Origin of the sequence: Pantoea sp. NPDC088449, from assembly GCF_044753225.1 — a bacterium.
Classification (GTDB): domain Bacteria; phylum Pseudomonadota; class Gammaproteobacteria; order Enterobacterales; family Enterobacteriaceae; genus Pantoea; species Pantoea floridensis.
Map to the genome: position 1 here is coordinate 115,344 of NZ_JBIVMT010000001.1, position 57,671 is coordinate 173,014.

The 57,671-nt window shown below is 55.1% G+C and carries 53 protein-coding genes (2 of these 53 cut by a window edge); 27 read left to right on the forward strand and 26 right to left on the reverse strand.

Features of this window, described 5'->3' with window-relative positions; genetic code table 11:
* Both ACIP6T_RS00555 and rdgC read right to left on the reverse strand, forming a co-directional pair.
* Positions 1-473, reverse strand: the 5' end (the start) of a protein-coding gene (locus ACIP6T_RS00555) for a hypothetical protein (RefSeq protein ID WP_400454782.1). The gene continues 922 nt to the left of window position 1, outside the view; only the first 473 of its 1,395 coding nucleotides appear in the window; the start codon lies at positions 471-473; the stop codon falls past the left edge of the window.
* Between the two features lie 88 nt (positions 474-561).
* On the reverse strand, positions 562-1,473 hold the full coding sequence (gene rdgC, locus ACIP6T_RS00560; protein WP_097094758.1) for a recombination-associated protein RdgC: 912 nt from the start codon (positions 1,471-1,473) through the stop codon (positions 562-564).
* A gap of 145 nt (positions 1,474-1,618) precedes the next feature.
* On the opposite strand from rdgC, the gene mak reads away from it, so the two are divergent.
* Positions 1,619-2,530, forward strand: a complete 912-nt coding sequence (mak, locus tag ACIP6T_RS00565) for a fructokinase (RefSeq protein WP_345827177.1) — start codon at positions 1,619-1,621, stop codon at positions 2,528-2,530.
* A 32-nt stretch (positions 2,531-2,562) separates the two neighbouring features.
* On the opposite strand, the gene eat is transcribed toward mak, so the two are convergent.
* A complete protein-coding gene (gene eat, locus ACIP6T_RS00570; RefSeq protein ID WP_400456996.1) occupies positions 2,563-3,927 on the reverse strand; it encodes an ethanolamine permease in 1,365 nt (454 codons plus the stop codon).
* Between the two features lie 260 nt (positions 3,928-4,187).
* Here eat and ACIP6T_RS00575 point away from each other — a divergent pair, with 260 nt between their 5' ends.
* Positions 4,188-5,192, forward strand: a complete 1,005-nt coding sequence (locus ACIP6T_RS00575) for a phosphotransferase enzyme family protein (protein WP_400454786.1) — start codon at positions 4,188-4,190, stop codon at positions 5,190-5,192.
* A gap of 151 nt (positions 5,193-5,343) precedes the next feature.
* On the forward strand, positions 5,344-6,405 hold the full coding sequence (locus ACIP6T_RS00580; RefSeq protein WP_345827176.1) for an AraC family transcriptional regulator: 1,062 nt from the start codon (positions 5,344-5,346) through the stop codon (positions 6,403-6,405).
* On the opposite strand, the gene ACIP6T_RS00585 is transcribed toward ACIP6T_RS00580, so the two are convergent.
* Complete coding sequence (locus tag ACIP6T_RS00585; RefSeq protein ID WP_345827175.1) at positions 6,365-6,784, reverse strand: cell envelope integrity TolA C-terminal domain-containing protein; 420 nt, start codon at positions 6,782-6,784, stop codon at positions 6,365-6,367. The genes ACIP6T_RS00580 and ACIP6T_RS00585 overlap by 41 nt on opposite strands.
* 153 nt (positions 6,785-6,937) lie before the next feature.
* Here ACIP6T_RS00585 and ACIP6T_RS00590 point away from each other — a divergent pair, with 153 nt between their 5' ends.
* Genes ACIP6T_RS00590 through ACIP6T_RS00600 form a run of 3 tightly spaced genes read left to right on the forward strand, consistent with a single transcriptional unit; the run spans position 6,938 to position 8,639 of the window.
* The gene (locus ACIP6T_RS00590; protein ID WP_400454789.1) at positions 6,938-7,615 is read left to right on the forward strand and encodes a CsgG/HfaB family protein; all 678 of its coding nucleotides are present in this window, start codon (positions 6,938-6,940) and stop codon (positions 7,613-7,615) included.
* Positions 7,616-7,626: 11 nt separating this feature from the next.
* Entirely contained in the window at positions 7,627-7,986 is a 360-nt protein-coding gene (locus ACIP6T_RS00595; protein WP_097094752.1) for a DUF4810 domain-containing protein, read from the forward strand.
* Positions 7,983-8,639 carry a DUF799 domain-containing protein gene (locus ACIP6T_RS00600; protein WP_097094751.1) on the forward strand — a complete coding sequence of 219 codons (657 nt, stop codon included), beginning with the start codon at positions 7,983-7,985 and terminating at the stop codon, positions 8,637-8,639. The genes ACIP6T_RS00595 and ACIP6T_RS00600 overlap by 4 nt, the downstream gene beginning before the upstream one ends.
* Positions 8,640-8,697: 58 nt before the next feature.
* Here the strand turns inward: ACIP6T_RS00600 and ACIP6T_RS00605 are convergent, their stop codons facing one another.
* Both ACIP6T_RS00605 and sbcD read right to left on the reverse strand, forming a co-directional pair.
* Complete coding sequence (locus tag ACIP6T_RS00605; protein ID WP_400454792.1) at positions 8,698-12,375, reverse strand: AAA family ATPase; 3,678 nt, start codon at positions 12,373-12,375, stop codon at positions 8,698-8,700.
* A complete protein-coding gene (sbcD, locus tag ACIP6T_RS00610) occupies positions 12,372-13,589 on the reverse strand; it encodes an exonuclease subunit SbcD (protein WP_400454795.1) in 1,218 nt (405 codons plus the stop codon). Before sbcD ends, ACIP6T_RS00605 begins: the two co-directional genes overlap by 4 nt.
* A 197-nt stretch (positions 13,590-13,786) precedes the next feature.
* On the opposite strand from sbcD, the gene phoB reads away from it, so the two are divergent.
* From phoB to proY, 6 genes are all read left to right on the forward strand, one after another.
* Complete coding sequence (phoB, locus tag ACIP6T_RS00615; protein WP_007887040.1) at positions 13,787-14,476, forward strand: phosphate response regulator transcription factor PhoB; 690 nt, start codon at positions 13,787-13,789, stop codon at positions 14,474-14,476.
* Between the two features lie 14 nt (positions 14,477-14,490).
* On the forward strand, positions 14,491-15,804 hold the full coding sequence (gene phoR, locus ACIP6T_RS00620) for a phosphate regulon sensor histidine kinase PhoR (RefSeq protein ID WP_097094748.1): 1,314 nt from the start codon (positions 14,491-14,493) through the stop codon (positions 15,802-15,804).
* A gap of 326 nt (positions 15,805-16,130) precedes the next feature.
* Complete coding sequence (locus ACIP6T_RS00625) at positions 16,131-17,057, forward strand: PstS family phosphate ABC transporter substrate-binding protein (protein WP_400454798.1); 927 nt, start codon at positions 16,131-16,133, stop codon at positions 17,055-17,057.
* A gap of 168 nt (positions 17,058-17,225) precedes the next feature.
* Positions 17,226-18,329: a cobalamin-independent methionine synthase II family protein gene (locus tag ACIP6T_RS00630; protein WP_097094746.1), complete on the forward strand. Its 1,104-nt coding sequence runs from the start codon at positions 17,226-17,228 to the stop codon at positions 18,327-18,329.
* A gap of 402 nt (positions 18,330-18,731) precedes the next feature.
* Complete coding sequence (brnQ, locus tag ACIP6T_RS00635; protein ID WP_097094745.1) at positions 18,732-20,051, forward strand: branched-chain amino acid transporter carrier protein BrnQ; 1,320 nt, start codon at positions 18,732-18,734, stop codon at positions 20,049-20,051.
* A 67-nt stretch (positions 20,052-20,118) separates the two neighbouring features.
* On the forward strand, positions 20,119-21,474 hold the full coding sequence (gene proY / locus ACIP6T_RS00640; RefSeq protein WP_097094744.1) for a proline-specific permease ProY: 1,356 nt from the start codon (positions 20,119-20,121) through the stop codon (positions 21,472-21,474).
* 75 nt (positions 21,475-21,549) lie between these two features.
* Here the strand turns inward: proY and ACIP6T_RS00645 are convergent, their stop codons facing one another.
* The 4 genes from ACIP6T_RS00645 to ACIP6T_RS00660 all read right to left on the reverse strand — a co-directional run bounded on the left by ACIP6T_RS00645 (position 21,550) and on the right by ACIP6T_RS00660 (position 26,622).
* The gene (locus ACIP6T_RS00645; protein ID WP_400454802.1) at positions 21,550-23,502 is read right to left on the reverse strand and encodes an acyltransferase family protein; all 1,953 of its coding nucleotides are present in this window, start codon (positions 23,500-23,502) and stop codon (positions 21,550-21,552) included.
* A 292-nt stretch (positions 23,503-23,794) separates the two neighbouring features.
* Complete coding sequence (locus tag ACIP6T_RS00650; RefSeq protein ID WP_400454804.1) at positions 23,795-25,036, reverse strand: histidine-type phosphatase; 1,242 nt, start codon at positions 25,034-25,036, stop codon at positions 23,795-23,797.
* Positions 25,036-25,845, reverse strand: coding sequence for an inositol monophosphatase family protein (locus ACIP6T_RS00655; protein WP_400454806.1), 810 nt, complete (start codon positions 25,843-25,845; stop codon positions 25,036-25,038). The genes ACIP6T_RS00650 and ACIP6T_RS00655 overlap by 1 nt, the downstream gene beginning before the upstream one ends.
* Positions 25,846-26,040: 195 nt before the next feature.
* Complete coding sequence (locus tag ACIP6T_RS00660) at positions 26,041-26,622, reverse strand: ACP phosphodiesterase (RefSeq protein WP_097094741.1); 582 nt, start codon at positions 26,620-26,622, stop codon at positions 26,041-26,043.
* A gap of 182 nt (positions 26,623-26,804) precedes the next feature.
* Here ACIP6T_RS00660 and queA point away from each other — a divergent pair, with 182 nt between their 5' ends.
* The 5 genes from queA to secF are packed head-to-tail and all read left to right on the forward strand — an operon-like array spanning position 26,805 to position 32,240.
* Positions 26,805-27,875 (forward strand): tRNA preQ1(34) S-adenosylmethionine ribosyltransferase-isomerase QueA, encoded by a 1,071-nt coding sequence (gene queA / locus ACIP6T_RS00665; protein WP_176971251.1) that lies wholly within the window; start codon positions 26,805-26,807, stop codon positions 27,873-27,875.
* A gap of 31 nt (positions 27,876-27,906) precedes the next feature.
* Positions 27,907-29,031, forward strand: a complete 1,125-nt coding sequence (gene tgt / locus ACIP6T_RS00670) for a tRNA guanosine(34) transglycosylase Tgt (RefSeq protein ID WP_064740428.1) — start codon at positions 27,907-27,909, stop codon at positions 29,029-29,031.
* A 24-nt stretch (positions 29,032-29,055) separates the two neighbouring features.
* Complete coding sequence (yajC, locus tag ACIP6T_RS00675; RefSeq protein ID WP_064740429.1) at positions 29,056-29,388, forward strand: preprotein translocase subunit YajC; 333 nt, start codon at positions 29,056-29,058, stop codon at positions 29,386-29,388.
* A 25-nt stretch (positions 29,389-29,413) separates the two neighbouring features.
* On the forward strand, positions 29,414-31,261 hold the full coding sequence (secD, locus tag ACIP6T_RS00680) for a protein translocase subunit SecD (protein WP_400454809.1): 1,848 nt from the start codon (positions 29,414-29,416) through the stop codon (positions 31,259-31,261).
* 10 nt (positions 31,262-31,271) lie between these two features.
* A complete protein-coding gene (gene secF, locus ACIP6T_RS00685) occupies positions 31,272-32,240 on the forward strand; it encodes a protein translocase subunit SecF (RefSeq protein WP_097094737.1) in 969 nt (322 codons plus the stop codon).
* 57 nt (positions 32,241-32,297) lie between these two features.
* On the opposite strand, the gene ACIP6T_RS00690 is transcribed toward secF, so the two are convergent.
* Positions 32,298-32,861 (reverse strand): DUF3251 domain-containing protein, encoded by a 564-nt coding sequence (locus tag ACIP6T_RS00690; RefSeq protein ID WP_097094736.1) that lies wholly within the window; start codon positions 32,859-32,861, stop codon positions 32,298-32,300.
* A gap of 14 nt (positions 32,862-32,875) precedes the next feature.
* A complete protein-coding gene (lysM, locus tag ACIP6T_RS00695; RefSeq protein WP_097094735.1) occupies positions 32,876-33,313 on the reverse strand; it encodes a peptidoglycan-binding protein LysM in 438 nt (145 codons plus the stop codon).
* Between the two features lie 174 nt (positions 33,314-33,487).
* Between lysM and nrdR the strand changes: the two genes are divergently transcribed.
* From nrdR to pgpA, 6 genes are all read left to right on the forward strand, one after another.
* A complete protein-coding gene (gene nrdR, locus ACIP6T_RS00700) occupies positions 33,488-33,937 on the forward strand; it encodes a transcriptional regulator NrdR (protein WP_008103978.1) in 450 nt (149 codons plus the stop codon).
* A 3-nt stretch (positions 33,938-33,940) separates the two neighbouring features.
* Positions 33,941-35,044, forward strand: coding sequence for a bifunctional diaminohydroxyphosphoribosylaminopyrimidine deaminase/5-amino-6-(5-phosphoribosylamino)uracil reductase RibD (ribD, locus tag ACIP6T_RS00705; protein ID WP_400454813.1), 1,104 nt, complete (start codon positions 33,941-33,943; stop codon positions 35,042-35,044).
* A gap of 90 nt (positions 35,045-35,134) precedes the next feature.
* Positions 35,135-35,605: a 6,7-dimethyl-8-ribityllumazine synthase gene (ribE, locus tag ACIP6T_RS00710; RefSeq protein ID WP_097094733.1), complete on the forward strand. Its 471-nt coding sequence runs from the start codon at positions 35,135-35,137 to the stop codon at positions 35,603-35,605.
* 19 nt (positions 35,606-35,624) lie between these two features.
* Positions 35,625-36,044 carry a transcription antitermination factor NusB gene (gene nusB / locus ACIP6T_RS00715; protein WP_007887007.1) on the forward strand — a complete coding sequence of 140 codons (420 nt, stop codon included), beginning with the start codon at positions 35,625-35,627 and terminating at the stop codon, positions 36,042-36,044.
* 46 nt (positions 36,045-36,090) lie between these two features.
* Positions 36,091-37,068, forward strand: coding sequence for a thiamine-phosphate kinase (gene thiL / locus ACIP6T_RS00720; protein WP_097094732.1), 978 nt, complete (start codon positions 36,091-36,093; stop codon positions 37,066-37,068).
* Positions 37,055-37,546: a phosphatidylglycerophosphatase A gene (gene pgpA, locus ACIP6T_RS00725; protein WP_400454817.1), complete on the forward strand. Its 492-nt coding sequence runs from the start codon at positions 37,055-37,057 to the stop codon at positions 37,544-37,546. Before thiL ends, pgpA begins: the two co-directional genes overlap by 14 nt.
* A 45-nt stretch (positions 37,547-37,591) precedes the next feature.
* Here pgpA and ACIP6T_RS00730 read toward each other — a convergent pair whose 3' ends face one another.
* The 4 genes from ACIP6T_RS00730 to xseB all read right to left on the reverse strand — a co-directional run bounded on the left by ACIP6T_RS00730 (position 37,592) and on the right by xseB (position 41,683).
* Positions 37,592-38,566, reverse strand: a complete 975-nt coding sequence (locus ACIP6T_RS00730; RefSeq protein WP_400454820.1) for an aldo/keto reductase — start codon at positions 38,564-38,566, stop codon at positions 37,592-37,594.
* A gap of 90 nt (positions 38,567-38,656) precedes the next feature.
* On the reverse strand, positions 38,657-40,522 hold the full coding sequence (gene dxs, locus ACIP6T_RS00735) for a 1-deoxy-D-xylulose-5-phosphate synthase (RefSeq protein WP_400454823.1): 1,866 nt from the start codon (positions 40,520-40,522) through the stop codon (positions 38,657-38,659).
* Between the two features lie 19 nt (positions 40,523-40,541).
* A complete protein-coding gene (gene ispA / locus ACIP6T_RS00740) occupies positions 40,542-41,441 on the reverse strand; it encodes a (2E,6E)-farnesyl diphosphate synthase (RefSeq protein WP_097094728.1) in 900 nt (299 codons plus the stop codon).
* Positions 41,441-41,683, reverse strand: a complete 243-nt coding sequence (gene xseB, locus ACIP6T_RS00745) for an exodeoxyribonuclease VII small subunit (protein WP_097094727.1) — start codon at positions 41,681-41,683, stop codon at positions 41,441-41,443. Before xseB ends, ispA begins: the two co-directional genes overlap by 1 nt.
* 236 nt (positions 41,684-41,919) lie before the next feature.
* On the opposite strand from xseB, the gene thiI reads away from it, so the two are divergent.
* A complete protein-coding gene (thiI, locus tag ACIP6T_RS00750) occupies positions 41,920-43,368 on the forward strand; it encodes a tRNA uracil 4-sulfurtransferase ThiI (RefSeq protein WP_097094726.1) in 1,449 nt (482 codons plus the stop codon).
* A 198-nt stretch (positions 43,369-43,566) separates the two neighbouring features.
* Here thiI and yajL read toward each other — a convergent pair whose 3' ends face one another.
* Complete coding sequence (yajL, locus tag ACIP6T_RS00755; protein ID WP_097094725.1) at positions 43,567-44,175, reverse strand: protein deglycase YajL; 609 nt, start codon at positions 44,173-44,175, stop codon at positions 43,567-43,569.
* Positions 44,129-45,049, reverse strand: coding sequence for a 2-dehydropantoate 2-reductase (gene panE, locus ACIP6T_RS00760; RefSeq protein ID WP_400454827.1), 921 nt, complete (start codon positions 45,047-45,049; stop codon positions 44,129-44,131). The genes yajL and panE overlap by 47 nt, the downstream gene beginning before the upstream one ends.
* A 125-nt stretch (positions 45,050-45,174) precedes the next feature.
* Here panE and ACIP6T_RS00765 point away from each other — a divergent pair, with 125 nt between their 5' ends.
* Positions 45,175-45,666: a YajQ family cyclic di-GMP-binding protein gene (locus ACIP6T_RS00765; protein ID WP_097094723.1), complete on the forward strand. Its 492-nt coding sequence runs from the start codon at positions 45,175-45,177 to the stop codon at positions 45,664-45,666.
* On the opposite strand, the gene ACIP6T_RS00770 is transcribed toward ACIP6T_RS00765, so the two are convergent.
* Entirely contained in the window at positions 45,663-47,435 is a 1,773-nt protein-coding gene (locus ACIP6T_RS00770) for a sigma-54-dependent Fis family transcriptional regulator (RefSeq protein ID WP_400454830.1), read from the reverse strand. The two genes, ACIP6T_RS00765 and ACIP6T_RS00770, sit on opposite strands and share 4 nt — an antisense overlap.
* 290 nt (positions 47,436-47,725) lie before the next feature.
* On the opposite strand from ACIP6T_RS00770, the gene ACIP6T_RS00775 reads away from it, so the two are divergent.
* Positions 47,726-49,246, forward strand: a complete 1,521-nt coding sequence (locus ACIP6T_RS00775) for an aldehyde dehydrogenase family protein (RefSeq protein ID WP_097094721.1) — start codon at positions 47,726-47,728, stop codon at positions 49,244-49,246.
* Between the two features lie 30 nt (positions 49,247-49,276).
* The gene (gene adhP / locus ACIP6T_RS00780; protein WP_061717460.1) at positions 49,277-50,317 is read left to right on the forward strand and encodes an alcohol dehydrogenase AdhP; all 1,041 of its coding nucleotides are present in this window, start codon (positions 49,277-49,279) and stop codon (positions 50,315-50,317) included.
* A gap of 33 nt (positions 50,318-50,350) precedes the next feature.
* On the opposite strand, the gene ACIP6T_RS00785 is transcribed toward adhP, so the two are convergent.
* From ACIP6T_RS00785 to ampG, 7 genes are all read right to left on the reverse strand, one after another.
* Positions 50,351-51,715 carry an MFS transporter gene (locus ACIP6T_RS00785; RefSeq protein ID WP_097094719.1) on the reverse strand — a complete coding sequence of 455 codons (1,365 nt, stop codon included), beginning with the start codon at positions 51,713-51,715 and terminating at the stop codon, positions 50,351-50,353.
* 131 nt (positions 51,716-51,846) lie between these two features.
* Positions 51,847-52,734 carry a heme o synthase gene (gene cyoE, locus ACIP6T_RS00790; RefSeq protein WP_008103945.1) on the reverse strand — a complete coding sequence of 296 codons (888 nt, stop codon included), beginning with the start codon at positions 52,732-52,734 and terminating at the stop codon, positions 51,847-51,849.
* Positions 52,735-52,745: 11 nt separating this feature from the next.
* Entirely contained in the window at positions 52,746-53,075 is a 330-nt protein-coding gene (locus ACIP6T_RS00795; protein WP_007886986.1) for a cytochrome o ubiquinol oxidase subunit IV, read from the reverse strand.
* On the reverse strand, positions 53,075-53,689 hold the full coding sequence (locus ACIP6T_RS00800; protein ID WP_007886985.1) for a cytochrome o ubiquinol oxidase subunit III: 615 nt from the start codon (positions 53,687-53,689) through the stop codon (positions 53,075-53,077). The genes ACIP6T_RS00795 and ACIP6T_RS00800 overlap by 1 nt, the downstream gene beginning before the upstream one ends.
* On the reverse strand, positions 53,689-55,671 hold the full coding sequence (gene cyoB, locus ACIP6T_RS00805) for a cytochrome o ubiquinol oxidase subunit I (protein WP_097094718.1): 1,983 nt from the start codon (positions 55,669-55,671) through the stop codon (positions 53,689-53,691). The genes ACIP6T_RS00800 and cyoB overlap by 1 nt, the downstream gene beginning before the upstream one ends.
* Before the next feature lie 4 nt (positions 55,672-55,675).
* Positions 55,676-56,602 carry a cytochrome o ubiquinol oxidase subunit II gene (gene cyoA / locus ACIP6T_RS00810; RefSeq protein ID WP_097094717.1) on the reverse strand — a complete coding sequence of 309 codons (927 nt, stop codon included), beginning with the start codon at positions 56,600-56,602 and terminating at the stop codon, positions 55,676-55,678.
* 449 nt (positions 56,603-57,051) lie between these two features.
* Positions 57,052-57,671, reverse strand: the 3' portion of a protein-coding gene (gene ampG, locus ACIP6T_RS00815) for a muropeptide MFS transporter AmpG (protein WP_400454837.1). 856 nt of this gene lie beyond the right edge of the window; the window shows 620 of its 1,476 coding nt (coding positions 857-1,476); its start codon lies off the right edge, out of view; its stop codon occupies positions 57,052-57,054.

Here is a 57,671-nt window from a genome sequence, read left to right on the forward strand (position 1 = left end):
TCCTTAGCTGCATAATCGTAACCAACACGTACCTGCAATTCATCGCCGTCGCGCTTTAGATTAGCGATGTCAATCAACGCTGTGCTGCCATACTTATCTTCGGTTTGAATTTTTTCCCACACGACAGCTCGCTCGGGTAGCGAGCAAATCCGTTTAATGATTTCAGGATCCTGGTTTGGGCCGGGCTGTGGGGCCAGATAGTGGCTGAATTCAGAACCATAAAAGCGGCCTTTTGTCGCCCCATCATTATCCAGGAAGTTACGATAGAGTGCTTCAGCGCGTAGCGTTTTACAGTCGTAGGCTTGCCACACTTGCATGGCGCCGCCTTGTTTTCCGGCCAACGCAACCATGACATTAAGACGATCACCAATACGCACTGCATTGAGTCGGGTAATGACTGGTTCGCTGAAACTACTGACGGTGAATAGTGAGAGTGCGCCGAATAATACCGCGCGTTGAATTGAAGAAGACATATGCAGACTCCCTTTGCCGAAAGAAGAGGCTATCGGCAGCGCAGGGCAAAACTTAAGGAAGACGTTTTGCCCTGCATTGTCATCGTCGTTAACGCTTCGCTTCGCCGCCTAACGCTTCCACCAGATTAGCGATCAGCGCGGCCAGTTCGCTGGTCATCAAAATGAAATCGGCATCGAAACGCTGAGCGAAATCATCGCGGTCAATGTCATCATTCTGCTCACGCAGCGTGTCGCTAAACTTCAGGCGTTTCACCGAAGCATCATCGGCGATGACAAACTGAATGCGTTCCTGCCAGTCGAGCGCCAGCTTAGTGACCACTTTACCGGCTTCAATATGCGTGGCGATTTCATCGGAGATCAGATCCTGCTTCTTGCAGCGGATCACGCCGCCATCTTCCAGCATCGCCTTCAGCTCGGCTTCATCCATCAGGGCAAAACCGGCCGGCAATTCACCGGAACGCACCCATTCAGTCAGCGTCAGCTCGATCGGATTCTCCAGCGTCAGCGGCACCACCGGCAATGAACCGAGGCTTTTACGCAGCAGTGCCAGCGTATCTTCGGCTTTTTTGGCGCTGGCGCAGTCAACGATGATCAGGTTATTGACGGTATCGATCCACATAAACGTCTGGCTAAAGCGGCTAAACGCGCGCGGCAGCAGGCTATGCAGCACTTCATCTTTTAGCGAGTCTTTCTCGGTCTTCTTCAGCTTGCGGCTCTGTTCCGCCTCCAGCTTGTCGATTTTGGCTTCCAGCGCCTGTTTCACCACCGGCGATGGCAGGATCTTTTGCTCGGTGCGCGCGCAAATTACCATCTGACCGTTGATTTCATGCGTCAGCGCTTCGCTGCGGTTGCCCATCGGTGAAACCCAACCGGTTTTCGCCATATCCTGGCTGCCGCACGGGGAAAAGGTGAAGGCGTCGAGCTGCTTTTCCAGATCGTCTGCGGACAGCGGAATGTCACGATTCAGACGATAAACCATCATATTTTTAAACCACAACATCGGGATTCCTTACCGTGGGTGCGATCGGGCGCACAAGTCTCAAAGTCAGCGCGCATGATAGCGAAACATCGGATTCGTTTCATTGCCTTTCCCGATTCAGCCTTCTACTGTATTGGTCACCAGAACGAATAATGAGGAATAAATCGTGCGGATTGGGATTGATTTAGGCGGCACTAAAATTGAAGTGATTGCACTCTCCGATCGGGGACAAGAGTTGTTCCGCCATCGCGTCAATACGCCGCGTGATGACTACGCTGCCACGGTTCAGGCGATTGTCGATTTAGTGCTGTTAGCGGAAGAGAAAACCGGGCAGCAGGGTACCGTCGGCATCGGCATTCCGGGCACGATTTCGCCTTACACCCAGCGGGTGAAAAATGCCAACTCCACCTGGCTAAACGGGCAACCGCTGGATAAGGATTTGGCGCAGGCGCTGAATCGTGACGTGCGCATCGCCAATGACGCGAATTGTCTGGCGGTTTCCGAAGCGGTGGATGGAGCAGGCGCCGGAAAGTCGCTGGTGTTTGCGGTGATTATCGGTACCGGTTCAGGCGCGGGCGTGGCGATTGGCGGCGAGTCGCGCATCGGCGGTAACGGTAACGCCGGCGAATGGGGCCACAATCCGCTGCCGTGGATGGATGAAGATGAGCTGCGTTACCGCGCGGAAGTGCCGTGTTATTGCGGGTTGCAGGGATGTATTGAGACTTTCGTGTCTGGCACCGGTTTTGCCATCGATTACCAGCGTTTGAGCGGTAAGGCTTTGAAAGGGGCTGAGATCATTAAGCTGATTGAGCAGCAGGATCCCGTGGCAGAGCTGGCGATGAATCGCTACGAAATGCGCCTGGCGAAATCGCTGGCGCAGGTGGTGAATTTACTTGATCCGGATGTGATTGTGCTGGGCGGCGGAATGAGCAATAACGATCGTCTGTATCAAACCGTGCCGGCGCTGATGAAGCAGTGGGTATTTGGCCGTGAGTGTGAAACCCCGGTGCTGAAAGCGGTGCACGGTGATTCAAGCGGCGTACGCGGTGCGGCGTGGCTGTGGCCGGTGAAGGGTTAACAGAGGTCGCCATGAATGGCGACCTGCAAACATCACTCACCTATTAACATCGAATCCTGCGGCGCGTTATCGCGTTGTGATTTGGTGGCCAGGAAGTAGACGTAACCCACCGCCATAATCGCCACGAACAAGCCACCGATCACCGGGTTAAACCACAGCATTGCCACCAGACACACCAGCGACAGCACCAGCGCAATGCCCGGCACAATCGGATAGCCCGGCGCGCGGAAGCTGCGTTCCATTTCGGATGCCGTGCGGCGCAGCTTAAACAGGCTCAGCATGCTCATCAGGTACATCACAATCGCGCCGAACACCGCCATGGTGATCATCGCGGCGGTTAACGTCATGCCCTGCAAATTGACGAAACCATCGCTGTAAATCGCGGCGATCCCTATTAAGCCACCGGCGATAATCGCGCGGTGCGGCGTCTGGAAGCGTGACAGTTTCGCCAGGCTTTGCGGCAGATAACCGGCGCGGGCGAGGGCGAAAAACTGGCGGGAATAGCCCAGAATAATGCCGTGGAAGCTGGCGATCAGGCCAAACAGACCGATCCATACCAGCATATGCATCCAGTTAGAGTGCTCACCAACAATCATCTTCATCGCCTGCGGTAGCGGATCGTTGATGTCGGACAGCTTGCGCCAGTCGCCCGCGCCGCCGGCCAGCAGCATCACGCCAATCGCCAGCACCACCAGCGTCATGATGCCGGTGATGTAGGCTTTAGGAATGGTTCGTTTGGGATCTTTGGCCTCTTCGGCTGCCATTGCGGCACCTTCAATGGCCAGGAAGAACCAGATGGCGAACGGAATGGCAGCGAAGATACCTGAGAGCGCAGGCATGCCAAAGTGATCGCTACCGGCCCAGCCGTTGGCGGCGAAATTGGCGATGCTGAAGCCCGGCGATACCACGCCCATAAACACCAGCAGTTCAAGTACCGCCAGCACGGTGACCACCAGTTCGAACATCGCTGCCAGTTTCACGCCCAGAATATTCAACGTCATAAACACCACGTAAGCACCCACCGCAGCGGTTTTCGGATTGAGATCGGGATATTGCACGTTGAGGTAGGCGCCAATCGCCATCGCGATAGCGGGCGGTGCGAACACGAACTCAATCAGTGTGGCCAGGCCGGCAATCAGGCCGCCGGTTTCACCGAAGGCGCGGCGGCTATAGGCAAACGGGCCGCCGGCATGCGGAATCGCGGTGGTCAGTTCGGTAAAGCTGAAAATGAAGCAGGTATACATAGTGGCGATCATCGCGGTGGTGATCAAAAATCCCAGCGTGCCCGCCACGCCCCAACCGTAACTCCAGCCAAAATATTCACCGGAAATCACCAGTCCAACCGCGATGCCCCACAAATGCAGGGTGCCCAGCGTGGGTTTGAGCTTAGTCGTCATCATCTTCTCCCCGTCGTCATTGTTGGTGCGGCAGCTTCACCGCGCTTTTTTATTGTTTGCGCTACAGTGAAGTGATAATGCCGCCGCCTTATGCGGGAAAACTTGACGCGGGCGCAGTGAGTTTTGTCCTCCACGGTCAACTCTGCGGCAAGAAAAGTGCCAGATGCACGCTGCGGTCAACTTTGGGTTGTCTGCGGTCAAGCGGTCAGGACGACGTCATTCCATGCTGATAACACGTGCTTGATGCTGGAGACTGATGAATGAGTGCCGAACAATCCGATACCTTAACCGATGCGGAAATCACCTTATTGGCGCACCAGGCGCTGGCCCGTTTTCCTGCCGCGCTGTGCGGGGAGCTGAAGCTCCTGTGTCGTTCTGAAAATGCCACTTTCTTATTGATGGCGGCGGGCAAGCGTTATGCGCTGCGGCTGCATCGTCCTAATTATCACAGCAAAGCAGATATTCTGAGCGAACTGCTGTGGCTGGATGCGCTTCGCGATACCGGGATTATGGTGCCGCAGGCGATCCCCACCAGCGAGGGTGAAACCGTGCTAACGCTGCCGATGGCGGATGGCGGCGAGCGCTACGCGGTGCTGTTCCATTGGATCGAGGGGGAGATGCCAACTACCGATGTCGATCCCAAAGCCTTTCAGCAGCTGGGAGAGATTACCGCCCGCCTGCATCAGCACAGCCGTAGCTGGCAGAAACCGGCCGCTTTCCAGCGCATCATTTGGGATCATCACACCATGGTCAGCGATCGCAGCCATTGGGGACGCTGGCAGGATGCGCCGAATCTTAATCCGGCCGATCACGGCATCGTTGCGGAGGCGGTGGCGCGAGTGGGGCAAGAGCTGCAGGGCTTTGGCAAAGGCGCGGATCGTTATGGTTTGATCCACGCCGATCTGCGTTTAACCAATCTGCTGCTGCACAAGGGCGAAACGCGGGTGATCGATTTTGATGACTGCGGGCTCGGCTGGTATCTGCACGATCTGGCGGCGGCGGTCAGTTTTGTCGAGCACCATCCACGCGCTGCCGAATGGGTAGATAACTGGATCCTCGGCTATGAAAAAGTGGCCCACATCAGCGATGAAGAGATGGCGCTGGTGCCGACGCTGCTGATCCAGCGGCGTATTCAGATGACAGCGTGGATGGGATCGCACGCGGAAACCGACATGGCGCGAAGTCTGGGGCCGCAGTGGGCCGATCATTCGGTACGGCTTTGCCGCCGTTATCTGGAAACCAATCAGCTGCCGCTCGGCGTTTGATGCACCAGCAGTGAGCAGCTTTGCGCTGTCACTGCGCAATTGAGGTCGCCATCAATGGCGACCCTACGACAAAACCCGCAGATCATCCGCCTGGTATGAAAATTGCTGGAATCCTCCACCTGTTTCATTCACGCCACCCTGTGAGGTTCTAATGCAATCAATGATGACACCGACGGCAGCGTTTAGCGCGTTATCCGTCAGCGCCAGCAACCGTGGCGTGCTGGCGGCGGCGGCCACTGGACTTAGCGCGTTTATTACGGACAAGGGCGGCGATGTCGATCGCATCTTCGGTATCAGCGGGATTAACTCAGAGCTGTTGGCAAGCCCAACGTTAAGTCTGGGGTTGGTGAACTATTGTCGCGTGATGGAGGAGGCGGCGCGTCACTCCGGTTTTGATAACTTCGGTTTGCATTACGGCAAGCAGTTCAAACCGCAGTCATTAGGCCTGATTGGTTATATCGGCCTGTGCTCGCCGACGCTGGAGCAGGCGCTGCATAACGTAGTGAATGCCTTTCCGTGGCACCAGCACGATACGCTGACGCGGCTGGTGGATAAGGGCGACTGCTGGCGGCTCGATTACCAGGTGCGCCACGGCGCCATTCTGTCGCGGCGTCAGGATGCAGAACTTACGCTCGGCATGTTCCTCAATTTGATCCGCCACGTGGCGGGGAGAAACTGGGCGCCGCGCGAGGTACATTTCGAACATCCGCGTCCTGAACAGTGGCACGAGCACTGCAAAGTCTTTGATGCGCCCGTGTGGTTTGATCAGCCGTTTAACTCCTTATTGATCCCGAAGCGCGATCTGTTGCGCACCATGCCAGAGCAGGATCCGATGCTGCTGATGGTGATGCAGGATGCCATTCGTCGCCTTAACAGTTCTGCCAGCCTGCAAAGCGTGGTGGAACAGGCGCGCTCGCAGGTCAATCTATCATTGATGCAGGGCGAACCGGTGCTGGAAGAGATTGCTGAAAAAATGGGGCTGTCGAGCTGGTCGCTGCAACGGCGACTGCGCGAAGAGGGGATCAGCTTCACGGCGCTGGTGGATAAGGTGCGCTGTGAGATGGCCACGCATTATCTGCAACAAAAGCAGCTGCCGATCTCGGAAATGGCGCTGCTGCTCGGTTACTCCGAAGTCAGCGCCTTTTCACGCGCCTTCCGCCGCTGGTTTGGCATCAGCCCGCGCCAGTGGCGCCAGGATGGGCTGGCGAGCTAGGGGCAAAACCGAACCACGCCGGTTGTTTGCGATCGGGCGGGGGCGGTAGATCTTTGGTTTGGCCAATAAGTTGCCAGGCGCGCAGGCACAGCGTTTCATCGCCTTGCGTCTGGGTCACCGCATAGCGCCCGCTGGTTTGCCACTCCAGACGCACCAGACATTGCTGACCAGCATAACGCGGGGCATCGCGGAAATGCTGGTTAAGCTGATGCTGCATCTCATCAGCCCATTTACAGGATGCGCTGCCCGGCTCGCTCTGCGGCTGGCACAGATTGACGATGCTATCCTGTTGCTTTGGCTGAGAATGCTGGCAGGCACTCAGTAAAGCAATAATCATTAACCCGCCCAATAATCCCATCATTCTATTAATTAAATTCATTAATATGCCTATTTTTCACTAAAGGTTTTCTCTCGCTCTGCCGACAGTCTACAGACCGACTCAATCAATGCTATGGCATTACTCTGACAGTCGGCAGAACCAGAATTTGCCGCAGTCTTGCGGTGTTATCCCTTCTTGATTCATGGACTAGAAATGCAGAAAAAATATGCCCTTGCGGCACTCTCCTTGTTAAGCGCGACGCTGATTAGCGGCTGTGCCACCGAATCGTCACGCGCCATTGAAGCGCCACAGGTACGTGCGGCCAGCCAGCCTGCGTATCAAGGCGTACGCAGCCCGATTGCCGTTGGACAGTTCGATAACCGTTCCTCGTATATGAATGGCATCTTCTCAGATGGTGTTGATCGTCTCGGCAATCAGTCAAAAACCATTCTGGTTACGCATTTGCAGCAGACCAATCGCTTCAACGTGCTGGATCGTAGCAACCTGAAAGAGTTGCAGCAGGAAGCGGGCTTTAAAAAGAGCGAGCAGAATATCAGGGGTGCCAGCTACATCATCACCGGTGATATTACTGAGTTTGGTCGCAAAGAAGTGGGCGATCAGCAGCTGTGGGGCATCCTCGGTCGTGGTAAGAGCCAGGTCGCGTACGCCAAAGTGAACCTGAACGTGGTGGATGTGACCACGTCCGAAGTGGTGTATAGCGCGCAAGGTGCCGGTGAATACCAGCTGTCGGCACGTGAGATCATTGGCTTTGGTGGCACCGCCAGCTACGACTCTACGCTGAATGGCAAAGTGATGGATTTGGCGATCCGTGAAGCGGTGGATCACTTAGTGGATGGCATTAACAGCGGCGCATGGCGTCCAGCGAAATAAGGATATTGAGCATGAAAATGTTGCAACTGAGTGCGGCACTGATCGCCGCAGGCGTGCTGGCGGGTTGTGCGCCTAAAGCACCGGAGCCGATCTATTACTGGGGGGATTACCAGCAGCAGATCTACAGCTACTACAAAAAAGATAGCGATCCGCAGAAGCAGATCGACGCGCTGAATCTGGATATCGAAAAAGCCAGGGCCGTTAATAAGCCGGTCGCACCGGGTCTGCACGCGCAGCTGGGGCTGCTGTATGCCAAAACCGGTGCTACCGATAAAGCCTTCGGACAGTTTGCTACCGAAAAACAGCTGTTCCCGGAATCTGCCCCCTATATGGACTTTCTGATGAAGAAAAAACAAGGAGTTGCACAATGAAGAAACTCATTGCTGCTTGTGGCGTGCTGGCGGCACTGCTGCTGACCGGCTGTGCACCGCATAAAAAACCCTACGACTACAGCGCATTCCGCGCCAGCAAACCCGCCTCTATTTTGGTATTGCCGGCAGATAACAAAGCTCCTGATGTGAACGCGGCGAGCAGTTTCACGTCGCTGGTAACCGAACCGCTGGCAGAAGCGGGCTATTACGTGTTCCCGGTCGCGGTGGTGGATGAAACTTTCCAGCAGAATGGATTGACTAACGGTCATGAAATTCAAGCGGTTAGCCCACAGCGCCTGCACGATATTTTCCATGCGGACAGTGCACTTTATATTTCCGTTAACGATTACGGCAGCAGCTATCAGGTGATCCAGAGCGTCACTACCGTATCGGCGACGGCGCGTCTGGTGGATTTACGCACGGGTAAAGAGATTTGGCAGGGCGTTGCCACCGCCAGCGATGCGGAAGACAACAACAATAACAACGGCGGCCTTATCGGCATGCTGGTGTCGGCAGCCATCAAGCAGATATCCAGCAATGTCTCGGATAAAGCCCATACCATTGCCGGCGTTACCAGCGCTCGCCTGTTAGCGCAAAACGAGCAGGGCGGTTTACTGGTCGGCCCGCGCTATAAGTTGGCGACCGTAAGGTAAAAACCAGGTGCGCAGCAATGCGCACCCTTCGTAAGGTCGCCATTTATGACGACCTGGTTTACTCGCCCGGCAGCTCCAGCTTGCTGTAACCCAATCCGTTCATCTTGCGCACTCTAATCTGCACGGGAATGCGCTCTTTCATCGCTTCAACATGGCTAATCACGCCGATGGTTTTGCCGCTGGCGTTTAACGCGTCGAGCGCATCCAGCGCGGTATCCAGCGTCTCGGCATCCAGCGTGCCGAAGCCCTCATCGAGGAACAGCGATTCGATACGCGTTTTATGGCTGACCAAATCGGATAACGCCAGCGCCAGCGCCAGACTTACCAGGAAACTCTCACCACCCGACAGCGTGCGCGTATCGCGCGTGGCATCCGCCTGCCAGGTATCCACCACTTGCAACTCCAACTCCTCGCTGATGCGGCGCTGCAGCAGGTAGCGACCATGCAAACGATCCAGCTGCCGGTTCGCCAGCCATACCAGGTGATCAAGCGTCAACCCCTGCGCGAAACGGCGGAATTTATCGCCTTTGGCCGAGCCGACCAGATCGTTCAGTCGACCAAGCTGTGCAAGCTCCACTTCCCCGGCGGCGATGTGTGCCAGCAGCGCCTGCTGCTGTTGACGCTGTTCGGCATCGCTCTGCAATTGCTGCTGCGCTTCACCCTGCTGACGGGCATTGTCGCGCAGCGCAGTACGCAGCTGTTCCAGCTGCTGCTGGATGTTGGCGGCGGTGTCATCGCGGAGATCCGCCGGACGCTGCTGCTGATGTGCGGCTTGTCGCAGGGTGAGCTGCTCGTGTAGCGTGAACTGCTGCTGACGCTGCTGCTCAAGCGTTTGCAGCCGCTGACGCAGCTGCTGCACCTCGCTTTCCTCCAGCAGTGCGGCACGCAGTGCGGCTTCATCAGCAAAATCACTCTGCTGTAGCGCCGCCTGCAGGGCGGCTTCAGCCGCGGCTACGCGATCATGCAACGTCTGCTGCTGCGCGGCAATTTCCTCACACTGCCCCTTCAGGCCGTGCAGCGCGCTTTGCGCCTGTTGCCATTGCTGCAACTGCTGCGCCAGCACCTGTTCACACTGTTGCAGGGCGGCATGCTGCTGCTGACGCGCTGTCGCCACTGATTGCTCGCCAAACAGCTGCTGACGTTGCTGCTGCAATTGCTGCTGCTGCTGCTGCAAGGCGCTGAGCGTTTGCTGTAGCTCAGCGCTGCGCCGCTGTTCACGTTCCAGATTCTGTTGCAGGTTGCTGCGTTCGCTCTCGGCTTTTGCCAGCTGTGGCTGCAATTCAGCTAGCAACCGCTCACTATCCTGCCATTTCCTCCAGCGCTGCTGTAGTGCGTCGAGCCAGCTATCGCGCGCGGTCGGCTCTGGCAGGCTGAGCTGATGCTGCTCTACCTGGTGTGACAGCTGCTGCACCCGCTGCTGATGCGCATGGCGTTCGCTGCTTTCATGCTGGCTATGTTCTTCCAGCACGTGCTGGATAGTGGCGATCTGCTGCTGCGCCAATAGCTGCTGGTTTTGGTGCTGTTGCCACTGCTGCTGCTGTTGCAGATGCGCATCCTTCGCCTGCTGTGCGGCGCGCGCCGCGTCTTCCCGCGCCTGAAGCTGCTGCTGTTGAGTCAGTTCCTGTGCATCCTGCTGCTGCTGCCATTGAGCAAATTCGGCCTGCTGCTCCAGCGTGCAGGTAAGTGCCAGCTCACCACACAGCGCTTGCCACTGAGTGGCTGCCGTCGCAATCTGCCGATCGTATTCGCTGATTTCCTGCTGCAATGCCTGCTGCTGTTGCAGTGACAGTTTCTGCTGCTCGCCTTTAGCAGTACCGGATTCTTTTAGCTGCGCCACGCGTGTTTCCAGCGCGTTCAGACGCTGCTGATTTGCGCCAGGTTCAAGCTGCTGATATTGCGCAATCGCCGGATGCTGACATGAGCCACACAGCGGGCAGGGCTGATCTGGCTGCAACTTTGCACGTTCCTCGGCCAGCTGCGCAATGGTGCGCTCCAGCTCGCAGATTCTACGCACATCAAGCAGCGCCTGATGTTCCCGCTTATAATCCTCGCGCAGCTCCTGCAACGCCTGCTCTGCTTGCTGATGCTGTTGCTGCAGCTGGACTAGCTTCTGCTGACGCTGTAAGCGTTGCGGTTGTAGCGATTGCCACTGTGCGGCGAGCAGAGTGAGCTGGTGGCGCGCTGGACGCTGTTTTTGATGCTGGGCAAGGGCGGTCCGCAGCTGCGAGCTGCTGAGTTCATTCTCAAGCGAAGTCAGTACTTGCTCTGCTTGCAGCTGTTGCAGTGCGGCCTGTGCTTCAGCCTGTTGCAGAGGCTGCGCGGCCTGCTCGCGCTGTGCCTGCGCCTGTTGCAGCTGTTCAAGCTGGCTGCGCTGCTGCAGCTGTTTTTGAGCCAGCTGTGTCAGCGCCTGTTCGCGTTCGGTCAACCGGGCAATGTCGGCCTGCCAGCGGGTTATTTCTGCGCCCCAATGGGCCACCGCCGCTTCGCGGCTACGATATTCCTGCTGCTGCGCCAGCTGCTGCTGTAAACGTTCACTCACCTGCTGTTGCAGGGTGAGCGCGCTTTGGCTGTTTTGCAGTGTCAGTTGCTGCTGGGCATGCAGCCGCTGCTGTTCCTCGAGTTGTTGCGCCGTATGCGCGATGTTGTGATCGAGCGGAATGACCTGCTCGGTGAGCAGCGTTTCCAGCCGCTGCTGCTGTTGTAGCGCCTGCTCACGCGCCTGTTGTGCTGCCTGATAGTGGTTCTCGCTCTGCTCTAGCGTCGCTTTGGCTTGCTGCTGCTGGCTCTGCAACTGCTGTGAGTGTTGTTCCAGAGCCTGCCGATCGGCTTGCAGCCGTTCGCGCTGCTGGAGTTTATCGCGCAGCTTTTCCGCCGGTTCCGCGCGCGCCAGGCGCTGACGATCGCTATCGGCCTGCTGCCATGCCTGCTGTGCGCTCAGCAGCGCCTGTTCGGCCTGCTGCTGTTCCTGCGCCAGCTGCTGTGACTGCGTCAGCCACTGCTGCTGCAGCTGGGCCTGTATTAGCTGTTCGCTTAACGCTTTTTCCTGGGCGCTCAGCTCCGCCAGCTGCTGCGTCAGTTCTGCCCGTCGCGCTTCATCCAGCAGCAACATGCCGCCCGCGCGGGCGCGCAGCGTCTCCAGCTCGCCACGTGCGCTGCGCCAGCGTTCGTAGATTTGAATTGAAATTTGTCCGTAGATCTCGGTGCCGGTGAGCTCTTCCAGCAGCTCGGCGCGTTCGCCAGGTTTCGCATTGAGGAAGGCGGCAAACTGGCCCTGTGACAGCATCATTGAGCGGGTAAAGCGGGCGAAATCCAGCCCTGATAAGGTTTCGATCGCTTTTAACTTGTCGCCCACTTTATCGGCGATGATTTGATTATCGGCGACGCGGGCCAGCTCGACGCGCGGCGCCTGCAATTTGCCGTCAACCAGACCGCGTGCGCGGTTTTGGCTCCAGAAGGCGCGCCAGGCTTCGCCTTTGATTTCGAATTCCACTTCTGCCAGACATTCGGCGGTGTCACGGGTGATCAGCTCATTCTGCGTTTGCGACAGCACGCCAAGGCGCGGCGTCTGGTGATAAAGTGCCAGGCAAATGGCATCAAGCAGCGTCGTTTTGCCCGCGCCGGTGGCACCGGTAATGGCAAACAGGCCGTTGCTGGCGAAAGGCTCGCGACGGAAGTCGATAAACCATTCGCCGCGCAGCGCATTGAGATTTTTAAATCGGAGCGTCAAAATTTTCATGCGGATGGATTCTCCAGCGCTGCAAGCTGGCGGCGGAACATCAGCGTCAGCTGCTCGGCCTGCTCAGCATCCAGCTGCTCTTCCTGCGCCAGGCGGCGGGCAAAAACCTCTTCGACTTTTAATTCGCTCAGGGTTTCGTTTTCCAGACGTTCCAGGCTGCGCTGCCGCTGTTCGCGGCTGCGGCGCACCAGCAGCACTTCAACCGGTAGATTTTCCGTTAATGCTTCGATGCGGCGCTGCAAATCGCTGAGATATTCCTGCGTAGTGATCTCAATATCCAGCCAGGTGGGATGTTCGCTGGCGCGCTCGCTGAACTGCGCCAGCTGATGTTCGATCTCCGCCATTGAGCCCTTAAGCATCTGCATCGGCTGGAATAGTGGAATGGTCAACGGCGTAACGGCATCAAGCGTGGCGCTGAACTCCAGTAGAAACACGCTCTTTTCACGCCCAAGTTCGTCAAAGCTGAGCGGGATCGGCGAGCCGCTGTAGCGAATATGGTCGCTGTTAGCGATGCGCTGTGCGCGATGAATGTGGCCGAGCGCGATGTAATCAGCCGGTGGAAACGCCTGCGCCGGGAAGGCATCCAGCGTGCCGATATAGATGTCGCGCACCGAGTCACTTTTGGTGACGCCAACGGTGGTGAGATGGCCGGTGGCGATAATGGGCAGTTTGTTCGTCAGCGCCTCGCGCTGCGCCAGGGCGGCGGCAAAGCACTGCTGATAGTGCTGCTCGATCGCTTCCAGCAGCGAAAGCTGTTTCTCGCGCCCGGATTGTCCGGCCTGGCTGCGCAGAATATCGCGCGGGCGCAGGTAAGGAATGGCGCACAGCAGCGCGCCCGGCGCGCCATCGCGCTGCTTCAGCGTTAGCACCTGCTGCTCGCCCTGCGGTGTGGCGCTGGTGATCACCTGGGTATTCAGGCAGGCCAGCAGCTCGCGCGATTCATTCAGGGTGGCAACCGAATCGTGATTGCCCGCCAGCACCACCAGCTGACAGCCGCAGGGCTGCAGCGCCACCACAAAGCGGTTAAACATTTCACGCGCATAGCTCGGCGGCGAACCGGTATCAAACAGATCGCCGGCGATAATCAGCGCATCCACCTGATGCTGCACAATCTGATCCAGCAGCCAGTCGAGAAACGCCTGATGTTCCCTGGCGCGACTTTTACTGTAAAAGAACTGGCCAAGATGCCAGTCAGCGGTGTGAATGATGCGCATGTATGCTTCCTGCTAAATAAAAACAATGCGCAAGTATAACGGCTTCAGTAGCAAACGAAAAAAGGGGATTTTGCTTGTCACATTTCTGTTTTTTATCTATTTATCACGGGGCGGGGTTTTCATAAAAGTGTCATAAAACTGACGCATAATGGCGCCGCAAATCCCAGTGACACGGTGTCACACTAGCAGGAGTTACAATGGCTAAGCGCATTTTGGTTGTGGAAGACGAAGCTCCCATCCGTGAAATGTTATGTTTCGTGCTGGAACAGAATGATTACCAGCCTATTGAGGCGGAAGATTATGACAGCGCGATTGGTAAGCTGATCGAACCCTGGCCTGATTTAATTCTGCTGGACTGGATGTTGCCCGGTGGCAGTGGCATTCAATTTATTAAACATTTGAAACGCGAAGCGATGACGCGCGACATTCCGGTGATGATGCTGACAGCGCGCGGTGAAGAGGAAGATCGCGTGCGTGGCCTGGAAGTGGGCGCGGATGATTACATCACCAAGCCGTTCTCGCCGAAAGAGTTGATGGCGCGTATCAAAGCGGTCATGCGCCGAATTTCACCGATGGCGGTGGAAGAGGTGATTGAGATGCAGGGTTTAAGCCTCGATCCCTCCTCGCATCGCGTGATGTCCGAAACCACGCCGCTGGAGATGGGACCGACCGAATATAAATTACTGCACTTCTTTATGACCCACCCGGAACGCGTCTACAGTCGCGAGCAGCTGTTGAACCACGTCTGGGGCACCAATGTGTATGTCGAAGATCGTACCGTCGATGTGCATATTCGCCGTTTACGCAAAGCGCTGGAGCTCACCGGCCACGATCGCATGGTTCAAACCGTTCGCGGAACAGGGTATCGTTTCTCTGCCCGCTACTAAACGGAGTTTTTACCGTGCTGGAACGACTCTCCTGGAAGAGATTGTTGATTGAGCTGGCGCTGGTGTGTTTACCTGCGCTGGTGCTCGGTCTGTTGTTCGGTTATCTGCCGTGGCTGCTACTGATTGCCGTCACCGGCGTGTTGTTTTGGCACTTCAGGAATCTCATGCGCCTGTCGCACTGGCTGTGGGTCGATCGCTCCATGACGCCGCCTGCCGGGCGCGGCAGCTGGGAACCGCTGTTTTACGGTTTGTATCAGATGCAGCTGCGTAACCGCCGGCGTCGGCGCGAGCTGGGTAACCTGATCAAACGTTTCCGTAGCGGCGCAGAATCGCTGCCGGATGCCGTGGTGCTCACCACCGAAGAGGGCACCATTTTCTGGTGTAATGGACTGGCGCAGCAGCATCTGGGCTTGCGCTGGCCAGAGGATAACGGGCAGAACATCCTCAACTTACTGCGCTATCCCGAGTTTTCCCGCTATATCCGTCAGCGCAATTTTGACGCGCCGCTGACGCAGATCCTCAATAATCAGCATCATATGGAATTCCGCGTGATGCCTTACAGTGAAGGGCAATGGCTGATGGTGGCGCGCGATGTCACCCAGATGCACCAGCTGGAAGGCGCGCGACGTAACTTCTTTGCCAACGTTAGTCATGAACTGCGCACGCCGCTCACCGTGTTGCAGGGTTATCTGGAAATGATGGATGACGCAGTGATGAACGAGCGCACGCGCAGCAAAGCGCTGCACACCATGCAAGAGCAAACGCGCCGCATGGACAGCCTGGTAAAACAGTTGCTGACCTTATCGCGTATTGAAGCGGCGCCGGCCATCGATCTGAAAGAGACGGTAGATGTGCCGGGCATGCTGCTGCTGCTGCAGCGTGAAGCAGAAACGTTGAGCCAGGGACGTCATACCCTCCATTTCCATACCGATCCGCATCTCAAAGTATTTGGCAATGATGAGCAACTGCGCAGCGCCATTTCCAATCTGGTGTACAACGCGGTGAACCACACGCCGGAAGGGACGCGTATCGACATCAGCTGGCTGCGTACCAAACAAGGCGCGCAGTTTAAGGTGTGCGATGACGGCCCCGGCATCAGCGAGCAGCACTTGCCGCGCCTGACTGAACGCTTCTATCGCGTGGATAAAGCACGTTCGCGCGCCACCGGCGGTAGCGGGCTAGGGCTGGCGATCGTGAAACACGCGTTGGGCCATCATAATGCGCGGCTGGAGATCACCAGCGTGCCGCATCAGGAAACCTGCTTCAGCTTTCTTCTGCCGCCACGGTTGATTGTGGCTAACGTGGCTCAAGAGCGTGTTAACACCTAGTGAGTCAATTTATTGCCTATGCATTCAGGTGCGCACCCTACGAAAACCCAGCTCCGCAAACGTAGGGGCGCCATTCATGGCGTGATGCCGCTCACTTAAGCAAAAAAATGCCTGTTTATGCAGGTGCGCATGAATGCGCACCCTACGAAAACCCGGCGATATCCACGTAGGGTCACCATTCATGGTGACCGATTCATGCTTAACTGACGAGCATTACGCCATTCATGGCGACCTATTCGCGCCTCGCTGGCTGCCATGACGCATTTAATTGCGCGATAAATCGCGCCGCGACAGAATAGAGCCCTTATTGAATTGCGGAACCACTCATGAAATCGCTGTTGCTCTCCTGCTTGCTGCTTTGCTCTGCTTTAGCGCACGCCCAACAAACTATGCTGACGGGCAATCTCAGCAGCGTGGGATCGGATACGCTAGGTTACCTGATGACGTTGTGGGGGGAAGATTTCAGCCGCCAGTCACCGGGTGTGAACGTGCAGGTACAGGCGGCGGGATCCTCAACGGCGCCTACCGCACTGGCGGCGGGAGCGGCGCAGCTGGGGGCGATGAGCCGTCCGATGCAGAGTGATGAACGTCAGCTGTTTATCGCCCGCTACGGCTACCCGCCGCTGGCGGTTCCGGTGGCGATGGATGCGCTGGTGGTGGTCGTTAATCAGGACAATCCGCTGTCGCACATCGCGCCGCAGCAGCTTGATGCGCTGTTTTCCATTACCCGACTGTGTGGCGCGCAACAGGTGCCGCAGCACTGGGGCGATCTCGGCTTGAGTCGCGGCGCATGGACGACGCGCAGCATTCAGCGCTACGGCCGCAACTCCGCTTCAGGCACTTGGGGTTTCTTTAAGCAGCAGGCGCTGTGTAAAGGCGATTTTCGGGCGGATGTCGCTGAATTTCCCGGTTCCGCAGCGGTGGTACAGGCCGTCGCCGCCACACCGAACAGCATTGGCTACGCTAGCTTTGGCTTTCATCTCAGCGGTGTGAAAATGCTGCCGGTGGATACGCCGGCGGGCGAAAGCGTGATGCCGGATGCCGAATCCATTCGTAGCGGCCGTTATCCGTGGTCGCGTCCGCTGTATATCTACGTGAATAAAGCGCCGGGCAAACCCTTACCGCCGCTGGTCAATGCCTTCCTGCATCAGGTGCTATCACCACAAGGACAGCGACGGGTGAGCGAAGCCGGTTATCTGCCGTTATCGGACAGCCAAATGGCACAGGCGCGTGCCGCCGTTGAAGGAAATTAAAGAACGTGCATCTGATCATGAAATTCCTTCATGTGAGCTGAAATTTCTTCTATTGCCGGGATGAGCATAGCGTGGCACTCTTCTTGGACATGTAGCCATCCAGATGGCTAAAATAACCCAATGAAATTATACCCTGTCGTAATTATACGTGGGGTTAAAGGAGTGAAGATGCCAGCTCAAGCCCCGTTCCGTGCCGATACCGTGGGGAGTTTCTTGCGTCCTGCCGCTATCAAACAGGCGCGCGAGCAGTTCGCCAAAGGTGAAATTAATGCTGACCAACTGCGTCAGGTTGAAGACCGTGAAATCCGCAATGTCGTCGAGCAGCAGCGCGCCAATGGCCTGCAAATCGTTACCGATGGTGAATTCCGTCGTGCATGGTGGCACTTCGATTTCTTCGGCGATCTGCTCGGCGTTGAGCTGTTCGAGGCGGAGCAGGGCATTCAATTCAATGGCGTACAGACCAAAGCCCACGGCGTGAAAGTCACCGGCAAAGTGGCTTTTAATCCGCATCACCCAATGCTGGATCACTTCCGTTTCCTGCAAAGCATTGCGGGCGATGCGGTGGCGAAGATGACCATTCCGAGCCCAAGCGTGCTGCACTTCCGCGGCGGCCGTAAGGTGATTGATGCCACGGTTTATCCCGACCTTAAGCAATACTTCGCCGATCTGGCGCAAACCTACAAAGATGCTATCAAAGCGTTTTACGACGCAGGCTGCCGTTATTTGCAGCTGGATGACACGGTGTGGGCCTATCTGTGCTCTACCGAACAGCAGCAGCAGATCCGTGAACGGGGTGAAGATCCACAGGAACTGGCGCGCATCTACGCTCACGTACTGAACAGCGCGCTGGAAGGCAAACCAGCAGATCTGACCGTTGGGCTGCATGTGTGTCGCGGCAACTTCCGTTCAACCTGGATCTCTGAAGGCGGCTATGAACCGGTGGCCGAAGTGCTGTTTGGCGGGGTAAATATTGATGCCTTCTATCTGGAGTATGATAACGAGCGTTCGGGTGGCTTTGAACCGTTGCGCTTCCTCAAGCCTGGCCATCAGCAGGTGGTTCTCGGGCTGATCACCACCAAAACCGGCGAGCTGGAAGACGCGCAGCAGGTGAAAGCACGTCTGCAGGAGGCGTCGCAGTTCGTAAGCCTGGAGCAGATTTGCCTGAGCCCACAGTGTGGTTTTGCCTCAACGGAAGAGGGGAACAGCCTGAGCGAAGCGCAGCAGTGGCAGAAGATTCGTCTGGTGGTCGATATCGCCAAAAGCGTTTGGTGATGCTGTAAACCTGAGCAAACAGGCGCGTAAATCGCGCCTTTTGTGCATTTTCAGGCGGATTTATGCAAAGAGATCTTTCGCTCTGAGGAAAGTTTAAGCAAATCATCTGGGGTGTTTTACCGCTAATCCGCCGTGATTCACTGCTTTATGCCGCTATCTTGTTATATCCTTCTGGTTTTCCGATCCTGTATTGCCTTTCTTCGCTATAAACGTTCTAATTTGCGCCGTTGTCGATTTATCCCTCTGCGAACAGAAGAAAAGTAGTTTAAATCACCTGCGCTTTGGCGTTTTGACCGGTATAACACGCTGGTCTTGTCAGTTAAACCCTTGTTTTAGCGCATCCAGAGGACAACACGAACCCAACTTCCACCGCAACATCAGCTACAGGCAGTACAGAAGTTTATGACACACCGTTTAACCTCCAAGGATATCCTGGCGCTGGGCTTTATGACGTTTGCCCTGTTCGTTGGCGCAGGAAATATTATCTTCCCACCGATGGTGGGTATTCAGTCTGGCGAACACGTTTGGGTGGCTGCTCTCGGCTTCCTGATTACTGCTGTAGGTCTTCCGGTGATCACCGTTATTGCGCTGGCGCGCGTTGGCGGCGGCATTGATGCGCTGAGCTCACCGATTGGTAAAGCGGCTGGTTTGCTGCTGGCAACCGTCTGCTACCTGGCCGTTGGACCGCTATTTGCGACTCCGCGTACGGCCACCGTCTCCTTTGCCGTGGGTATTGCTCCGCTGACTGGCGATGGCGCCATGCCGCTGTTTATCTACAGCCTGATTTACTTCGCGCTGGTGATCGGCATTTCGCTTTATCCGGGCAAATTGCTGGATACCGTGGGCCATTTCCTCGCACCGCTGAAAATTCTGGCACTGATTGTACTTGGCGTTGCCGTACTGATCTGGCCAGCTGGCGGCCTGTCGCCGGCCACTGAAGAGTATCAGCGTGCGGCTTTCTCCAGCGGTTTCGTCAACGGTTATCTGACCATGGATACGCTGGGCGCACTGGTGTTCGGTATCGTCATCGTCAATGCGGCGCGTTCACGCGGTGTTGAAGATGCTAAATTGCTGACGCGCTACACCATGCTGGCTGGCATCATCGCGGGTATCGGTTTAACGCTGATTTATCTGACGCTGTTCAAACTCGGCAACGATAGCGGTGCATTGGTGGCGCAGAGCGCCAACGGTGCAGAGATTCTGCATGCTTACGTACAGCAGACGTTCGGCGGCATGGGCAGCTTCTTCCTTGCAGCGCTGATCTTCGTGGCCTGCATGGTGACGGCGGTTGGACTGACCTGCGCTTGTGCAGAATTCTTTGCGCAATACCTGCCACTGTCGTATAAAACGCTGGTATTTATTTTGGGTCTGTTCTCCATGGTGGTGTCGAATCTCGGCCTGAGCCATCTGATTCAGATCTCGATTCCGGTGCTGACGGCGATTTATCCGCCATGCATCGTGCTGGTGGTATTGAGTTTCACCCTGAAATGGTGGAATAAAAGCACGCGTATCATTGCGCCGACCATGCTGATAAGCCTTCTTTTCGGTGTCGTGGATGCGATTAAAACCACCAGCTTTAAAGATGTGCTGCCGCTGTTCAGCCAGCATCTGCCGCTGGCCGATCAGGGGCTCTCCTGGTTGCCGCCGTCACTGGCGATGCTGGTGATTGCCGCAGTGGTCGATCGGGCCAAAGGACGTGAACAGGTCGCTGTGCATCAGTAAGTGACACTGCTGTTAATTTCGACCACGGGCTCGCCCGTGGTTTTTTCATTTCAAGGTACTGAGTGTTATGCAAGAAACCAATAAGCTCAAACGCGGACTGAGCACGCGCCACATTCGCTTTATGGCGCTGGGATCGGCAATTGGTACTGGGCTGTTTTACGGCTCGGCTGATGCCATCAAAATGGCGGGCCCTAGCGTGCTGCTGGCGTACATCATCGGCGGTGCGGTGGCGTACATCATCATGCGCGCGCTGGGTGAGATGTCGGTGAACAATCCGCAGGCCAGCTCCTTCTCGCGCTATGCGCAGGACTATCTCGGCCCGCTGGCGGGATACATCACCGGTTGGACCTACTGCTTTGAAATCCTGATTGTAGCGATTGCCGACGTAACGGCTTTTGGTATCTACATGGGCGTGTGGTTCCCCGAGGTGCCGCACTGGATATGGGTGCTGAGCGTGGTGCTGATTATCGGTGCCATTAACCTGATGAGTGTGAAAGTGTTTGGCGAAGTGGAGTTCTGGTTCTCGTTCTTCAAAGTCGCCACCATCATCATTATGATCATCGCGGGCTTCGGCATGATTTTCTGGGGTATTGGCAACGGTGGGCAGCCGACCGGTATTCACAATCTCTGGACGAACGGCGGCTTCTTCGCCCACGGTATCGTTGGCATGCTGCTTTCGCTGCAGATGGTAATGTTTGCCTACGGCGGCATTGAGATTATCGGCATCACGGCCGGTGAAGCCGACGATCCAAAGACCTCAATTCCACGTGCCATCAACTCGGTACCGATGCGTATCCTGGTGTTTTATGTCGGCACGCTGTTCGTGATCATGTCGATTTATCCGTGGAACCAGGTTGGCACCTCAGGCAGCCCGTTTGTGCTGACCTTCCAGCATTTGGGCATTGCCGCCGCGGCCTCGATCCTTAACTTCGTGGTGCTGACGGCGTCGCTGTCAGCGATTAACAGCGATGTGTTTGGTGTAGGGCGTATGCTGCACGGCATGGCGCAGCAGGGCCACGCACCAAAGGTGTTCCAGAAGATCTCTAAGCGCGGCATTCCGTGGGTCACTGTTGTGGTGATGATGCTGGCGATGCTGGTTGCGGTGTATCTGAATTACCTGATGCCGGAAAAAGTGTTCCTGGTGATCGCCTCGCTGGCGACCTTTGCCACCGTTTGGGTGTGGATCATGATTCTGCTGTCGCAGATCGCTTTCCGCCGCAAGATTGGCAAAGAAGAAGCCGGTAAGTTGCAGTTTGCCATGCCGGGCGGCAGCGCCACGGCGTGGTTCGGCGTGCTGTTCCTGGCGTTTATCATCGGATTGATTGGTTATTTCCCGGATACGCGCGTGTCGCTGTATGTCGGTTTCGCGTGGATTGTGTTGCTGTTACTGGCGTGGCCGCTGGTGAAAAAGCATAAGCGCTGATGTTGTTATTCCAGGTGCGCATTTCTGCGCACCTGATTGCCATGAATGGCGCCCTTCGAAGCTTGCCGTCTCGCGTTACCAATTCTTCCCTAACGCAATCTCGCCGCCGAAGGGACTCAAATGGTTGTTGTCGTAATAGAGTGGCAGCCCTTCGCGGGTAATCATACAACCCTGCTGGTTGCACAGATTGTCACGTAACGAGAGCACGCGCACGCCTTGCTGCTGATAGCTTTTCAGGAGCGTCTCAACCGCCTCTTCCGGCAACTGGAACAGTTGAGTACGCTCGCTACGTGGCGGCGGCGTTTCCCATTTCCCCAACCAGGCGCTCAGCTCGCGGCGAAGCGGCATATTACGGTTATTGCTGAAGCGCAGCGGATCGACATCCACCGAGGGCGCATCCTCAATCAGTGTGATTTTTTTGCCCGCCTGACGCAGTTGTACCAGCACTTGGTCCATACCCAATTTGAGTGCTTCAAGATTACTTTTTTCGGGATGATCGATGGCCCTGAAGCCAGCGCCAGGCAGCAGGCTCATCCCCGAGGCCCAATAGGCACTGATGACCACTTCATCAATCTTGTCGCTGAGCACCATTTTCAATACTTGCTGATTGAAATCGATGCACTGCTGAGTGTGTTTTGGCATTTGGCTAACCACCCGTGTCGCGCCAATCAGGAACGGACAAGAAGCCTTGGTAAGCTGAAATAACGGCTTGTGCTGACGCAGCGCATAACCGGCGACGGAAGCGCGTAACGCTGCGGCGTGGCTATCGCCAATCAACGCGATGCCGGGACGATCGGTAACGGGATGGCACTCGGCATTCAGTGAGGGGAAATTGGCACCGTAATCCAGTAAGCACGGATTACGCTGAGCGGAAATTTTCCACGATTCCCCGTTAACCACTATCTCACTTACGCGCGACTTCATGCCGCCAGTTTGCCATAGCAGCACCATCGCGCCAGCAGCTACCAGCGATGAGGCACAGTAACCCGGAATCACCCAACGCGTACGGCTTCCTGCCTGACGGAATGGCTGTTCAACGAAACGCCATGATAGCCAGGCGATACCGAATGCTATGCTGCTGATCGCTAATCCCTGCCATGCGCTGAGCGGACGATCGCTGCAGATGCGTGCCAGGCTGAGGAGCGGCCAGTGCCACAGATACCAGGAGTAAGATATTTTGCCGATAAAGCGCATTGGCGCGTTTTCCAGCAGCCGTTTGTTCAGCTCGCCGCGCGCGCCAATCATCAGGCATGCCGCTACTACGGGAATAAGTGCCAGCCAGCCGGGAAAACTATCTTGTTTACTGAGCAATAAGCTGGCGGCAATAATCAGCAGCCAGCCGAGCAAATTGAGCAGATTAGCGGAGCGACCTTCTAGCGGCTGTGGTTTCCACAGCGCCACGAGTACGCCGGCACCCAATTCCCAGGCGCGGGTTGGCAGCAGGTAAAAAGCATGCGTACTGGCAAAAGGTGTCAGCCAAATACAGGCCGCCAGCGATAGCACGCTCAGTGCCAGCACGATGCCAACCATGGAACGCGTAAAACGCGCCGCCAACAGCAGAATAAACGGCAGCACGATATAGAATTGTTCTTCAATGCCCAGCGACCAGGTCATCAGGAGCGGGTTTAAATCGGAATCACTGCTAAAATAGTCACCGCTTTTCAGCAATAACATATTGGGTACGGAGATAAATACCGCCACGCTGTATTTCGCCAGCTGGCTGAACTCCAGCGGTGAAAGCAGAATAAATCCGAGCAGCAGCAATATCGTCATCATAAAAAATAGCGCAGGGGCGATACGACGAATACGGCGCAAATAGAATAGATAAAACGAGAAACGCCCTTCGGCTATTTCTTTACTAATAATCCCACCAATTAAAAAGCCAGAAATAACAAAAAACACATCAACACCGATAAAGCCGCCATGCAGCGTGGTGACGCCGGAATGAAACAGTACCACCAGGATAATGGCCACGGCACGCAGGCCGTCGATGTCCGCCCGATAGCGGTGAGAGGCAGTCGCAGTCATAATAGTGATCCAAATTGATATTAATGATTTGGGCTTGGACGAATGCAGGGCGTTAAAAAATAAATCGGCGCATCCTGTCGCCGAAAAAACTGCAAAAAAGAGAAAATGAGTATTACTAAGGGATGTTTGACTTGCGCAGCATATCCTATTTTTATTGGCGCCGGGATAGAGAAAGCTAAAAGGAGAAAAGTCGCAGCCGGAATGAGATCGTTACTTACGCTGAGCTTGAGTAATTTTTCAGGAAAGTTAAGCCCGCATCATTTATCGAGCTTAAGCGTAATTGAAATCAATCTTAGGGTTGAGGGTAATCCACCGTACTTAATGCATGGCGATCGATGGCTTGGTTCAACTGTTGCAGGGTTGATTGATAAGGGCAAAGCGTACCCACCTTGGTTTCACGACAGTTTTGCTGATGCCACTCTGCGCGTAGTAACGGATGTTGTGAATCGATCGGCTTGAGATGGCGCAGATCGTCCAGGCTTTGTGCCTGAAAATAGATACGCAGGAAACGCGTGTTATCGGTGGTGTCCCGCCAGCGCTCAAATACTAAACTGCTGCCGGGCGGAATATTGCCGCGCGCATAGCCGGGCAGCTGCCAGCTGAAATGCATCAGCGTACGTAGCATAGCAATGTTGGTATCATGCGCGACCAGCAGCAGCCAGCGGGTATTGGGCGAATCAGCGCGGTTATCTAACCCTTTTACAATCGCATCGAGCAGGATTGAACCGCGCTTTTGGGCGATGTAGGGCACGTCATTGCTGAGATCGTAATTGGTGGTGAGCAACGGCAGCAGGGCGCTGATTTGCTGCGCCGAGGTGATGTTTCCCCACGCCAGCTGGCTGAGCGGCAAATTCTCGCTCCAGCCGAGCCGTAGCGTTTCCACCATGCTCGCCAGCACGCTCAAACCCTGCACATAAGTGTGGCCGCTTTTGGTCTGTCGCAGTTGCCAGGGTCGATCAAAAAAGGCGCAATCGCTACTGCAGACGGCCTGTTTCAATTGCTGAACTTCGGGCTGTAAACGCCGTTGTAACGCCGCAAGATCACCCGCTCTCGCGGCAATGGCCTCTTTTTCCTGCGTGGGATCGAGCTGCGCGAACGGCAGCTTATTACTTTGGAATAACGGATCGATATCGCCATCCACATGATGGATCTGAACGCCGCAGCCCGGAAAGGCGCCGTCTACCAGCGCATCGGCGGTGGCGCGCGTGCGCTGTAGAGGGCTGGCACGCACGTAGATCTGCGCACTATCCGGACAACCGGTGGTTAGCAGCCCGAGTTGGCGATAGTGCTCGCCTTGCCAGCGCCCTTTATTCACAACTGCCGCATAGCCATGCCCGGTGAGATCGCCATCAGCGGTATTCCACTGCGGCCAACTCCGTGCCGTTGCGGCTTCAATCTCTTTGCGATTGCCTGGCGTCGGGGGCCTGACGCCGTGGCGGCTGATCTCTACCACTTTTTCCAGCTGATAGCGCTCGTCGGCGGCTGCCTGCGTCGCCAGCAAGCAGAAGATCAAGGCGAGAAACAGGCGTGCCATCACAGGCTCTGGTGCGCAGGCAGCAGCGCTTTCAGTTGGGGGTAAATGACCGCATTCGCCAGCAGAACAGGGTTGCCGTGCTGAAGTCCGTCGTGGCTAAGGTAATCGTTGGTGATCCCACCCGCTTCGCGCATCAGGACAATGCCTGGCAAGCCATCCCACGGATTCATATGTGCTTCGTAGTAACCGATCAGGCGACCGGCAGCCGCCCAGGCGCTCATTAATGCACCCGAACCATTACGGATAAACATTCCGCCCTGCGTCAAGAGTGCGCCAATCAATCGGGTAAGAGGTTCAATCGGTTGGCTGTTCGAACTGCTAAGGCCAAGCACGCCTTGATCGAGCCGCTGCGCGCCATGCGCATGGATGCGTTGGTCATTGACCCACGCCCCTTTACCACGGCAGGCATGAAAGGTTTCCTGATGATTAGGATCGCATACCACACCAATCACCGGTTCGTTTTCGCACACCACTGCCAGCGAAACACACCAGTTGTGGAGCCCATTGAGGAAGCTGCTGGTGCCATCGATGGGATCAATCACCCAGATGAAACGTGCGTTAGCGGTTTCACCGCCGCTCTCTTCGCCGAGCACCGCATCCTCAGGAAAGCGTTCATCGATCAGGTGCTTGACCAGCTCCTCCACGTTACGATCCGCCTCGCTCACAACATCCTGCAGATTCTTTTTATGCTCAATCACTAACTGATGGCGTTGCTGATACCAGGATAAGGCGCGACTGGCGGCGGCTTTCGCCACATCGCGGGCGAATTGATAACGAGCGTCGAGTTCGGTAAGCGAAGCTGATGACATCTTTCCCTCTTATGATTTCAGGCCGGAGAAGCAACATCAAACGCCAAAAATGGCGCATTGGCTGTGTGACAGACTTAACAAAAGTTAAGAAAGGCTTCATTAAGCCGCAGATGACTGCGGCTGACAAGAGGGCAGGGCGGGACAGCAGGAAATTTCGCACGCGTGGTGTGTAAAGCGGCGAACGCGGCGTTGCACTTACAGTCGCTGCGCGCGCGCGTCGGCCATCAGGCGGGGATAAAACTGGAAGAAAAGCGGTTCAAGTTGATCGTAGTGATCGACAAAATCCTGATAGGAATCGCGTAACGCCGCCAGGCGTGGACGGCGATGCGCCATGCCGCTTAATACGCGCGCCAGCCGCGTCGGCTCAGCGTAATGCTCAAACCAGCGCTCGCGCCACATCACCGCGTTTAGCTCGATAAAGCCTTCCGGCGTACCCGCCAGCTGCGGCACGATGTCGCGCTCGGCCGCGGCGGTGAATGCGACCAGCGATTGCGTAGGGTGAAATTTATCCCAATGCAGCGCAAGGAAATGATCCCAAATCACATCCAGCGTGATCGGCGCCACGCGGCGCGTTTCAGGGCGAAACAGTTCACGAGCAATACGCACTTCGGGCAGATTGTCGGTCAACACGTCGATGCGGCGATGCATGGCAATGCCATCCACCACGGGAGCAGGCCATTGCGATTGCACGTTGCCGCGCACGAAGTCGGCCATAAGATTGCCCAGCAGTGAGCTGTTTGCCAGCTGCGCCAGGTGAAGGTGAGCGAGAAAGTTCATGGCGCATTATATACACGTCAGACTTCAAGTTACAGGTGCGCTGGCTGCTCTCGCTCACCCGAATCACTGACTCGAATTATGGTGTGTATAGGCAGAATCACAGAAGCACAGCCAGTTGTTCAGAATTTGCCGCTTTTCCGCTAGACTATGCCGCCTGATTTTAAGTCCTGAAGAAGTGAAGCATGCGCGTAGCCGATTTTACCTTTGAGTTGCCTGAATCCTTAATCGCCCATTATCCGCAGGCGCAGCGAAGCGGTTGTCGCTTGCTGTCGCTGGATGGCCCAAGCGGTGCGTTAAGCCACGGCGTATTTACTGACGTGATGGATAAGCTCAATCCGGGCGATCTGCTGGTGTTCAATAACACCCGCGTGATTCCGGCGCGCGTCTTTGGCCGTAAAGCCAGCGGCGGGAAAATCGAGATGTTGGTTGAGCGCATGCTGGACGATAAACGCGTGCTGGCGCACGTGCGCGCCTCGAAAGCGCCAAAGCCAGGCGCAGAGTTACTGCTTGGCGATGACGAAAGCGTCAAAGCAACGATGGTGGCGCGTCATGACACGCTGTTTGAAATTGCCTTTGAAGACGATCGCGCGGTGCTGGATATTCTTAACAGCGTCGGCCATATGCCGCTGCCGCCGTATATCGATCGTCCGGATGAAGATGCCGATCGCGAGCTGTACCAAACCGTGTATGGCGTGCGCCCGGGTGCTGTCGCCGCGCCAACCGCCGGTTTGCACTTCGACGAACCGCTGCTGGAGGCGCTGAAAGCCAAAGGCGTGGAGATGGCGTTTGTCACGCTGCACGTTGGTGCCGGCACCTTCCAGCCGGTGCGCGTGGAAACCATCGAAGATCACATCATGCACGCTGAATACGCCGAAGTGCCGCAGGATGTAGTCGATGCCGTGCTGGCGTGTAAAGCGCGCGGCAATAAAGTGGTTGCCGTGGGCACCACCTCGGTAAGGTCGCTGGAGAGCGCGGCAAAGGCCAGCCAGGACGCGCTGATTGCACCGTTCTTCGATGACACGCAGATTTTTATCTATCCCGGCTATCACTATCAGGTGATTGATGCGCTGATCACCAATTTCCATCTGCCGGAATCGACCCTGATTATGCTGGTATCGGCCTTTGCCGGTTATCAACACACCATGGCGGCTTATCACAGCGCGGTGGCAGAGCAGTACCGTTTCTTTAGCTACGGGGATGCGATGTACATCACCCGTAATCCACAAGCACCTGACGAAAGTGTCGGGGCATAAAAAGTCAGACTGTCTTTCTGATGAGGTTAATGTGAAATTTGAATTAGATACTACCGACGGGCGCGCGCGCCGTGGCCGTCTGGTCTTTGATCGTGGCGTTGTCGAAACCCCGGCCTTTATGCCCGTCGGCACCTACGGCACGGTAAAAGGCATGACGCCGGAAGAAGTGAAAGAGACCGGCGCACAGATCCTGCTGGGCAATACCTTCCACCTGTGGCTGCGCCCAGGCCAGGAGATCATGAAGCTGCACGGCGATCTGCACGATTTCATGAACTGGCAGGGCCCAATCCTCACTGATTCCGGCGGTTTTCAGGTATTCAGCCTTGGTGACATTCGTAAGATCACTGAAGCGGGCGTGCACTTCCGTAACCCGATCAACGGCGACCCGATTTTCCTCGATCCGGAAAAATCGATGGAGATTCAGTTCGACCTCGGTTCTGACGTGGTGATGATTTTCGACGAATGTACGCCTTATCCTGCCGATTGGGATTATGCCAAGCGTTCAATGGAGATGTCGCTGCGCTGGGCACAACGCAGCCGCGACCGTTTTGATTCGCTCGGCAACAAAAATGCGCTGTTCGGCATTATTCAGGGCGGTGTTTACGAAGATTTACGAGATGTCTCGGTTAAAGGTCTGGTAGAGATTGGCTTTGATGGGTACGCTGTGGGCGGCCTGGCGGTGGGTGAACCTAAAGAGGACATGCACCGTATCCTGGAGCACGTCTGTCCGCAAATTCCGCAAGACAAACCGCGTTATTTGATGGGCGTCGGCAAGCCAGAAGATCTGGTGGAGGGCGTTCGCCGCGGTATCGATATGTTTGACTGCGTCATGCCAACGCGCAATGCGCGTAACGGTCATCTGTTTGTTACCGATGGCGTGGTGAAAATTCGTAATGCCAAGTATAAAGATGACACCGCAACGCTTGATGCTGAGTGTGATTGTTACACCTGTCGCAATTATAGCCGTGCCTACTTGCATCATCTTGATCGCTGTAACGAAATACTGGGCGCACGCCTGAATACGATTCACAATCTGCGCTATTACCAGCGTTTGATGGCAGGTTTACGCAAGGCCATCGAAGAGGGTAAATTAGAGCACTTTGTTAGCGAGTTCTACCAACGGACGGGGAAAGCGGTTCCTCCGCTGAACGTCTGATAATTCATCAATGAGGGAAATTTAATGAGCTTTTTCATTTCTGACGCCGTAGCCGCAGCAGGCGCACCGTCGCAGGGAAGTCCGTATTCTCTGGTGATCATGCTGGTGGTCTTTGGTTTGATCTTCTACTTCATGATTCTGCGCCCGCAGCAGAAGCGTACCAAAGATCACAAGAAGCTGATGGATTCCATCTCTAAAGGTGATGAAGTGTTGACCAGCGGTGGCCTGGTTGGCCGTGTGACCAAAGTGGCAGAAACTGGCTATGTTTCTATCGCCCTGAACGACACCACTGAAGTAGTTGTTAAACGTGATTTCGTGGCCGCCGTTCTGCCGAAAGGTACTATGAAGGCGCTGTAATTTTTTCTTCCCGAAGGGAACTGCCGTGTTAAACCGTTATCCTTTGTGGAAGTACATCATGCTGGTCGTCGTGATTCTCGTCGGCCTGCTCTATGCGCTTCCTAACCTTTATGGTGAGGATCCGGCCGTTCAGATCACTGGTGCGCGCGGTGGCGCCGCCAGTGAGCAAACGTTGGATCAGATCCAGTCCGTATTAAAACAAGACAATATTGAGAGCAAATCTCTTGCTCTGGAAAATGGTGCCATTCTGGCCCGTTTTTCTACTCAGGATGTGCAGCTGCGCGCGCGTGATGCAATCACCACCGCGCTGGGCGAAGACTACGTTGTGGCACTCAACCTCGCGCCGGCTACGCCACGCTGGCTGACCATGCTGGCCGCAGAACCGATGAAACTCGGTCTTGATCTGCGCGGCGGCGTTCACTTCCTGATGGAAGTGGATATGGATACCGCGCTGGGCAAACTGCAAGAGCAGAATGCCGATAGCCTGCGCAGTGATCTGCGCGACAAAAGCATCCCGTATACTACCGTTAACAAAATCGCGAACTATGGCGTAGAAGTGCGTTTCCGTGACGGCGCTAGCCGTGACGCGGCAATCAGCTATTTGTCATCCCGTCATCGCGATCTGGTGATTTCGAGCGTTGGCAGCGATACGCTGCGTGCCGTCATGAGTGATGCGCGTCTGAGCGAAGCGCGTGAGTATGCGGTTCAGCAGAACATCACTATCCTGCGTAACCGTGTGAACCAGCTTGGTGTCGCCGAACCGCTGGTGCAGCGTCAGGGTTCTGACCGCATCGTGGTGGAGCTACCGGGTATTCAGGATACCGCGCGCGCCAAAGAGATTCTGGGTGCAACCGCGACGCTGGAGTTCCGTCTGGTTAACACCAGCGTAGACCCAAGCGCGGCGGCAAGCGGCCGTGTGCCAGGCGATTCAGAAGTGAAGAAGACGCGTGAAGGGCAGCCCGTGGTGCTGTACAAACGTGTGATTCTGACCGGTGACCACATCACCGATTCCACTTCAAGCATGGACGAGTACAACCAGCCGCAGGTGAACATTTCGCTGGATGGCGCGGGCGGCAACATGATGTCGAACTTCACTAAGGACAACATCGGTAAACCGATGGCGACCCTGTTTGTGGAGTACAAAGACAGCGGTAAGAAAGATGCCAACGGCCGTGCCATTTTGGTGAAACAGGAAGAAGTGATTAACGTGGCGAACATTCAGTCGCGCCTCGGCAATAGCTTCCGTATCACCGGCATCAGCAATCCAAACGAAGCACGCCAGCTGTCGCTGCTGCTGCGCGCGGGTGCTTTGATTGCGCCGATCCAGATTGTAGAAGAGCGTACCATCGGTCCAACCATGGGCCAGCAGAACATCACACAAGGCCTTGAAGCCTGCCTGTGGGGTTTGATCGCCTCTATCATCTTTATGGTGGTGTTCTACAAGAAGTTTGGTCTTATCGCGACCAGCGCACTGCTGTGTAACCTGGTGCTGATTGTCGGCATCATGTCACTGCTGCCGGGCGCGACGCTCACCATGCCGGGTATTGCCGGTATTGTGTTGACGCTGGCGGTGGCGGTCGATGCTAACGTGTTGATTAACGAACGTATTAAAGAAGAGTTGCGTAACGGACGCTCGGTACAGCAGGCGATTCATGAGGGCTATAAAGGCGCCTTCTCCAGTATCGTCGACGCCAACGTCACCACGCTGATTAAAGTCATCATTCTTTATGCGGTCGGTACCGGTTCAATCAAAGGCTTTGCGATTACCACAGCTATCGGTATCGCAACCTCGATGTTTACCGCTATCGTCGGCACCCGTGCCATCGTTAACCTGGTGTACGGCGGCAAACGCATCAACAAGCTGTCTATCTGAGGAGTGCGTTGTGGCACAGGAATATAGTATTGAGCAGCTCAATCACGGGCGTAAAGTCGTCGACTTTATGCGCTGGGATCGGCTGGCTTTCATCATCTCCGGTTTGCTGATTGTGGCGTCTATTGCCATCGTTGGTGTGCGAGGCTTCAACTGGGGCCTCGACTTTACCGGCGGAACGGTGATTGAGATTAACCTGGAAAAACCGGCGGATCTGGATGCGCTGCGTGAAGGGCTGGTGAAGGCGGGCTTTGAAGAGCCGCTGGTGCAGAACTTTGGCAGCAGCCGCGACGTGATGGTGCGTATGCCGCCAGCCACCGGCAATGCCGGTACGGAACTGGGTAATAAAGTGCTGGCATCCATCAGTCAGACTACGCAACAGAACGCCACCGTGAAGCGTGTCGAGTTCGTTGGACCCAGCGTGGGTAGCGATCTGGCGCAGGCCGGCGCAATGGCGCTGCTGTCGGCACTGATTGCGATTCTGATCTACATCGGCTTCCGCTTTGAGTGGCGTTTAGCGCTCGGTACCGTGCTGGCGCTGGCGCACGACGTGATTATCACCTGCGGCATTTTGTCGCTGGCGCATGTTGAGATCGATTTGACCATTGTCGCTTCACTGATGTCGGTGATTGGTTACTCGCTTAACGATAAGATCGTGGTATCTGACCGTATTCGTGAGAACTTCCGCAAGATTCGTCGCGGTTCCTCTTACGACATTACTAACGTGTCGCTTACCCAAACGCTGAGCCGTACGTTGATCACCTCACTCACCACGCTGGCGATGATCCTGATTCTGTTCGTGTTTGGTGGTGCGTTGCTGAAAGGCTTCTCACTGACCATGCTGATCGGTGTCACCATCGGTACCATTTCGTCCATCTACGTTTCTTCAGCGCTGGCGCTGAAACTCGGTATGAAGCGCGAACACATGCTGGTGCAGAAAGTGGAAAAAGAGGGCGCCGATCAGCCTTCTATTCTGCCTTAACGCTACGTGAAAAAGTAAACGGGCTGCCAGTGGCAGCCCGTTTTTTTATGCCTGCGATCAGGGCGTGATGGTGTTCGCCGCGGGACGCTCAACATCGTGCACGCGTACGTAGCCGAGCTGATCTGGCGCTAAGCCACTCAGCCGCAGCGGTACGGTCACCGTGCTACGCGGCATCAAGCTAGCCGGAACTTCGATGGTCTGGCTAAGACTCTCTGCATTAAGCGGTTTGCCGCTGGCCGGATCCATTTCACCCCAGACAACGGTAGCGCGCAGCGCCGGAATCGGCTGGTCATCGGTGGCGCGGATATTGAGGTTGGCGCGACTGCCGTTGGCTTCACCCGCCACCTGTGTAAGCGATAAACGCAGCTTGCCGAGCTGTGTTTGCAACTCCACCGGCGTGTTTGCCTGCGGTAACAGCCATGCGCCTTGCGTCGACTGGCTGTTCAGCTGTCCCTGAATTTCCAGTGCCGTTGCCTGATTCGTCAGCTTGCGCATCTGTTGATTAAGCTGACTCACTTCCTGATGCAACTCTTTGACCTGCGGTGAAACCGGCGTTGAACTGCAACCACTTAGCACCAGCATTGAGAGCGCCGCTGGCACCATAAACCTCCTGATCGTCATGCAATATCCTTCTGTTATTTGGGAATGCGTAAAACCTGACCTGGATAGATCTTATCAGGATGCGTCAGCATTGGCTTGTTTGCTTCGAAAATCTTGTTGTATTCATTAGGATTTCCGTAGACGGCTTTTGATACCGCACTCAAGGTATCGCCTTTTTTCACCGTATAGAATTCGGCTGGCGTGGCGGAATCGGTGGTTTTTACCTGATCGTCTACTTTAGTAATCCCTGCCACGTTCCCCGCCGCTACCAGAATCTTCTCTTTCAGCTCCTGGGAAACGCCATCGCCGCTGACCGTAACGGTGTCGCCTTGCACATTCACCTTCACTTTATCGCTGTCGGGTAAACCCAGTTTATTGATGTGATCCTGCAGTTTCTTACTCGCATCATCGCCGCCACTGACGGCATCCCACAGTTTTTCTCCAGCTTCTTTCACGAAATCGAACAGACCCATAGAAACCTCCTGAAAATGTGCCGGATTGGCTCTTAAAGCGTAGTGGTTTTTTACCGTTTGCTGGCATGCTGATGCCATGTCTGTGAAGGGGATGCAGATTCCGCGCCTTGTATTTAGTTGCAACCGAGATCGCGCTACACTGTGTGACCTAATTATCTCGCGACAGGAAACGTCATGCATTGCCCATTCTGCTCCGCTGTGGACACCAAAGTGATTGATTCGCGTCTGGTCAGTGAAGGCTCTTCGGTGCGCCGCCGCCGCCAGTGTTTGGTGTGTCACGAGCGTTTTACCACCTTTGAAGTGGCTGAACTGGTGATGCCGCGCGTAGTGAAAAGCAACGATGTACGTGAACCCTTCAACGAAGATAAGCTCAGCAGCGGCATGATCAAGGCGCTGGAAAAACGCCCAGTGAGCGCCGATGCGGTGGAAAGCGCGGTAAATCATATAAAAACCCAGCTGCGTGCCACCGGCGAGCGTGAAGTACCCAGTGCCCTGATTGGTAATCTGGTGATGGATGAGCTGAAAAAGCTCGATAAAGTCGCTTACATCCGCTTTGCCTCGGTCTACCGCAGCTTTGAAGATATTCGCGATTTTGGCGAAGAGATTGCCCGTTTACAGGATTAATCCATGACTGACGAACGCTACATGGCGCGCGCGCTGGAACTGGCGCGCCGCGGACGCTTTACCACCACGCCTAATCCCAACGTTGGCTGCGTGATTGTGCGCGCGGGCGAGATTGTCGGCGAAGGCTGGCATCAGCGCGCGGGCGAACCGCATGCGGAAGTGCACGCGCTACGTATGGCGGGCGAACGCGCCAAAGGCGCAACCGCCTATGTCACCCTGGAACCTTGTAGCCATCATGGACGCACGCCGCCCTGTTGCGATGCGCTGATTGCCGCAGGCGTCACACGCGTGGTCGCCGCGATGCAGGATCCCAATCCGCAGGTGGCGGGGCGCGGACTGTATCGTTTACAGCAGGCGGGCATCGATGTCAGCCATGGCGTCATGATCAACGAAGCGGAAGCGCTGAATCGCGGTTTTCTGAAACGCATGCGCACCGGCTTCCCGTGGATTCAGCTGAAACTTGGCGCATCCCTTGATGGGCGCACCGCGATGGCGAGCGGCGAGAGTCAATGGATCACCTCGGCAGCGGCACGGCGCGATGTGCAACGTCTGCGCGCCCAGAGTTCAGCTATCCTTAGCACCAGCGCCACCGTGTTAGCCGACAATCCCTCACTGACGGTGCGCTGGAATGAACTGAGTGCCGATGTCCGTGCACAGCTCGATGAAAACCAGCTGCGTCAGCCGGTGCGGGTGGTGATCGACAGCCAACAGCGCGTTACGCCGCAGCATAGTTTGATCGACCAGCCCGGCGAAACCTGGCTGATGCGCAGCGAACCCGATCGCCAAACGTGGCCTGCTAGCGTTACCCAGATTGCGGTGCCGCAACGCGGCGAACAGCTCGATTTGGTCGCCATGATGATGTTGCTCGGCCAGCGCCAGATTAACAGCGTTTGGGTCGAAGCGGGTGCCGGCTTAGCCGGCGCGCTGCTGCATGCGGGGCTGGTGGATGAGTTGATCGTGTATATGGCACCGAAGCTGCTGGGCAACGCCGCGCGTGGACTGTGCGAGCTGCCCGGACTGGAACAATTGACGGATGCGCCCGCCCTGAATTTTAGCGATGTGCGCCGGGTCGGCGAAGACCTGCGCTTAACGCTAACCCCGCGTTGACAGCGCGCGGAAAAGCCTGAGCGCGTCGCCAAAGAGTATGATAGAATCCGCCCCCTTCTGCGGGGCCATAAAACAACCCAAAGGATATGTATGAAAGTTATCGAAGCTCCTGTTGCCACGCCTGATGCAAAGATTGCCATCGTAATTGCGCGTTTTAACAACTTCATTAATGACAGCCTGCTGGACGGCGCGGTGGATGCACTTAAGCGCATCGGCCAGGTGAAAGCAGATAACATCACCGTTGTCTGGGTTCCGGGCGCATACGAACTGCCGCTGGCAGCACGCGCACTGGCGAAAGCCGGTAAGCACGACGCCATTGTCGCGTTGGGCACTGTCATCCGTGGCGGCACCGCACACTTCGAATATGTGGCCGGTGAAGCCAGCTCGGGCATTGCGCACGTCGCCATGTCCAGCGAAATCCCGGTGACCTTCGGCGTGTTGACCACTGAAAATATCGAGCAGGCGATTGAACGCGCCGGCACGAAAGCAGGAAATAAAGGTGCCGAAGCGGCCCTGACTGCACTCGAAATGATCAACGTATTGAAAGCCATCAAAGCCTGATTTTTGTAAGGGGAATTTTGTGAAACCTGCTGCTCGTCGTCGCGCCCGTGAGTGCGCTGTTCAGGCGCTTTACTCCTGGCAGCTGTCTAAGAACGACATTGCCGATGTGGAATACCAGTTTCTGGCGGAACAAGACGTCAAAGACGTCGATATTAGCTATTTCCGCGAATTGCTGGCCGGTGTGGCGACTAACAGCGCGTACCTGGACGGTCTGATGAAGCCTTACCTGTCGCGTCAGCTGGAAGAGCTGGGCCAGGTAGAAAAAGCCATCCTGCGTATTTCGCTGTATGAGCTGAGCAAGCGTTCTGATGTGCCTTACAAAGTGGCCATCAACGAAGGCATTGAGTTGGCCAAAGTGTTTGGTGCTGAAGACAGCCACAAATTCGTCAACGGTGTCCTCGACAAAGCTGCCCCGCAAATTCGACCCAATAAAAAATAGTAATGAAGGCCGGTTTACCGGCCTTTTTCTCATTGAGACCTGACTTATGTCTTGTGGTGAATTCGAACTGATCGCACGTTACTTTAACCGCGTCACCAGCTCCCGCCGCGATGTGGAGAAAGGAATTGGTGATGACTGCGCGTTACTCAACGTGCCAGAAAAACAGACCCTCGCCATCAGTACCGATACGCTGGTAGCGGGCGTCCACTTCTTACGTGACATCCATCCTGCCGATCTCGGCTACAAAGCCGTTGCCGTCAACCTCAGCGATTTAGCCGCCATGGGCGCCGATCCTGCCTGGCTAACGCTGGCGTTAACGCTGCCCGAGATCGATGAAAGTTGGGTGGCTGCCTTTAGCGATAGCCTGTTTGAGCTGCTGGATTATTACGATATGCAGCTGATTGGCGGTGATACCACGCGCGGCCCGCTGAGCATGACGCTCGGCATTCATGGCCTGGTGCCGGTGGGCAGGGCACTGAAACGCTCTGGTGCCAAGCCAGGCGACTGGATCTTCGTCACCGGTACGCTGGGCGATAGCGCTGCTGGTTTATCGCTGCTACAGCATCGCCATCGCCTGAACGATCCTGCGGTGCACGAAGCGTTGATTAAGCGCCATCTGCGTCCGATGCCGCGCGTACTGCAAGGGCAGGCGCTGCGCGGTTTGGCGACCTCGGCGATCGATATTTCAGACGGTTTGATTGCCGATCTCGGGCATGTGCTGACCGCCAGCCGCGTGGGTGCGCGCCTTAATCTTGACGCGTTACCGCTTTCTCCGGCGCTGCGCGACCACTTCGAACCTGAGCTGGTGCTGCAATGGGCGCTGAGCGGTGGCGAAGATTACGAGCTGTGCTTTACCGTGCCCGAAGTTAACCGTGGCGCGCTTGACGTGGCGCTCGGTCATTTTGGCGTGCCTTATACCTGCATTGGCCAAATTGCTCCGGAATCAGAAGGGCTGAACCTGCTGGAGAACGGTAAGCCGCGCAGCGTCAATCTAAAAGGATTTGATCACTTTGCTAGCAAGTAAAGATGTTGCTAAAAGTCGCCTGCGCCTGCGCAATCCCTGGCATCTGCTGGCGACGGGGTTTGGCAGCGGCTTAAGTCCGTCAATGCCGGGCACCGTTGGCTCGGTTGCCGCCATCCCTTTCTGGTGGCTGCTGACCTTCCTGCCGTTCCAGATTTATACGCTGGTGCTGTTAGTGGGGATCAGCGTCGGCGTCTATCTGTGTCACCGCACCGCCAAAGATATGGGCGTGCACGATCACGGCAGCATTGTCTGGGATGAGTTCATTGGCATGTGGATTACGCTGATGGCAATTCCGGCCATGAACTGGCAATGGGTGGTGGCGGGATTTGTGATTTTCCGCATTTTCGATATCTGGAAACCCTGGCCAATTCGCTGGTTCGATCAGAATGTGCATGGCGGCATGGGAATTATGGTCGACGACATTATTGCTGGCGTGATTTCTGCGGTGATTTTGTACGGGCTGGGATTGGCCTTTTAGCCGAAAACCGCATCCTCTCCCGCTGGCGGGAGAGGATGCGGGACATCACTCAAATCCGACGGTCGGATGCGGTTGATACACCGTTTCCAGCTCTGCAATTTCATTCGTACTCAACTCTACATCGACGGCCTTCACTAGCTCAGCAAACTGCTGCTCGCGCGAGGCGCCAATGATCGGCGCGGTGACGGCAGGTTTATGTAGCAGCCATGCCAGCGCCACCTGCGCGCGCGTCACGCCTTTATCCGCCGCAACGTTAGCCAGCCGTTCGGCGATCGCTGCATCGTTCTCTTCGGTGCCGGTATACAGCTTTTCCATCACATTGTCTGATACGGAGCGGGCGGTGGTTTCGCCCCACGGACGTGTGAGTTTACCGCGTGCCAGCGGGCTCCACGGCAGCACGGCAATCCCCTCACGCTGACACAGCGGATGCATGTCATTCTCTTCTTCACGCTGAATCAGGTTGTACTGATCCTGCATGCTGACAAAGCGTGCCCAATTGTTTTGCTTCTGTAGTTCCAGCGCCTGAGCAAACTGTGATGCATGCATCGACGAGGCGCCGATATAACGCGCCTTGCCCGATTTCACTACCTCATGCAGTGCTTCCAGCGTCTCTTCAATTGGCGTGTTGTAATCCCAGCGGTGAATCTGCAGCAGGTCGACATACTCCATGCCGAGGCGTGTCAGGCTATCATCGATAGACTGCAGGATATTCTTGCGTGATAGGCCTTGTGACAGATTGCTCAGTGGGAAATAGACTTTAGTGGCGACCACCACCCGATCGCGCTGCGCAAAGTCTCTTAACGCACGACCGACAATCTCTTCGCTGCTGCCATCGGAATAGCTGTTGGCGGTATCGAAGAAGTTAATGCCAGCCTCCAGCGCTTGTTTGATCAGCGGTCGACTGCTCTCTTCCGGCAGCGTCCAGGCGTGATTACCGCGCGTGGGATCGCCGAACGTCATACAGCCTAAACAGAGACGCGAAACCTGTAAGTCGGTTTGGCCTAAGGGAATAGTTTTCATGTGGGCTCCTGCTCTTATGCTTGAGGGAAATCGTTCCCTAAGCATAGCAGCAGGCTCGCTCACCGGGCGGTGAGCGAGGAGGGTTGAAGATTATTGGGCGAGCCAGTTAGCGATTTGTTGCTGAATACCGGCGGCATCCAATTGGTAATCCTGGCGTACTTCTTCCTGCGTGCCCTGTGGAATGAACTCATCCGGCAGGCCGAGGTTGAGTACCGGTACGCGCAGGCGTTTCGCCATCACGTACTCGTTAACGCCGCTGCCGGCGCCGCCTTTGATCGCCCCTTCTTCCAGCGTAATCAGCGCGTCGTGGCTGGCAGCCAGTTCGGCAATTAACGCTTCATCCAGCGGCTTCACAAAACGCATATCCACCAGCGTGGCGTTGAGCGCTTCCGCCGCCGCCGCTGCTTCTGGCAGCAAGGTGCCGAAATTGAGGATGGCCAGTTTCTCGCCCCGACGCTTCATAATGCCTTTGCCCAGCGGCAAACTTGCCAGCGGTTCCAGCACTGCACCGGTGCCGGTGCCGCGTGGATAGCGCACTGCGCTCGGGCCATTTTGATAGTGATAACCCGTGTAGAGCATCAACCGGCATTCGTTTTCGTCGCTTGGCGTCATGATCACCATTTCTGGCACACAGCGCAAAAAGGCGATATCAAATGCGCCCTGATGGGTTTGGCCATCGGCACCGACAATGCCGCCGCGATCGATAGCAAACAGTACCGGCAGTTTCTGGATCGCAACATCGTGGATCAGCTGATCGTAGGCGCGCTGCAGGAAGGTCGAGTAGATCGCCACAATCGGCTTATAACCACCAATCGCCATGCCCGCCGCGAACGTTACCGCATGCTGTTCAGCAATCGCCACATCAAAATATTGCTGCGGATAGTCGCGGGAATAACTCACCATGCCCGAACCTTCGCGCATCGCTGGCGTAACGGCCATCAAACGCGGATCGTCAGCGGCCATTTCACTCAGCCAGTTGCCAAAGATCTTCGAATAGCTTGGCAGGCCCGGTACGCTTTTTGGCAGCGACAGGCTAGCGGGATCGAACTTCGGTACCGCGTGCCAGGCGATCGGATCCTGTTCCGCCGGGGCATAACCTTTGCCCTTTTTGGTCATGATGTGCAGGAACTGCGGGCCTTTCAGATCGCGCATGTTCTTCAGCGTGCTTACCAGCGTCAGCACGTCGTGACCATCCACCGGTCCGATGTAGTTGAAGCCCAACTCTTCAAACAGCGTGCCCGGCACCACCATACCTTTCAGGTGCTCTTCGGTGCGTTTCACCAGCTCTTTGATCGGCGGTAATCCGCCCAGCACACGCTTGCCGCCTTCGCGCAGGCGAGAATAGGTTTTGCCAGAGAGAATCTGTGCCAGCCGATTGTTGAGCGCACCGACGTTCTCAGAGATCGACATTTCGTTGTCGTTGAGGATCACCAACATATCCGGCTTGATATCACCGGCGTGGTTCATGGCTTCAAACGCCATACCCGCGGTGATCGCGCCATCACCGATGATGCAGGCGGTGCGGCGACCTTTGCCTTCACGCTCGGCGGCAACCGCCATGCCGAGACCGGCGCTGATCGAAGTTGAAGAGTGGCCGACGCTCAGCACGTCGTATTCACTCTCACCGCGCCACGGGAAGGGATGCAGGCCATTTTTCTGGCGGATGGTGCCGATGCGATCGCGGCGTCCGGTCAGAATCTTGTGTGGATAAGCCTGATGGCCCACGTCCCACACCAGATGGTCAAATGGGGTGTTATAAACATAATGCAGCGCCACGGTTAGCTCGACGACGCCCAGACCCGAGGCAAAGTGACCGGAAGAACGGCTTACGCTGTCCAGCAGATACTGACGCAGTTCGTCACACAGCTCCGGAAGTTTTTCTTTCGGTAATAAACGTAATTCCTGAACCGTGTTTGCTAACGCCAGTGTCGGGTATTTTGCAATATCAAAACTCATCAGAGACTCATTATGAAAGTTATTTATCGCGTTCAATTATGAAGCTTGCCAGCGCTTGTAAGGCGATTGTGTTGTAAGACTGTGCCGCCAGAATATCGAGCGCGCCGAGCGCTTCTTGATAGAGGTCCCAGGCTTTACTGCGGGCATTTTCTAATCCCATCAGCGCCGGATAGGTGCTTTTACCTAACGCCTGATCCGAGCCCTGCGTTTTCCCTAACACGGCAGTGTCACCAACGACATCAAGGATGTCGTCCTGCACCTGAAACGCCAGTCCGATGGCGTTGGCATAGATATCCAGTACCGGTAATGCGGCGCGGCCACGTTCTCCGGCGGCTAATGCGCCAAGACGCACCGCTGCGCGAATTAACGCGCCGGTTTTATGACGATGAATCTGCTCAAGCTGTGCCAGATCGATACGTTTGCCTTCTGCCGCTAAATCCAGTGCCTGACCACCGCACATGCCCGCAACGCCGCTGGCCTGTGCCAGTTCAGAAATCATCGCAATACGCGCTTCGGCGTTAACGCCAGGCATCGGCTCGTCGGCCAGAATCGAAAATGCCAGAGTTTGCAAAGCATCGCCGGCGAGAATCGCCGTGTCTTCACCATATTTAATATGGCAGGTTGGCTGCCCGCGGCGTAACGCATCGTCATCCATCGCCGGCAGATCGTCATGAATCAGGGAATATGCATGAATGCATTCAACGGCAGCAGCCGGCACATCCAGGCTGGCCGCGTCGGCCTTTAGCATTTCGCCTGTCGCGTACACCAGAAAGGGGCGCAGACGCTTACCGCCTAATAATGCCCCATATTCCATGGCGTTCACCAGAGGAGAACTCTGAAAAGGAAGTGGATCTATTAAGCGCGTCAACGCCTGATTAACGCGTTGATGGTACGCGCTCAGCAGTTTGGCGAAATCCATTACTCATTTTCCGGGGTAAAAGGGGTGAGGGCGGCATCTTTCTCGTCGCTAAGCAGGATTTGCACCCGCTGCTCTGCCTGTTGCAGGGTTTGCTGACCGGTACGTGCCAATTGTACGCCGCGTTCGAATTCATTCAGCGCCTGTTCCAGCGGCAGCTCGCCACTTTCCAGGCGGCTGACAATCTGTTCCAGCTGCTGCAATGCGCTTTCAAAACTGGCTGGCGCTTCGGCTTTTTTCGGCATATTCAGTGTCGACTCACAGGTTAGGACATTATCTTGCAATCGGTCATGGTAGCCGACGAGGATTAATTAGCAAAATAATGAATGTGACTGCGGTAGCAGAAGCAGTCACCCCTCAAAGGTGATATACTTTTGCGCCTCGGATGCGGGGGCTCCTGAATCAACCCGCAATTACATGATTTTAACAGCTAAGTGCCGATGCTTTTAGCACTTATTTGCCCAAACGAACCCCTGTCGCCATGAAGTTTATCATCAAGCTGTTCCCAGAAATCACCATCAAAAGTCAGTCGGTGCGTCTGCGCTTTATCAAAATTCTCACCAGCAGCATTCGTAATATCCTGCGTACCGTCGATGAAGAGATCAAGGTCGTGCGTCATTGGGACCACGTTGAAGTGCGTTCCAAAAATGAAGCGCTGCGTGAAACCATCGTCACTGAACTGACGCGCATTCCCGGCATTCATCACGTGCTGGCGGTGGAAGATCGCGCGTATAGCGATATGCACGATATCTTCGAGCAGACGCTGGCGTTGAACCGCGAGCGCCTGGAAGGCAAAAGTTTCTGCGTGCGCGTAAAGCGTCGCGGAACCCACAGCTTCAGCTCGCAGGACGTTGAGCGCTACGTCGGTGGCGGCCTCAATCAGCACATCGCCAGCGCGCGCGTGCAGCTCAATCGCCCGGATGAAACGGTGAACCTGGAGATCGAAGACGATCGCCTGCTACTGATCACCGCACGCTATGAAGGTTTGGGCGGTTTCCCAATTGGTACCCAGGAAGATGTGCTGTCGCTGATTTCCGGTGGTTTCGATTCCGGCGTTTCCAGCTACATGCTGATGCGTCGCGGTTGCCGCGTGCATTACTGCTTCTTTAACCTTGGCGGCGCGGCGCATGAGATTGGCGTTCGTCAGGTCGCGCATTATCTGTGGCAGCGCTTCGGTCGTTCGCACCGCGTACGTTTTGTGGCGATCAATTTCGAACCCGTGGTGGGTGAGATTCTGGAGAAAGTTGACGACGGTCAGATGGGCGTGGTGCTGAAACGTATGATGGTGCGTGCGGCGTCAATGGTGGCGGAACGTTACGGCGTGCAAGCACTGGTGACCGGCGAAGCACTGGGCCAGGTGTCCAGCCAGACGCTGACCAATCTGCGCTTGATTGATAACGCATCTGATACACTGATTCTGCGTCCGCTGATTTCCCACGACAAAGAACATATCATCGATGTGGCGCGCAAAATTGGCACCGAAGATTTTGCCCGTACCATGCCGGAATATTGCGGTGTGATTTCGAAAAGCCCAACCGTGAAGGCGGTGAAGGCAAAGATCGAAGCGGAAGAGCTGAATTTCGATTTCGAGATCCTCAATCGCGTGGTGCAGGAAGCCAGCAACGTCGATATCCGTGAAATCGCCGAACAAACCGAAGAAGAAGTGGTGGAAGTGGAAACCGTCGACTCCTTCACCAGCAACGATGTGGTGCTGGATATTCGTTCGGCGGATGAGCAGGATGCGAAGCCACTGATCGTTGAAGGCGTTGAGGTCAAACCTTTGGCGTTCTACAAACTCAGCACCCAATTTGGCGATCTGGACCAGAGCAAAACCTGGCTGCTGTATTGCGATCGCGGTGTGATGAGTCGCCTGCAGGCGCTCTATCTGCACGAACAGGGTTTCAAAAACGTGAAGGTCTATCGCCCTTAAAGGCTGCTGACGTTTGTCGCAGCGGCGCCATTTAGGGCGTAATGCTCGTCAGCTAAGCGTGAATCGGTCACCATGAATGGTGACCTTACGTGGATATAGCCGGGTCTTCGTAGGGTGCGCATTCATGCGCACCTGCTTAAACAGGCATTTTTTTACTTGAGTGAGCAGCATTACGCCATTTAGGGCGACCCCTGCAAATTAACGCTCTTCAAATTCCTGATAATTATAAATTCCCGCCGCCAGCACCAGCTGCGAAGCCACTTCGCGCGCTTTCTCTTTATCTACCAGTAAATCAATCAGCTTCAAGGCAAAATCCATTGCGGTGCCTGGCCCTTGGCTGGTGAGTAGATTAACGCGCGGATCCCACACCACACGACGCTCCATCCATTTATTGTCGGGAATGGTGTCGCGTAAGCCGGGGAAACCAGTCATATTGCCGACCGGGAAAAGATCGTGTGGCACCAAAACCGTACCCGGCGCGGCACAGATCGCCGCCACAATTTTGCCTGAAACATGGAACTGGCGCACGGTCTCCACCAACAGCGGACTGTCGCGGAAGGTTTCGGCACCTTTTAGGCCACCGGGCAGCACTATCGCGTCGTATTCATTATCGGCCACTTCAACCAGTGGTGCATCCGCCAGTAAGCGGACGCCGCGTGAACAGACAATTTCACGGGTGCCATCGCTCTCCACGCTAGCGGTGGTGACGCTTAATCCGCCACGCACCAGCAAATCGATAGTGGTGACCGCTTCGGTCTCTTCACTGCCATGTGCCAGGCAAACCAGAACCGATGCGTTCGCGCTCATAGTGGGACTCCTTACGTTTAATCAGATCGTACAGACGGGTGTTTTCTGGCAGCGAAATCCCTTGCGCCCGGGCGCGGCGTAACAGGTAGCCAGTGATGTAATCAATTTCAGTCAGACGCTGCGCCCGCACATCCTGCAGCATGGATGAGATATTCGCGGCGGTGCTATCAATCACGTCATAGATAATGTCGCGCAGATTATCCACCGCGATATGCTGGCCTTCGCGCTCCATAACCCACGCGATTTCTTCACATAAGGCTGCGATTTGCTGTGGCCATGCACGCAACGCGCCGTTCTGGCAATTGTGCTCCACGGTAAGCGGATTGATGACGCAGTTGATCGCCAGCTTACGCCAGCTGGCTGCAGCGATATTGTCATGCCAGGCCACATCTGGCAGGGCCTGATGCAGAACATCGGCGATATCGCTCAGCGCGGCACTTTCCCGGCTGACGGGGCCAATATGGGTAATGCCCTGAGCGATATGTTTGATGACCGTTCCATCACGCATGGCGGCATGCGTCGTGATCCCGCGCAGCAGCGGCTGACGCAGATCTTTCAACTCGTCCAGCGTCCCCATGCCGTTATGCAGCAGCAGAACCGGTGTATGTGCGGGCAGCACGCTTTGCAGGTTTTTCACGGCCGGAGAGACTTGCGGTGCTTTGAGCGTTACCAGCAACAGCTGGCTTTCAGCGAGGAATAGCGGATCGTTGGCAATAAAAGTTTGATTACTTACGTGACCCTGTAGATCAACCACATTCACCGAGCAGTACGGCTGCGGCACACGTAACCAACCCTGGACCTCATGTCCCTGGCGGGCGAGAGCCGCGAGCCAAATCTGACCCAGAGCGCCGCACCCTAGCACGGTAATTTTCATTTTTCCTCCCGTGGGTGGGTTCCTGTTTGCACGTCATCGGTAAGTATAGCTTTCCGCGTATCGTGTTTTATTAGCGCCTCAAGACGCGTATTATGCATGTCACTTTAGTATCAGGAGAAGAAAAGATGCCATCTTTCGATATCGTTTCCGAAGTCGAATTGCCGGAAGTGCGAAATGCCGTGGAGAATGCGAGCCGCGAGATCTCAACCCGTTTCGATTTCCGTAACGTGAGTGCAACCATTGAGCTCAACGAAAAGAATGAGACCATCAAAATCAGCAGCGAATCTGATTTCCAGGTAAAACAGCTGGTGGATATTCTGCGCGAAAAGCTGCTGAAGCGTGGCATTGAAGGCGCGGCGATTGACGTGCCAGAAGAGATTGTGCACAGCGGTAAAAGCTGGTCTGTTGAAGCCAAGCTGAAAAAAGGCATCGAAAGTGATGTGGCTAAAAAGCTGGTAAAACTGATCAAAGACAGCAAGCTGAAAGTGCAAACGCAGATTCAGGGTGAAGAGCTGCGCGTAACCGGCAAGTCACGTGACGACCTGCAAGGTGCGATGGCGCTGGTGCGCGGTGGCAACCTTGGTCAACCTTTCCAGTTTAAAAACTTCCGCGACTAATCGCGTTTATCGCGCGCAGCACGACGATAGATTGTGCTGCGCGCAACGCCTAATGCCTCTGCTGCTTTGCTGATGTTGCCATTGAAACGCTGTAGCGTTTCGTTAATCAGCCGCTCATCATGACTCTGCCGATTTTCCTGAGAAGGCCTCGTCGCGCGACGATATTCCGCAGGTAAATGTACGTCTGTCACTTCCTCACCTTCATCCGCCAGTGCTAAGAGTACGCGTAGCAAGCTGCGTAGTTGTCGCACATTACCTGGCCACGGGAGCTGAGCCAGAGAAGTTAGCAGCGCAGGCGAGAGCTGAATATCGCGCTCGCCACCGCCTAACTCCAGCCATAAACGGCTGATAAATCCTTCCACATCTGGCCAGTCGCGCAGGGGTGGAATGGTCATAGAAAACTCCTGCAGCCGATAGAGCAAATCTTCCCGGAATTCCCCAGCGGCAACACGTGAGGCTAAATCACGGTGCGTGGCGCAGATGACGGCAAAATTCACCGGCCAGCTGCGACTGGACCCGAGCGGTGCCACTTCTTTCTCCTGCAACACGCGCAGTAAACGTGTTTGCAGCGCCAGCGGCATATCGCCAATCTCATCAAGAAACAGCACGCCGCCGTCCGCCTCACGGATCTTACCGATGTAGCCCTGTTTGCTGGCACCGGTAAAGGCACCGGGCTGATAGCCAAACAGTTCAGATTCGATTAGCGCTTCGGGAATCGCTGCGCAGTTGATGGCGACAAATTTACCGGCCTGCCAGCGACTCTGCTGATGCAACGCCCGGCTCACGTACTCTTTGCCACTGCCGGTTTCGCCGTGAATACACAGCGATACGCCAGCATTGAGTAGCCGCACCATTTTTTCGCCATCGCGACGCAGGGAGAAAGGTAAATCACGGGTGGATTCACTCGGTATAGCGAAATGGTTGCGATGCGGAGCGCGCAGGCGGAAATAGTAGCGCTGCGTGGCGTACTCGAGCGGAGCGGGAACGGTGTTGTCTTGTTGCTGCTGTTGTGGAAACAGCTGCTGGAAAGTCAGGGTGCCCAGCTGCTCCGCACTCAGTGCCAGCTCACGCATCGCCAGTCGATTAGCGGCAGTTAACACGTTGTCGGAGAACACCAGCAGCAGTTCATCGCGAGTATCAATACCCTGCGGCTGACAATGCAAACTCATTAACCACTGCTGTGGATGCAGGCTTTGCTTCACCCAGAGGTATTCAATCTGTTTAGCGGCTGCTTTCACCCAGCTAAAGGTTTGCGGATGTGGGAAGTGGGCAGGACCGGAAATGTCCAGCACGCCAGCAATCTGACCATTTGGCATTTGTAGCGGCATCGCTGCGCAGTACAGGCCTTGATTGAGCGTAAGGAAATGTTGATGGCCGGCGATTTCACAGCCGTCATCAATCGCCAAAGCGGTACCAATCGCATTGGTGCCGCGGCCGCATTCACTCCATAAATTGCCGGGCGCGAGCGCATAACGCTGGGCTTTCTCCATTGAAGGCATGTCGCCAAAGGTATTAAGCACCATACCGGTGGCATCCGACAGGATCAGCACTGACTGCTTTTCAGCCAGTTTCTGCGCCAGCTGCTTGATGACCGGCTGAGCAAACTGCTGAAGCCCGGCGTTACTGGCGAGTAAATCTGCCAGTTCACCCTGGCGAACGCGCGGAAAATCATCGGCGGTGCGGTCGAGGCCATACAGCTGGCTACGGAACCAGGAGTCGCTTAACAGCGGATTGGCGTTAGCGGCAGACGCGGATGGATTTCCCTGCATTGTTGACCTCGTGTGCTGATAAATGTGTTGCAGCATTGTAGCGGTTCAGTTTCCGTACTGTTGCGATACGCAACACAGATGACGAACTTTGCTGCGTTAATACCCATTATAAGAATGCTTATTTTTTTATTAATTTATTGAATTAAATCGTTTTTATTTCATTTTTCGCCAATTGGGAAAAGCTGGCACGCGCGCTGCAATAGCTTACGCGACGGCGATTGACTCAATGAGAAGCCATAGGGCTGACGCTGTCCGTTCAGATTATCTGACCCTACATTAAGGAGTTTGCGATGCGTTATGCACATCCCGGTACGCCCGGCGCTTTGGTTTCCTTTCAAGCGACGTACGGCAACTATATTGCGGGCAAATTCGTCGAGCCGCTGAGCGGCCAATACTTTACTAACACCTCACCGGTGACTGGCGGCGATATCGCACAGTTTCCTCGCTCGGATGCACGCGACATCGATTTAGCACTGGATGCCGCTCATCAGGCAGCGGAAGCCTGGGGGAAAACCAGCGTCCAGCACCGCGCCAACATCCTGTTGCAGGTGGCGGATCGCATTGAGGCGAATCTCGAGAAACTGGCGGTAGCGGAGAGTTGGGATAACGGTAAACCGATTCGTGAAACCCTGAATGCCGACCTACCGCTGGCGGTGGATCACTTCCGCTATTTTGCCGGTTGCTTGCGCGCACAGGAGGGCAGCACCGCAGAAATCGATGAAACGACCGTGGCGTATCACTTCCATGAACCGCTGGGCGTGGTGGGACAAATTATCCCGTGGAACTTTCCGCTATTAATGGCGGCGTGGAAACTTGCGCCGGCGTTGGCTGCGGGGAATTGTGTGGTGTTAAAACCGGCGGAACAAACGCCGCTGGGTATTACGCTGCTGATGGAAGTGATTGGCGATCTGTTCCCGGCGGGCGTGCTAAATGTGGTGCAGGGTTTTGGCCGCGAGGCCGGTGAGGCGCTGGCGACCAGCAAGCGTATCGCCAAAATCGCCTTTACGGGTTCTACGCCGGTAGGGCGTCACATCATGGCGTGTGCTGCGGAAAACATCATTCCCTGTACCGTCGAGCTGGGTGGTAAATCACCGAACATCTATTTCGCTGATGTCATGGACGGCGAGGACGATTTTATTGAAAAGGCGGTGGAAGGTTTGGTGCTCGGCTTCTTCAATCAGGGCGAAGTCTGTACTTGCCCGTCGCGCGCGTTGATTCATGAATCGATCTATCAAGCCTTCATGGATCGCGTGATGGCGAAGGTGGCAAATATCCGCCGTGGTGATCCGTTGGATACCGACACCATGATTGGCGCGCAGGCTTCGCGTCAGCAATTCGACAAAATCCTGTCTTATATCAACATCGCACGCGACGAAGGTGGGCAGATTCTGACGGGGGGCGATCGTGCAAACGTCGCTGCTGAGCTGAATAACGGATTTTATATTCAGCCTACCTTAATCAAAGGAACCAACCAGATGCGCTGTTTCCAGGAGGAGATTTTTGGGCCGGTGATTGGCGTCACCACCTTTAAGGATGAGGCAGAAGCGCTCGCCATCGCCAACGAAACGCAGTTTGGTCTCGGCGCTGGCGTATGGACACGCGATACCAATCTGGCGTATCGCATGGGACGCGGTATTAAAGCTGGGCGCGTCTGGACCAACTGCTATCACATCTATCCCGCTCACGCGGCATTCGGCGGCTATAAGCAATCGGGTGTGGGTCGTGAGACGCACAAGATGGCGCTGAGCGCCTATCAACAAACCAAAAATCTGCTGGTCAGCTATGGCACCGCGCCTTTGGGTCTGTTCTGAGTCCGCATCCGATCAAATGGAGAGTGAAAGATGAATATGCAAATCAAAACCACCATGAAAGCCGCCGTTGTAAAGTCTTTTGGTGAACCGTTAGTGATTGAGCAGGTACCGGTGCCGCAGGTTGGACCGGGGCAGATTTTGGTGAAGATCGCGGCAACCGGCGTGTGCCATACCGATTTACATGCGGCGGAAGGAGACTGGCCAATCAAGCCCAATCCGCCGTTTATTCCCGGTCACGAAGGGGTAGGGCAGGTTGTGGCGCTAGGGGAAGGGGTTAAACATCTGAAGATGGGCGATCGCGTAGGTGTGCCGTGGCTCTATTCGGCATGCGGTCACTGTGAACACTGTCTGGATAGCTGGGAAACACTGTGTCTGTCGCAACAAAATGCCGGTTATTCAGTAAACGGTAGCTTCGCAGAATATTGCCTCGCCGATGCCAACTATGTTGGCATCATCCCGGATAACGTTGATTACAACGAAATTGCGCCGATCCTCTGCGCGGGGGTCACCGTCTACAAAGGCCTGAAGATGACTGACACCAAGCCCGGCGATTGGGTGGTGATTTCTGGTATCGGTGGATTGGGACATATGGCGGTTCAGTATGCGGTGGCGATGGGGCTCAACGTGGCGGCGGTAGACATCGATGACGAGAAGCTCGAGTTTGCGAAACGCCTTGGTGCCAGCGTGGTGGCCAATGCGAAAAATGTCGATCCGGCGAAGGTGTTCCAGGAGAGTTTCGGTGGGGCGCACGGCGTACTGGTCACTGCGGTTTCACCAAAAGCCTTCGAGCAGGCGATTGGCACGCTGCGTCGCGGCGGCACCATGGTGCTAAATGGTTTACCACCGGGCAAATTCGATCTGTCGATCTTTAATATGGTGCTGGATGGCATCACGGTGCGCGGTTCTATCGTCGGTACGCGTAAAGATTTGCAGGAAGCATTAGATTTTGCCGGCCGTCACAAAGTGAAAGCCACCGTGGCGGTGGAACCGCTGACCAACATCAACGATATTTTTGCACGCATGCACGCCGGTAAGATTGAAGGGCGCATTGTGGTGGATATGTCGTTGTAATAAAAAGCCCGACGCTAGGGTCGGGCATGTTTTTTAGCAGCTGGCGAGCAGCGCTTCAAGTTCGACGCGGCTCGTCACTTTACTATCGATCTTGATGTAAGCACTTTTCTCTTCCGGCACGATAAATACCGATGCTACGCCGGGCTGCGCTTTCAAACGTTTCTCAAGGTTTGGCACCGCCAGCACCGCATCACTGAGCATGATGCGCAGGCTGCTGACGTAAGGTGGCTCCTGCATCGACATCGCCACAAACAGCCACGCTGCTGCGACAATCGCACCCACCAGGAATACGGTTTGTGCATCTACGTGCCCAAAGATCCAACCGCCCATACTGCCGCCAATCGCCACACCAATGAACTGACTGGTGGAGTAGATACCCATTGCGGTGCCTTTATAGCCCGCGGGCGACTCTTTACTGATCAAGGATGGCAGAATTGCTTCCATCAGATTGAAGGCGAGAAAGAACAGCTGCACGCCAATCACTAACGTCCAGAAGTGGCCCGCAGCGCCCCATAGCACGATCTCCGCGACGATAATGGTTGCTACGCAGCCGACAAACACGCGCTTCATGCGGCGCTTCACTTCGGCATAAATAATGAAAGGCACCACGGCGACAAAGGCGATCAGCATCGTGACCAAATAGACTTTCCAGTGTTCTGCCGCGGGCAAACCGGCCTGTTCAAACTGGCCTGGCAGTGCAACGAAACTCGACATCAGCAGAATGTGCAGGCAGAGAATACCGATATTCAGTTTTAGCAATCTTGGATTGGCCAACACCGCGCGGATGCTGCCTTTTACCATACCCGATTCGCGATTGAGTACGTGGTTCGGCGCCGTTGGTACTACTAACAAGGTAATCACGATGCCGAGCGTGGCGAGGATGGCAATCATCCAGAACAGCGCGTGCAGGCCCAGCGCATGGGTGACAATCGGGCCGACCACCATCGCAATAGCAAAGGTAACGCCAAAACTGATACCGATGAACGCCATGGCTTTGGTGCGGTTCTGTTCGCGAGTTAAATCTGACAGCAGCGCCATTACCGCAGCGGCGATCGCGCCGGAGCCTTGCAAGGCACGGCCTAAAATTACTCCCCAAATGGAATCGGAAGTGGCGGCAATAACGCTACCAAAGACAAAGAGTAGCAGCCCGCCTACGATCAGCGGCTTGCGGCCAACGCGATCGGATAGGAGACCGAAGGGAATCTGGAAAACGGCTTGTGCTAAACCATAGATACCGATTGCGAGACCAATCAGCGTTTCACTGGCGCCCTGTAACGCCATGCCGTACGTGGTGAGTACTGGCAAGACCATAAACATTCCCAGCATGCGCAGGGAAAAAACGGTGCCTAAACCCCATGTAGCGCGAAGCTCTACTGGCGTCATTTTATTGTCGTTCATGTTTACCTCAAAATTATGCTGTGCCCATTTTAGGCAGCAGGGCAGGGCGGGTAAAACATTTGTTCTTAAGCAGTGGTAACAAAAAGAAAGGGCGCGAAATTCGCGCCCTTTACTCCATTTGCGGTGCTGTATTACCAGACGTAAGTCAGCAGATCTTTTGACGCGGGCGTCATGAAATCAACCGACATCATCACGCTCAATGCGGTGATAGCGACAATTGAGAACACAAACAGTTTACGCGCCCAAACTTTATCGTTTGAGGTTTTGTAACCTGAGAGCGCCATGCCGAGCCACCACACGCTCACGGCTGCAGCCACCACCAGATATTTGTAGCCCGCGTAACCGCCAAGCGTCAGCATCAGCGTGGCAATCATGAACGCCAGGATATACAGCGTAATATGATTTTTTGCCACCGAGATGCCTTTCACTACCGGCAGCACCGGAATGTTGGCAGCCTGGTAATCTTTAAAGCGGAAGATGGCAATCGCATAGGAGTGCGGCATCTGCCACAGGCTAAAGATAGCCAGTAAAATCAACGCGCCAGCATCAAACTGGTTGGTCACCGCGCAGTAGCCAATCACTGGCGGCGCAGCGCCAGAGAGGCTACCAATCAGCGTGCCGTAGACCGAGTTACGCTTCATATAGAGGCTGTAAACGCCTACGTAAACCACGAAGCCCATCACCGCCAGCCACATGGCCAGCGGATTAGCGCCGAAATACAGCAACGCAAAGCCAGCAATACCCAATGCGGTTGCATAAACCAGGCTTACTTTCGCCGAGATCAGGCCTTTGACCAGAACACGGTTCCGCGTTCTCTCCATTTTGATGTCGATATCGCGGTCAATCACGTTGTTGAAAACACAACCTGATGCGACAACCAGCGATACGCCAACCAGTGAGGCGAGAAACAGGGTGTAATCAATGCTGCCTTTCGAAGCCAGCAGGAATCCACCGATCACAGAAATTAAATTGCCGAAAATAATTCCTGGTTTTGTTACTTGCAGGTATTGCTTAATCATTACGCGACTCTTTAGTGGGCCATCATGTTGTAGTTGAGGTTCCACATAATCCACAGTGAGCCTACAACAACAATCAAGATGATGAGTGCTGAGAAGACGATGGCCACCATGTTCCAGCCACCTTCTGATTTGCTGTCTAAGTGCAGGAAGTAGACCAGGTGAACCAGCACCTGAACCACCGCACACACCAGAACCACACCCAGAATAGTGCCGTGTGAAGCGCCGCCATCCATCACCATCCAGAACGGAATACCAGTCAGGATGATCGAGAGGACGAAGCCGATCATGTAAGACTTCACGCTACCGTGCGAAGCGCCATGTTCGTTAACAGAATGACTCATTACATGGCTCCCATCAGGTAGACAACGGTGAATACGCAGATCCACACCACATCCAGGAAGTGCCAGAACAGGCTGAGGCACATGATACGGGTGCGGTTGGTTGCAGTCAGACCACGTTTAGAAATCTGGAACATCATCACTGCCATCCAGATCAGACCAGAGGTCACGTGCAGACCGTGCGTGCCGACCAGCGTAAAGAACGCTGACAGGAAGCCGCTGCGGTCAGGACCGAAGCCTTCCTTGATCAGGTGATGGAATTCATAGATTTCCATCCCGATGAAGCCTGCACCGAACAGGAAGGTCAAGGCTAACCAGCTGATGACCGAGCCCTTGTTCTGGTTGTTCATCGCGATCACTGCCATGCCATAAGTAATGGAGCTGAGCAGCAGCAGCGCGGTTTCGACCAGAACGAACGGCAGTTCAAAGATGTCTTTACCTGCCGGGCCACCGGCAGTGTTATTGACCATAACTGCATAGGTCGCAAACAGGGTTGCGAAGATAATGCAGTCACTCATCAGGTAGATCCAGAAGCCAAAGACTTTATTGGCTCCTGCATCGTGATGCCCATGCTCCGCATGGGCGTCGTGGTGGTGTTTTGCAGTTTCAGTTGACATTATTTCAGACCTGCTTTGCTGATTTCGTCAAAGTGCTTCTTCTCGATCTGCTCGACTTCGGCAACCGGTACGTAGTAATCCACGTCTTCATCGAAGCTCTTCACAATCCAGGTCACGATAGTACCCAGGAAGGTGAGGCCAGCCAGCCACCAGATATGCCAGATCATTGCGAAACCGAAGACAGTCATCAGAGCCGCGATAACAACAGCTGCACCGCTGTTTTTCGGCATATGAATTTCTTCATATTTTTCTGGCTGCTTGTACGCTTCGCCTTTCTCTTTCATTTCCCAGAATGCATCACGCTCGTGAATCTGTGGGATAACGGCAAAGTTATAGAACGGCGGTGGTGAAGAAGTTGCCCACTCCAGCGTACGGCCACCCCACGGGTCACCGGTCAGATCGCGGTTCTGGTCACGGTCACGCACTGAAACGTAGAACTGGGTAATCTGGCACAGGATACCGCAAGCGATCAGCGCCGCACCGCCTGCTGCAACCACCAGCAGAGTGTGGAACTGAGGATCGATGTCCTGGCTGATACGACGCGTCATACCCATGAAGCCCAGCGCATACAGCGGCATGAATGCCACGAAGAAGCCGATGATCCAGAACCAGAACGCGCGGATACCCCATTTTTCATTCAGCGTGAAGCCAAATGCTTTCGGGAACCAGTAGGTCACGCCAGCCATACAACCGAACACCACACCACCGATAATCACGTTATGGAAGTGGGCAATCAGGAACAGGCTGTTGTGCAGAATGAAGTCTGCACCTGGAACCGCCAGCAGAACACCTGTCATACCACCAATAGAGAAGGTAACCAGGAAGCCGATGGTCCACAGCATCGCTGAGTGGAACTCAACGCGACCCTGATACATGGTGAACAGCCAGTTGAAGATTTTCACGCCGGTCGGGATGGCGATGATCATCGTCATGATACCGAAGAAGGCGTTTACGTTGGCGCCGGCACCCATGGTAAAGAAGTGGTGCAGCCAAACAATGAACGACAGTACGGTAATCGCGATGGTCGCCCACACCAGTGAGGTGTAACCGAACAGACGCTTTTTAGAGAAGGTTGCAGTGACTTCAGCGAAGACACCAAACACCGGCAGAACCAGGATGTACACTTCCGGGTGACCCCAGACCCAAATCAGGTTGACATACATCATCATGTTACCGCCCATTTCATTGGTGAAGAAATGGAAGCCGAGGTAACGGTCAAGTGTCAACAGAGCCAGCGTAACGGTCAGTACCGGGAACGCAGCGATGATCAGGACGTTAGTACACAGTGATGCCCAGGTGAATACCGGCATTTTGAACAGGTCCATGCCCGGCGCACGCATCTTCAGAATGGTAACGAAGAAGTTGATACCGGTCAGTGTGGTACCGATACCGGACAGCTGCAGACTCCAGATCCAGTAATCGACCCCGACGCCAGGACTGTACTCCGCACCCGAAAGCGGCGGATAAGCCAACCAGCCGGTCTGTGCAAACTCGCCCACACCCAGAGAGATGTTCACCAGGATCACACCGATCGCGGTAAACCAGAAGCTCAGGTTGTTCAGGAACGGGAAGGCAACGTCACGTGCACCGATTTGCAGCGGTACCGCGATGTTCATCAGACCTACCACGAAAGGCATCGCCACGAAGAAGATCATGATCACGCCATGCGCGGTGAAGATCTGGTCGTAGTGGTGCGGCGGTAGAATGCCAGCTTCCCCAGCGGAAGCCATCACTTGTTGGGTACGCATCATTACCGCATCGGCAAAGCCGCGCAGCAACATGACGAAGGCCATGATGATGTACATGATACCCAGTTTTTTGTGGTCGATGGAGGTGAACCATTCAGACCACAGGTACTGCCACTTACCAAAATAGGTAATCGCCGCAACCAGCGCCAGACCACCCAGAATGATAGCGGCAACCGTAACCACGATAATGGGTTCGTGGTATGGCACTGCATCCAGTGTTAATTTTCCGAACATCGTATTATTCCTCGGCTCCCGCGGAAGCGGCGTGACTCATGTCCATACCTTTATGCTCTGGCATGTCCATCTTCCCGTGGCTCATCATGAACTTATCAATAACTTGCTTGAACAGTTCTGGATTAGCAGTTGAGAAATATTCCACCGGGTGATTTTCGCTTGGCGTAGCCACTTTCTCGAAATCATCCATGGTGGTCAGCGTGTTAGGTGCCGCTTTAACTTTGGCCACCCACTGCTGGAATTCCGCATCGTCTTTGGTTGCAATGGCTTTGAACTTCATACCAGAGAAACCACGACCACTGAAGTTTGCAGAGATACCGTCAAATGTTCCTGGCTCGTTGGCGATCAGATGCAGTTTGGTCTGCATACCGGCCATCGCGTAGATCTGGCTGCCGAGAGTAGGAATAAAGAAGGAGTTCATCACGGAGTTGGAGGTGATCTTGAAGTTCACCGGAGTATTTGCCGGGAAGGCAATTTGGTTAACGGTTGCAATACCCTGTTCTGGGTAAATAAACAGCCATTTCCAATCCAGCGCCACTACATCGATCTCAACCGGTTTAACGTCAGAAGCCAGCGGTTTGCTTGGTTCCAGCGCGTGGGTTGATTTCCAGGTCAAAACGCCGAGGAAGATAATGATCAGGATCGGAATGGTCCAAACCACGGCTTCCACTTTGTTTGAGTGTGACCAGTTAGGGCTATAGGTTGCATTAGTATTGGTTGCCCGATATTTCCAGGCAAAAAATACTGCCATGAAGACTGCCGGGATAACCACGATCATCATCAAGCCAAAAGCTGTCAGAATCAGCGAACGTTGCTCCAGTGCAATCTGTCCCTTGGGATTTAACAACGCACTATCGCAGCCACTGAGTAATACAGCGCCTGCAATTAATGACAAAATCCCCAAACTTTTATTGTATTTACTGAGTCTCATTTAACGACCTCAATGACAAAGGGCTCTATTGTCGTTTAAGTGTGCGCGCATTTTACGGGAAGGTTTATGCAGTGTAAACCAGCTTAAGGATGTGTCAGAAGGCTGTTGACACCTTTTGCTAAGGGTGTCACAGATGTTACGCAGGGTGACAAATTATTAACTGCGACAAGCAGTTGGCGTCAATATAACAAAAAACAATGATAGAAACCGCAGAAAAATCAGGGAAAGTATAAACCGTACTCTTAATGCTCATTTATTTAACATTTCTGCATCATTTTGGCGATGACTTTTAAACAAACTAATTGCTCACCGGATTTAAATATTAGCCTTTGATGTTAATTTAATGTTTCTAATTCGCGATAAAAAAAATGCTATTGGTAAAAAAGAGTAGGCGATATTTTTAGCCAATTATTCCGGTGCAAACAATTAACCTTTTCCTAATCCCGATTTTATCGGGGCATTTTTCTTAACGCTAAAGCATCTAAAATTACGCCTAAAGCAACGGCGAGCAGCGCAGCAGCCATTCCAATCTCAAACATCGGCGTGAGTAGCGCATCAAGCGGCAGCATGCCTGTGGCATTCAGGGCGAGCGAGAGCAGCCACACGGCCAGTAAACCGCAGCCAACGCTGAATAAACGAACCGTCCAGCGATAGCCCTGCGGCCATAAACTGCGCATCACAAACTCGCCACTTTGCTGGATATGGTGCAAGGTGCCGCGACACAGCCAAAGCAGCAGCAAGCCTGGAACGCCAGCAAAAACGGTAAAAGCGTAAAAGGTTGGCCAGCCCCACAACTCCACCAGCCAGCCGGCGGCGGGTCCGACGTAAACTCGCCCAACGGCCGAAAGGGCAGAAAGCAGCGCGAACTGCGTTGCCGAGAAAGATTTATTACATAGCGTCATTAATAGCGCGACAAAAGCCGCCGTACCCATGCCACCACACAAATTCTCGATAAACACGGCACTCGCCATGCTCCACAGGTGCGGTGACGTCACGGCCAATAGCCAGTAAGCGAAATTGGAAACGGCTTGCAGCACGCCAAAGATCATCAGCGCCCGGAACAAACTCA

Bases quoted from the DNA above. Each gene is read 5' to 3' on its own strand.
- yajC (WP_064740429.1), top strand. From the start codon at position 29,056: ATGAGCTTTTTCATTTCTGACGCCGTAGCCGCAGCAGGCGCACCGTCG.
- ACIP6T_RS00690 (WP_097094736.1), bottom strand. From the start codon at position 32,861: ATGACGATCAGGAGGTTTATGGTGCCAGCGGCGCTCTCAATGCTGGTG.
- ACIP6T_RS00795 (WP_007886986.1), bottom strand. From the start codon at position 53,075: ATGAGTCATTCTGTTAACGAACATGGCGCTTCGCACGGTAGCGTGAAG.
- cyoB (WP_097094718.1), bottom strand. From the start codon at position 55,671: ATGTTCGGAAAATTAACACTGGATGCAGTGCCATACCACGAACCCATT.
- xseB (WP_097094727.1), bottom strand. From the start codon at position 41,683: ATGCCGAAAAAAGCCGAAGCGCCAGCCAGTTTTGAAAGCGCATTGCAG.
- lysM (WP_097094735.1), bottom strand. From the start codon at position 33,313: ATGGGTCTGTTCGATTTCGTGAAAGAAGCTGGAGAAAAACTGTGGGAT.
- sbcD (WP_400454795.1), bottom strand. From the start codon at position 13,589: ATGCGCATCATTCACACCGCTGACTGGCATCTTGGCCAGTTCTTTTAC.
- ACIP6T_RS00600 (WP_097094751.1), top strand. From the start codon at position 7,983: ATGAAGAAACTCATTGCTGCTTGTGGCGTGCTGGCGGCACTGCTGCTG.
- ACIP6T_RS00730 (WP_400454820.1), bottom strand. From the start codon at position 38,566: ATGAAAACTATTCCCTTAGGCCAAACCGACTTACAGGTTTCGCGTCTC.
- ribD (WP_400454813.1), top strand. From the start codon at position 33,941: ATGACTGACGAACGCTACATGGCGCGCGCGCTGGAACTGGCGCGCCGC.
- ACIP6T_RS00595 (WP_097094752.1), top strand. From the start codon at position 7,627: ATGAAAATGTTGCAACTGAGTGCGGCACTGATCGCCGCAGGCGTGCTG.
- adhP (WP_061717460.1), top strand. From the start codon at position 49,277: ATGAATATGCAAATCAAAACCACCATGAAAGCCGCCGTTGTAAAGTCT.
- ACIP6T_RS00765 (WP_097094723.1), top strand. From the start codon at position 45,175: ATGCCATCTTTCGATATCGTTTCCGAAGTCGAATTGCCGGAAGTGCGA.
- ACIP6T_RS00800 (WP_007886985.1), bottom strand. From the start codon at position 53,689: ATGTCAACTGAAACTGCAAAACACCACCACGACGCCCATGCGGAGCAT.
- ACIP6T_RS00605 (WP_400454792.1), bottom strand. From the start codon at position 12,375: ATGAAAATTTTGACGCTCCGATTTAAAAATCTCAATGCGCTGCGCGGC.
- ACIP6T_RS00655 (WP_400454806.1), bottom strand. From the start codon at position 25,845: ATGTCATCAGCTTCGCTTACCGAACTCGACGCTCGTTATCAATTCGCC.
- yajL (WP_097094725.1), bottom strand. From the start codon at position 44,175: ATGAGCGCGAACGCATCGGTTCTGGTTTGCCTGGCACATGGCAGTGAA.
- nrdR (WP_008103978.1), top strand. From the start codon at position 33,488: ATGCATTGCCCATTCTGCTCCGCTGTGGACACCAAAGTGATTGATTCG.
- ACIP6T_RS00585 (WP_345827175.1), bottom strand. From the start codon at position 6,784: ATGAATTTAATTAATAGAATGATGGGATTATTGGGCGGGTTAATGATT.
- ACIP6T_RS00630 (WP_097094746.1), top strand. From the start codon at position 17,226: ATGCCAGCTCAAGCCCCGTTCCGTGCCGATACCGTGGGGAGTTTCTTG.
- brnQ (WP_097094745.1), top strand. From the start codon at position 18,732: ATGACACACCGTTTAACCTCCAAGGATATCCTGGCGCTGGGCTTTATG.
- thiI (WP_097094726.1), top strand. From the start codon at position 41,920: ATGAAGTTTATCATCAAGCTGTTCCCAGAAATCACCATCAAAAGTCAG.
- cyoE (WP_008103945.1), bottom strand. From the start codon at position 52,734: ATGATTAAGCAATACCTGCAAGTAACAAAACCAGGAATTATTTTCGGC.
- ACIP6T_RS00580 (WP_345827176.1), top strand. From the start codon at position 5,344: ATGCAATCAATGATGACACCGACGGCAGCGTTTAGCGCGTTATCCGTC.
- ACIP6T_RS00575 (WP_400454786.1), top strand. From the start codon at position 4,188: ATGAGTGCCGAACAATCCGATACCTTAACCGATGCGGAAATCACCTTA.
- thiL (WP_097094732.1), top strand. From the start codon at position 36,091: ATGTCTTGTGGTGAATTCGAACTGATCGCACGTTACTTTAACCGCGTC.
- ACIP6T_RS00775 (WP_097094721.1), top strand. From the start codon at position 47,726: ATGCGTTATGCACATCCCGGTACGCCCGGCGCTTTGGTTTCCTTTCAA.
- eat (WP_400456996.1), bottom strand. From the start codon at position 3,927: ATGACGACTAAGCTCAAACCCACGCTGGGCACCCTGCATTTGTGGGGC.
- rdgC (WP_097094758.1), bottom strand. From the start codon at position 1,473: ATGTTGTGGTTTAAAAATATGATGGTTTATCGTCTGAATCGTGACATT.
- ACIP6T_RS00625 (WP_400454798.1), top strand. From the start codon at position 16,131: ATGAAATCGCTGTTGCTCTCCTGCTTGCTGCTTTGCTCTGCTTTAGCG.
- ACIP6T_RS00770 (WP_400454830.1), bottom strand. From the start codon at position 47,435: ATGCAGGGAAATCCATCCGCGTCTGCCGCTAACGCCAATCCGCTGTTA.
- ACIP6T_RS00590 (WP_400454789.1), top strand. From the start codon at position 6,938: ATGCAGAAAAAATATGCCCTTGCGGCACTCTCCTTGTTAAGCGCGACG.
- ispA (WP_097094728.1), bottom strand. From the start codon at position 41,441: ATGGATTTCGCCAAACTGCTGAGCGCGTACCATCAACGCGTTAATCAG.
- panE (WP_400454827.1), bottom strand. From the start codon at position 45,049: ATGAAAATTACCGTGCTAGGGTGCGGCGCTCTGGGTCAGATTTGGCTC.
- cyoA (WP_097094717.1), bottom strand. From the start codon at position 56,602: ATGAGACTCAGTAAATACAATAAAAGTTTGGGGATTTTGTCATTAATT.
- proY (WP_097094744.1), top strand. From the start codon at position 20,119: ATGCAAGAAACCAATAAGCTCAAACGCGGACTGAGCACGCGCCACATT.
- dxs (WP_400454823.1), bottom strand. From the start codon at position 40,522: ATGAGTTTTGATATTGCAAAATACCCGACACTGGCGTTAGCAAACACG.
- ACIP6T_RS00650 (WP_400454804.1), bottom strand. From the start codon at position 25,036: ATGGCACGCCTGTTTCTCGCCTTGATCTTCTGCTTGCTGGCGACGCAG.
- ribE (WP_097094733.1), top strand. From the start codon at position 35,135: ATGAAAGTTATCGAAGCTCCTGTTGCCACGCCTGATGCAAAGATTGCC.
- queA (WP_176971251.1), top strand. From the start codon at position 26,805: ATGCGCGTAGCCGATTTTACCTTTGAGTTGCCTGAATCCTTAATCGCC.
- ACIP6T_RS00785 (WP_097094719.1), bottom strand. From the start codon at position 51,715: ATGAACGACAATAAAATGACGCCAGTAGAGCTTCGCGCTACATGGGGT.
- ACIP6T_RS00645 (WP_400454802.1), bottom strand. From the start codon at position 23,502: ATGACTGCGACTGCCTCTCACCGCTATCGGGCGGACATCGACGGCCTG.
- ACIP6T_RS00660 (WP_097094741.1), bottom strand. From the start codon at position 26,622: ATGAACTTTCTCGCTCACCTTCACCTGGCGCAGCTGGCAAACAGCTCA.
- phoB (WP_007887040.1), top strand. From the start codon at position 13,787: ATGGCTAAGCGCATTTTGGTTGTGGAAGACGAAGCTCCCATCCGTGAA.